The sequence below is a fragment of the Velocimicrobium porci genome (assembly GCF_009696045.1).
Classification (GTDB): domain Bacteria; phylum Bacillota; class Clostridia; order Lachnospirales; family Lachnospiraceae; genus Velocimicrobium; species Velocimicrobium porci.
This window is the reverse complement of the sequence record NZ_VUMT01000005.1, coordinates 113,098-161,509: the sequence shown is the minus strand read 5'-3', so window position 1 is coordinate 161,509 and position 48,412 is coordinate 113,098. Positions and strand designations below refer to the sequence as shown.

Genomic DNA, 48,412 nt, shown 5'->3' with positions numbered 1-48,412 from the left:
TCTACATCATGCACATGTAATACCAATATCAGGAAAATCATACAGGTTAAAAGATCACTTAAAACAGACAGACTAATTGTACATTTTTATATCATATTTTTTGTACATTAGGTCTTGACATTTTATAGGCAGCCAATAAAAAAGTCACCATAGTAACAGCAAATAAAAGAGTAATCATTCGAATCAACTGATATCCTAACTTCATTTTTTATTCCATTTCCATTCATCAACATTATTTAAAACCGACCAGCCATGTCCATGCGGATGAATCTTTTGCTCCCCAATTTCCAACCCTTCCTTCAAGAAGTACAAATGATCTACATTACATAGCCAAATCCATGGAATATCTCCATCCTGTGTAATTCCCACTTCTCCATCCCATTGTGCCTTTTGCCACAACTCATAGGAATCTTCTAAAGAAGCATTCCACGCTTCATCCATATATTCATCCACTTTTTTATTGTAATACGGCGAATACTCTGCAAGCTTTGTATCTTTTGATGAATGGTAAATATTATAAAGTTCCATCGGAGTATGGGCACCCCAGCCCCAGACAAGACAGTCTGATAACGCTCGCTCATATGCCTTATCCCATCCAACCCCTTCTGTCTTTACCAAAATACCTAACTCTTTTAATTGATTTGCAAAATCCTCAGCTAAAGCCTGCCTTACAGAATCTTCCGGATTATACATAACTATAAATTCTGCCTTTATACCATTCTTTTCCCGAATCCCTGTTTTCCTCGTTTTCCAGCCGGCTTTTTCAAGAATTGATTTCGCTTCTTCCTTATTATAAGACACTTCTGCTTCCGAATTATACCATGGCATTTTATCACAAACACTATAAGTCGGCGTCCCATACCCGTTTAATACATGTGCTATCATTTCATCACGATTAATTCCAATATTAACAGCCTGACGAATTGCAAGGTCAGAAGTAACATCATTCCCAATTGTGGTTCCATTTTTTTCCTGTCTTGGAACCGCAGGCATGTTAATTCCTCTATTGTCAACAGAGGCTACTGCTGTTAACTGATACCCCTTTATTTTCTGTTCAGAATATAAAGCTGCTGTATGTACAAGGTCAGCCTGCCCACTCATTGCCATGGCAAGGGCTTCTGCTTCTTCCACAAATAAGACTGTAATCTTTTTTATCTCTGGTTCTCTACCATAATAATCTGGGTTTACCGTAAAAATAACTTGTTGACCTTTATCCCATTGCTTTAAGATATACCGTCCCGAACCAATAGGACTTTGTCCATAATTTTTATCATAAGCATGTTCTGGAACAATTCCCACAATTGCCATTGTATATGGCCAAATAGAAAATGGTTTTTCCATTTCAAACTCTACCGTGTAATCATCAACTGCCCTTGCTCTTTTTAACATTGTAAAATCATTTACCGTACTTAATTTTTTTATATTATTATAAGTAAATGCCACATCATCCGCAGTCAATTTTTGACCATCTGTAAATCTTACATCTTTTCTTATTTTAACATTCCAAGTAAGTCCATCATCACTGACCGAATAATCTGTAGCCAAATCTTTTTCAATTTTCAAATCTTTTGTTGTTACAAGCAATGTACTTTGAATCAATGGTTCATGAACATGTTCACCAGCACCCCACCCATATGCGGGATCAAATCCTGCCTCAGGCTCAGAAGTAACTGGCATAGTAACAATTACTTCGTCCTTTTGTTCTTTTAAGCTTTTATTCTTATTTTGAGTTTCTTGTTTTCCACAACTGCTAATAATAGCTCCCGCCAAAATAAAAATCCCTGTTAAAATAATCCATTGTCTTCGTTTCATTCTTTCAACCTTTCCCCTCTTTAATTTTTAACCTCTAAATCACGAATAAAATTCATTTTCAATTATATGAAACTATAGCTTGTCCCACAAGCCTAGTAGGGGGATATAATTCGTCTCCGACGCAGTGCGTTCCCGCCCGGAGGGCTTTTTAATTCATAGGACGCAATTTCCTATAAAGTAAAAAAACATTCTATATACCGGATAAATTTCCAGTACATAGAATGTCTTTCATACTTTAAAATCGCTATTGTTTTAATCATATATCGTTTTATTGTGCTCTGTCCATTACTTTAATCTTTATATTACAGTCTGTCACATAGTCATAGTTAATGTCTAACGAATAATCAATCGTTGCAATCATTCCTTCTTTTTGCTCAATAATAGAAATATTCGTTGTATAAAGACCAATTAACAAATTTCCAAATGGAGTCTGGTAATAAGTCATTGTTTTTTTATCTTTTTCAAATACCATATTGACATTTGCATATCCCTTTTTTGTAAGTTCAATATAGTCAGGAGAGATTTTCAAAAGATTTTTAGATACTCCACTTTCTGCCTCTCCATCTTCATGCATCTCTTCATATAAAATATAGTGTTTTCCATCTCTTTGATGATACTCACCGGGAGAAACAATTTCTATTGCCTCATCATCTCCGATTTCAGTCTGTAATCCAGAAATGGAAACTAGTACCTTTTTATTCATATACAACTCCTTAGTATTGCTCTATATTAATATCTTTCGTTTCCTGTACTTTACATGGAAGAATTGTATTTGCAAATCCCTTAAATTTCTCTGCTCCGTCACTTACAAAAAACAAATGCTCTTTTGTTTTTGCCGGCTCATGTAACAAATCATGTTCCATTAAAACTCTTCGCAAATACCGTGCCGTTTCATAAGCCGGATTTATCAGCTGAACATCATCACCAATAACCTTCTGCAATGTATGGCGAATCAATGGATAATGGGTACATCCAAGTACCAATGTATCAATTCCATGCCCTTTTAATTCACTAAAATACCGTTCTGCTATCTCAATTGTAACCGGATCATATAACAATCCTTCCTCTACTAATGGAACAAATAAAGGGCATGCTTTCGGAAATACCTGAATATTATCCTTCCATTGTTTCAAATAAGAAGTATAAATCCCACTATTAATTGTTCCTTCTGTTCCAATTACTCCAATTTTCCCATTTTTTGTTGCTTTTGCTGCCACTTTTGCTCCGGATTTAACAACTCCAATAATAGGAATATCATTTTCTGCTTTTATCGTTTCCAATGCAAAAGCAGTCGCTGTATTACACGCAATTACAATTGCTTTTACTTCTTTTGTACGCAAAAATTTTACAATCTGTCTGGAAAAACCGATAATTGTATCTTTCGACTTATTTCCATATGGAACTCTTGCCGTATCACCAAAATACACAATTTCTTCATTCGGCATCTGGTTCATAATTTCCCGTGCAACCGTAAGTCCGCCTACTCCCGAATCAAATACACCAATCGGAGCGTTGTTTGCCATTTCGATTCCCCCTATCGCGAAAAGGCTAACTGAATTAATTTGTCAACCAATTCTTTCTTTCCTAAGCCTTTTTCTTCCCAAAGCATTGGATACATACTAATGGACGTAAATCCTGGAAGTGTATTAATTTCATTAAATACAATTTCATTTGTTCCATTTTCTACAAAGAAATCGACTCTTGAAAGACCATATCCATCAACAGCCTTAAATATTTCTACTGCCGCCTTACCAATTTGTTCTGCAACACCCTCTGGAAGTTCTGGTGATATTACCGTTTTTGATTCTTGATTGTTATACTTTGCATCATAATCATAAAACTCTGCTGCTGCAAGAATCTCTCCAACACCAGTAGCTTTAGGCTCTGCTCCGCCTAATACCGCACATTCAATTTCTCTTCCAACAATCGTTTCTTCTACAAGAATCTTTCTGTCGTGTTCTGCAGCAAGCTTTAACGCATCGACTAACTGCTCTCTATTTTCAGCTTTTGATACACCCTTAGAGGACCCTGCATTGGAAGGCTTTACAAAAACCGGATAACTAAGCTTTTCTTCCACTCTGCCAATAACTGTATCCATATCAGTTAATTGATTTTTCAATACTGCAACGTAACTTGCCTGACGAATATGTAATGTATCAACAATCATTTTCGTATATAATTTATCCATAGATACTGCAGAAGCCAAAACACCACACCCTACATACGGAATCTTTGCAAGCTCTAATAATCCCTGAACAGTTCCATCTTCTCCATACATACCATGAAGTGCCGGAAATACTACATCAACAGATATCAGCTCTGTCTTTTTACCATTCTGCACTAAAATACCTTTTTGTGTTGCATCTGGAGAAATAACTGCTGTTTCTTTGCTTCCTTTCCATTTATCAGATTGAATTTCTTCGATTGAATTTACCTTTAACCATTTTCCCTCTTTTGTAATTCCAATCATGATTACATCATACTTATCTCTATCTATATTTGAAATAATTGTCGTTGCTGAAATGCAGGATACTTCATGTTCTGATGACTGTCCACCAAACAACACTGCTATTGTTTTCTTACTCATTATTTCATCCTTCCTTTCTCTTCCATTAAGGAATACTTTGTTTCACTAGTCTTAGTTATTGTAACCTTAATTCTTAAAATAATCAATAACCTTATTTTTTTTCCAATGACAGGAAGTGACAATAACTGAAAAAGCAATTACAATTCTTTTATCCACTCAAGCAATTTGAACTTATAAAAGTACTGCCCCTCTTGTTTTTCAATACTCTCATACTCTTGCTTTGTTAATACCTTTTTAAACGTTTCCTTATTTTCTTCCGTTATAACATCGTATGATTCATCTACATAACATAAGGTAGGAAACATAACACACCACCAATTTTTCCCCTCCGCTTTTCCAATCAGTATTCGAAAAGCCTCATATCGCCCGGCTGGAAATGTTAAATCTCCATATCTTTTTACCGGAAATGTAGTCATTCCTAACTCTGCATGACTTTGATAGGAATATCCTTCTTCTTTCATAACCTTATCTGCAAGTTTCTCCATATTCGTTTGATTATCTCTCAAAATTTTTCGTGCTTCTTCTATAGAAGAAACATTTTTAAGTTTAGGTCTCATCGCTTCCACTACCCTATCTTTTACTTTCAGCTTTAATTCTTGATCCTCTTTTGTATCGCTGTTCGCAATCACATGAAAACGAATAATATGCTCTGCAATTCCTTGTTGCATCTTTTGCTGACTCTCTACTTTGGTTTCTTCGCACGATTCATTCAAAAACATTTGGTTTTTTCCAAATATAATATTGCTAATTACAAAAATACCTGCAAATACAAAAATTAACTTTTCAATTCCATAATTCATGATATGTACCTCTTTTTGTTTTTTTATATTATCTGAATTATATCCAGTTATTTGGTAAGTATACAGTTTTTATGAAACTTAAAGATTTCTCTATTGCCCCTGTCATTTTTTCTATGTATAATAAAATCAGTTTTATTTTTTTAATGATATTAACAAACTATCGCAGGAGGTTTCTCTATGAATACAATCAGCCTAAACGCATATGCCAAGATTAATCTTGGACTTGATGTTGTAAGAAAAAGAGAAGATAATTATCACGAAGTCCGCATGGTTATGCAGACAATTCGTCTTTATGATAAAGTAATAATAGAGCCAATTGAAAAAAATGAGATTTGTATTGAAACGAACCTTTCGTTTCTTCCCACAAATGAAAACAATCTTGTGTATAAGGCTGCTGAACTTATCAAAGAAAAACACAATATAAAAACCGGACTTTCTATCACATTAGAAAAACATATTCCGGTTGCAGCCGGACTGGCAGGTGGCAGTTCTGATTGTGCCGCAACCTTAGTCGGACTTAACCGTTTGTTCAAATTAAATCTTTCTAAGCAAACTTTAATGGAATATGGTGTTACCTTAGGTGCTGATGTTCCTTACTGTATTATGCGTGGAACTGCATTATCTGAAGGAATTGGGGAAATACTCACTCCACTGCCACCTGTTCCCGACTGTTATATTTTAATTGCCAAACCATCTATTCATGTATCTACCAAATTTGTATATGAGAATTTAAAATTAAACCAGCTAAAAAAACATCCTGACATTGATGGTATGGTTTTAGCAATTCACGAAAAAAACCTTCACAAAATTGCAGAACGTATGGAAAATGTTTTGGAAACTGTAACAATTCCAGAATATCCGGTTATCGGTACTTTAAAAGATATAATGCTAAACTGTAATGCAATCAACGCCCTTATGAGCGGAAGCGGACCTACCGTATTTGGTTTGTTTGAAAAAAAGGAAGATGCAGACCGGGCATACCAGCAATGTAGAGAAGCAGACCCTTCCAATATGGTATTCTTAACAACTTTTTTCAATAAATAAAAGAATTTAGATAAACACTAAGAGAGGTCACTGTATAATCTCTATTTTTTACAGTAACCTCTCTCTTTTCTTTTAAATCTATTATTCCAATACTGTATCTACTGCTTTAATCAGTAATAATTTCTCTCCTTTTTTCACACGATCTGTTTCCAGATGATTCATTTCTTTTATGTCATCCACAGTTGTATAAAATTCTTTTGCAATTGTCCACAAGGTATCGCCATCATCCACGGTATAGGCAACCATACTTGGCAAATCCTTAATTTTCTCCATCAAAGAACCTTTGTTTTCAATTTCTGTTATGATTGACTCTTTCACTGTATTAAAAACAATCGTATCCAGATTAATCGAAGCTTTTACTTCAACTTCATCGCCGCTTACCATTAATGTGTTAAGCTGGTCAATTGATGCTCTCATATCATAGGTACTGTCTGGCATAATATCCTTTATCTCAACTAATTGAGAAAATGGGATCATTCCTTTCACTGCGCCAAGTGGTCGTCTATCCTCCTCTGCTATATAAAGCAGTTGTACTTCCAATATTCCTTCCACCATAATTCCATTTTCCACAATTTCTTTATTGTCTATTTTTATAAAACCACTTGCATTACATATTTGTAAAATTGGAGGCTGACCTTGTTCTAAAGTAATGCTTTCTAACAGACGCACTTTACTGTTATTCCTTAACAGCAAATTCTTATAAGAAGCTTCTTTTCGAATCGGCTCTAACTCCCAGTTTACCGAATACAAATCACTTAGTACTTCTAATTTCTCCTCCTCATATATTTTCATATCCAATTCTAAAACAACTTCCAAATCAAGAATTCGCTCTTCCCCATCATCATCCGGTTTTACTTGTAAATCCTTCGTTATAATATCCATATTGATATCAGATATCATATAGTCACTACAGCCGTCACACTCGACTGTTCCATTAATTGGAACCTGCATATCATAATATTCAATCTGCTCTTCCTGTGTATCACCTGTATATAATAAAAAGACTCTTAAATCCCCCTTTAAGGAAACTTGATTTTCTAACAATCTTGTATCCATATTTTGAAGTTCGAACTCAGAATATAGTATTTCTGCCACATTTGGTTTTCCAAGCGAAATTGCAATCTCATCTTTAATACGATATGTATCTTTTTTGGATAAAACCAATTCTGTTATATCAATTTCTTTATTTTGATATTCAACCTCATCATCATCTGAAACACCAATTGCCGCTTCTTCATCTGAAACATCTTCTGCTGCAAAATCCAGACTAATGATTGCTTTTACATTTATTTTTCTTGAATTGATAAGTGAGGTTGTCATATCATCAAGCTCCCACTCTACTCGTATATCATCCTCCTCACACGCTGAATCCATATTAACAATTTCCTCAAACGCCAGCACCCCCTTAATACTATGTACAGGATGTTCCTCATCCTCACTTAAATATAACACCGTAAAATCTAATCCGCCTTTTATCGAAAAACGCCCATTAGATGGAGTAATGTCCTGAATATGAACCGTCCCCTGCTCTTTAATAATTTTATCTATGTCTGGCTTTACATCAGGAACATTATAGTCATCATCTAATGTAAGCTGTACATTGCTTTTACATTTGATGCGATTCATATGAATATTTTTTTTAAGCAATTCCATTTTCGAAGCTCCTCCTTATTATTTACCGTACCAAAATACATCGGTTTATATACTATATTCTTAAAAATAAGAAGATATTCTCGTTTTAATTCATAGGACGTAATTTCCTATAAAGTAAAAAAATACTCTTTCATAACCTATTATGAAAGAGTATTTTTTGCTTCATATATTATTCATTGCATAACATCATTTGTACATCTTTTGTCAACACATCTGTGTAACTAAAAGAAACAGTCTGCGAAGATTCTTCTAATTCATTAATTACTTTAATGAGAAATATGCTTGGATATGTTTCCATTATAATGCCTTCTGTCACATCAATTTTATGTCTACCCTTATTAGCCATAATTTTCACTTTACTGCCAATATGATTGTTTACGGCTCTGCGAACTTGATTAACATTAACTTGCTTCATACACTCTGCCTCCGTTCAATTATTTGGCTGCCCCTCATTGTAAAGTATCAGCACTGCTTAATACTATACCACATGAGTAAAAAATTGTCAAAGAATTATCTGAAAATTCAAATATTTGTATGAAGTTGAATAAGAAATTCTGTACAGTTCTTTTTTATTTTGAGTCAGTTTTTACAGCATATTTTCATCACTTATAGTGCCACATTCCTATACAAAAAGGAATATTAACCAAAAGGAAGGATTATATTTAGTGCATATCGCCGAAATCCAGTTTTTTTGTTTTTTACACAATATCTAGTTTTCAACAACATTTTTCGTACAAAATCTAGCTTTTTCTACAAACGGTTTCCCTTCCTATTCGTATGTAACTTCTGCATCGATAGTTTGTATTTTTACTACAACATATGGAAAACTTGGCTTACTGCTAACCTTTTCCTCTTTGTCCGGTCCTAAAAGATTGGTCTTTAGGTGGATTCCATCTTCTTTCATGCAAAGATTTTCTACTTTAATACTATATCCACCTGTAGATTGTTCTCCATAACCAACAACCAGATACATATTATCACCTGATGTAAAGGTCATTTGAAATGCGTCATTTTTCTTTTCGTCAATAATCTCCTTCAGCTCATCCAGTATATTAATATCATCTACAACCGTAAACTCCATTTCTTTTCCCTGACCGGAATTGTCCGCTTTTTTAGAGCAACTAATCATAAAAAACATTCCTAAAAGACAAAGGACTATAATATATAATTTTCTCATATCATCCTCTTTTATCATTTTTTATATCTTATGATTTATTTGTGGATTTCATGACAATCAAAAAAACAATTCCAATCCTGCTTACATTAGCTGATCAACCATCTCTTGAATTGCATTCGAAAAATCGGCTGCCTTTTTGTCCGCATCCTCTAACGATTCTCCAACAATTCCAAAATAAAATTTAATCTTTGGCTCTGTTCCGGATGGTCTTACGCAAAGCCATGCCTGATCCGATAATTCATAATAAAGAACATTGGAATTAGGGAGTCCGGTAGCAGTTACTTCACCAGTTGTTAAGTTTTTAATTGTATCTAATTTATAATCTCTTGCCGCCAATACTTTATAACCGGCAACCTCTTTTGGTGTATTTTCTCTTAACGTACTCATAATAGCCTGAATCTTCTCAAGTCCTTCAATTCCACTTAAGCCAATCGCTTTAACACCATCTTTATAGTAACCATAACGTTCATAAAGTTCTATCATTGCATCCCAAAGAGTCATGCCCTTTGTTTTGTAATACGCTGCTGCTTCGCATAACGCCATAGTTGCAACAATCGCATCTTTATCTCTTGCATGAGTACCAATCAAACAACCATAGCTTTCCTCAAATCCAAATAAATACTCTCCTTTTCCAGACTGTTCAAATCCAAGAATTTTCTGTCCGATAAATTTAAAACCTGTCAATACTTCTATCAATTGAACTCCATAGTATTTTGCAATCGCCGCCGCCATATTAGAAGTAACAATTGTTTTAATTAAAGCCCCATCTGACGGAACGCTTCCATTTTTTTCTTTTCTCTGTCCAATTTCATAGTCAGCTAAAAGACAACCAGACATATTTCCTGTCAATGGAATATACTGTCCAGATCTTGTATCCTTTACATAAACACCAAGCCGATCAGCATCCGGATCCGTTGCAAGAACAAGATCTGCATCCTTCTCCTTTGCAAGCGAAAGTCCTAACTGGAACGCCTCCTCTGCTTCTGGATTTGGGTAACTTACTGTTGGGAACTCACCGTCCGGAAGTTCCTGTTGTGGTACAACATAAACCTGTTCAAATCCAATTTCTTTTAATATTCTTCTCACCGGTAAATTACCCGTTCCGTGAAGTGGAGTATATACAATCTTAAGCTCTTTTCCAACTTCTTTTATGCTGTCCCAATGGATAACTTGTTTTTTCAGTTCCTCCATATATTTATCATCAATTTCTGTTCCAATTACCTGATACAGCCCTTTTTCTTTTGCCTGCTCCACCGTCATCGTCTTAACAGTACTATAATCAGTAACAGCCTTTACTTCACTCATAATTCCACTGTCATGAGGAGGAGTTATCTGTGCACCATCTTCCCAATATACCTTATATCCATTATATTCCGGAGGATTATGGCTTGCCGTAATATTAATACCGGCTGCACAATGAAGCTCTCTTACAGCAAAAGACAATTCTGGTGTTGGACGAAGTGTTTCAAATATGTATGCTTTAATCCCATTTGCTGCAAGGCAAAGTGCTGCTTCCTCTGCAAATTCAGTAGACATACGTCTGGAATCATAAGCAATCGCAACGCCCTTCTCTTCCATTCCCTGTTTACAAATATAGTTTGCAAGCCCCTGAGTCGCTTTACGAACCGTATACACATTCATGCGATTTGTACCTGCACCAATAATCCCCCTAAGACCGGCAGTCCCAAATTCTAAATCCATATAAAAACGCTCTTTTATCTCGTTTTCATTTTCCCGTATACTCTCAAGTTCTTTCTTCGTAGCCTCATCAAAATAAGGATTTTGTAACCATTCCTCATAATTTTTCTTGTAATCCATAGATACTTCCTCCTATTCCTATTGTGTTTTTGTCATTTCCGGGAAATTCAATATTACATCCTCGCCGTCATCGACAACATCCACTGTATAGCTTCGCGTCGTATATCCCGTTTGACTTAATGTAATTGTATGTGTGCCAATTTCCTTTTTAAACGAAACCGGTACCGTTCCCTTTAATGTTCCATTTAAATAAACCTCTGCCCCTTTTGGAGCATCGATGGTTATCTTATGAGCATTGTCTGTCTTCTTTGTCCCCGATTGAGAGCTATTATCAGAAGAACTGTCATCTTTATCTTCAATTGAAGTAGAATGCTCGGAATCATTTTTAGAATCTTCACCCGACGAGTTATTATTACTGTCTGAATGATTGCCGGAGCTATTATTATTTGAGCTTCCAGAAGAAGCCGATGTCCCACTGTTCGATGAGGATTTATTATCTTTTACCTTGGCAGAACCTTCCGCCAGACTAATAATAATAGTCGAAGTAGACCCACCAATTGTCAAAATCCCTTCATAGTCCTCATAACCTGTCATCGTTACTTTAATTTCATATTTTCCATAATTAAGCTTAACCGGATCTTCATACTCCTTCAATTTTCCATTAATATATAAATCTGCACCTTTTGGATCAATCTGAAAATTCACATACCCGACCTTCGGTTCTTTTTTATGATATTGAGCCATATCCAGCGTAATCTCTTCATCACGCAATAAGGTAATATTTTTTTCGGCTTTTAAATCACCATTTTCTAATCTTACACAATAAGCCCCTTCCCTCGCTACAATCAGCATATTATCAACAATAGGAACTATAATTCCATAACCAACTTCAACTGTTCCACCAATAAAATCATTATAATTTTTTAACCGGATATAACCATGACCTTTTGTGACGCAAATAGAATATACTTTACTCCCAATCCCTCGCACAAGCAGTTGATCTTTTTGATTCAAATCAATGGAATCAATTAATTCTGTTCCCGATGAAATAATTAAATTCTCATCATATTGATAATTTTTTTCACCCAGCCGGATAATACGATTTGTTTTCTCCATTGTATATCGATCTACATTTGAATAATCCCATGAATCCTTATTAATATTCATCAACGTCATTTTTTTGCTTGTATTATAATAATAAGCATCAACAATCTGACCAATCTCCATCTGGTCCATTGTCAGACGTTTCTCATATCGATCCTTAATATCCGTAGCACTAGAATATAAAAATGTAATATCTCTTTTTTTATCAATATCAAATATTGTAATATTGTTTCTCTCCAAATCAATTTCCTTTATTACACCGGTCGATGTTGTATCATAAGGATTCTCTTTTCCTATGTTTTGTGCCGTAGAAAGTGAAGAAGGATTTACAACCTTCTTGCTTCCTCTGCTCTTTTGACATCCGGTAATACAAATTACAATAATGAAAAGTATTCCCAATTGGCAAAATAATCTTTTTCCTTTTCTTTCTTGTGTATTATACATAAATCTTCCTCTTTTTATCATGAATTGTCACTCTTTATGAATATTATAACCCAAAAATCTTTAAAAAGAAAGCGAAAACACCTTTTGTAAAAATAACGTTTTCTGCCATTCCTGCTCTCGTATTCCCTCCAATTTTTGAACGTTTTTATTCGCAGTCCAACATTTTTTGTTATTATAATAATGATTCACTATCTTCCAGTATTTCTCCGGATATGCTAATAAAAGTCCCAAAAGCTTCCATTGATACTCTGACAATTGACAAGCTTTTTGATATTCCTTAAGAATTCCCTCTCCAAGAGAAATCTTCCAATTGTTTTTTTCCATTACCTTTCTAAAAAAATAGTACAAATCTATAACTGGAGAATTATATTCTGCCCGATTAAAATTGACAACCGCTGTGCCATTCTTGATTCGCAAAATATTATGGTAGGTGTAACTTCCATGAATTACCTGTTGCTCCTGATACATACAATCTTCCAGAGAGTCCAAAGCCCACTCTGCTCTGGAATAAAACATATCAAAACAGTCCAGTATCGACACTTCAAATTCATTTTTTTTCTTTTTACCTCGAATATAGCTCTTTACTCTTCTCAGTTCTCTTGTATGCTTTTCCAGAGAGGTTCTTATATCCGTTGTCTTTGCTAAACTTCCTTCTTCCGATAAAGAATAGCTTTTTAAACATGTATGAAGGCGTCCTAAAGTCCTTGCGCCCTCCAAAACATCCTCTTTTTCTCTTGCATTACATTCTTCCCCCGAAAACCAATCCTTGACAATATAACGTTCTCCCTGTCCGTCTGCTGTTATCAACATTCCCTCCTTATTCTTCACGATCTTATCCACATAGCGGAAAGAACTTTCGGACAAATACGTTGTTAATTCATACTCTGCGATAATCTTCTTTTCCGAACTTTCAAGCCCTTTTAAAAGCTTAAGCCCCCGATTTGTATCAAGAAGAAATGCTCCTCTTGCACGGTTCATCGCTCGGACAGTAAAATCATAGCCTTGCAGTACTTCCGCAAATCTATCATTCAATGCAAAAAACCTCCCATCAATTTTATTTCACCTTTAATTTTATGAGAGGTCTTCTTGTTTCATTCATATGTTTCACAGACTTTATGGAATCAGCATGTACTTTCTTTTACACACTGCCAGAAGCTTTTCCTTTTCATTCATTTCAGGATGTTCTAAAACAACTTCCAACAGATAATTAAGTGCTTCTCCTATTTGTTTGCCACGTTCCAGCCCTGCGTCCATTAAGTCCTTACCATTAATTTTCAGTTCTTTTATCGTCAGACAATCGTTCTGTTCAAAGATTTTTTCACAACATTCTTCTACTAGTTCCAATCGTTCAATTTTTTCCTTTGCCTTATCCGGATTCTGGGCAAAAATATCCATACGCTGTACCCAAAACCAATATGGAATTAAATCTGTCCCAAGCTTACTTAACGCTCTTCGAACAGTTTTTTCTTTTGCATCAATCCGATAATCATGCCATTTTATCAAGCGGGTTACAAAATCAATCGTATAATTGTCAAATTTAAGTCTTTTTAAAATTTCTTTTGCTTTTTTTGCTCCCACTTCCTCATGTCCATAAAAGTGATCAATTCCATCATAATCTGTTTTTTTACATTCTGGCTTTCCAACATCATGAAGCAACATTGTCCAGACCAGAATTGAATGAAGCTTCTTATCATGCTGCCCGTTCTTATAGCACCATTCATTCATTGCACAAACCGATTGAACAACATGCTCACCGACCGAATAAATATGATGTGGATTATTTTGCTCCGTTTGCATCATAATGTCAAACTCGGGTAAAACAGCTTTTGTAATATTCGTTTCATAAGCTTCCTTCATTAACTCGGCATGATTGGAACGAAGCAATTTATCAAGCTCGACACGGATTCTCTCGGCACTGATTGATTTTAAATTTTCTGCTTTTTGTTTCATTGCAATCCTCGTATTTTCTTCAATTGAAAATCCTAATTGTCCCGCAAAACGAACGGCTCTTAAAATACGAAGAGCATCTTCATCGAAACGATCATTTGGATCACCTACGCAAGTAATTCTTTTTCGCTTAATATCCTCCATACCGCCAAAGCAGTCTACCAATCCATCTTTCTCATTATATGCCATTGCATTAATTGTAAAATCCCGCCTTCTCAAATCCTCTTTCAAGTTTGACGTAAATTCTACTGTTTTCGGATGTCGATTATCTTCATACTCGCCATCAATTCGATACGTAGTAACCTCAAACCCCTCTTTTTCCAGCATAACCGTAACAGTTCCATGTAAAATTCCGGTATCAATTGTCCTCACAAATAATTTTTTTACGTCCTCTGGTCTTGCTGACGTTGTAATATCCCAATCTTCCGGAACCCTTCCAAGCACTGTATCACGAACGCATCCTCCTACTGCATATGCTTCATATCCATGCTCAATTAATCTATTTATAATATATGCCACCTTTTCGGGAATTGTAATCTTCACTCTATATCGACACCTTTCCATTATTATTTCCGTTTTATCTTTATGCAAAAGGACTATTGCAAAACAACACTCCAAATCCAGATAAGTAGCCAAAACACCATACATACAACTATTTATACCAAATTTTAAAGTGCTATTTTACAACAGTCCTACATTACATTCTCATCACTAATCTATTTTGTATTATACACTGCTGTAATTTTTTTATTCTTTTCTCCTGCAAATACAATAAAACCATTCTCGGGAAGTGTAATTGTCTTCTTATTGGATATATAAGAATGTGTTAAACATTCAAAATCTTCATCATATACTGCAAAGGATGCCTTTGCAGGTATTGCAAACTTCACTTTTTTATTCGCTGAATTCTTACCAATCTTATACCACTTCGCCTGCCCATCTTTTCCAATTGTAACAGAAAATTTAGATTTTTCAGGTAAATCACCTATTCCATCTTCGGAAATCGCTGTATAACTTGCTGTATCTAAATATTCTACCTTGCCCTTTTTATAAAAGTCTAAATCCCTTAAATCTCTTCCATACATATTCGGAATCTGTTCCGTCGCAACTGCCAAATTGCCATTTACAATCTTTGCATCATTAATGTACCCTTCCAAGTCACTTGGAAGTGCAATTGAAAATACAATCTGACTATTATTATAGCAAATTGAAGAATACTTTTCACTTGTTACAAGATATAATTTATCATTTCGTTTTTCCCAGGCATCTTTAACCTTTTGCGACAATGGATTTTCCTCCACCTTCTGTGCCTGATAGCTGGCACTGTAAATCTGTCCGATTGTTGGCAATGTAGAATATCCTTCTGCCCATAAATAAGTCTTTCCATTTGCTTCTTTTACAAATGATAACACTGTTGTTCCTGCTTCATCCACAAATTTTCCGTCACCACAATAAGTATATTTTTGTCCAGTAACACCATAAACGTTCCTCAGGTCTAAAATTCCATCCTCTGTAATGGAAACCTTCAGCGTTCCACCAAAACAAGTATAATATCCACTATTTTCTTTTAAATCCGCTGGCATATGTACTTGAGCATTTACATAAGACGCGAATGAGCCTTCCGTTGGAAGACTGGAAATTTTCCCTTTTTCCTTCAAATAACGGAGTAAAATTCCCTGACCTAATACCTCATTCAAAGAACTGTTTCCATCTGCCGATAATACGGCTACTGCCATATTAAGCTCCGGTAATACAATCAAGCTTCCATGATAATATAAAGTATCTCCACCCTTCGCAAGTGCCTGTATTCCATATTCAGAAAACGGATATAACTCTACACTATCCCAGCCAAGACCATAATTTACAGTTTCTTTACTAGTCTTTTTCCACATTCCACGGTCACATTCCCGATTCATGGTAGCTTCTTTCGAAACTTCAGAAAGTATATTTTTATTTCCGTTATCCATATATGCCGTTGCAAGATGACATAAATCTTCTGCACTGGAATAAATACCTCCGGCTCCAATTGCATTGAAATTTTCTAATGGAACCGCCTCATCAATTCCTTCATAAGCGGTCGCCATCTTATTTTTGTCAAATTTATCCTGGGGAGTCTTTGTATTGGATAATTTTAATGGTTTACAAATATTCTTTTGGATATATTCTGTAAATGACTGATTTGTAACACGTTCAACTACAATCTCTGCCAATGTAAAACCATCATTACAATACACAGAATAAGCTCCCGGATCTGCTTTTAAACGTTGTTTTTTTAATATATTTAAAAACTCATCATGGTTAACAGTGTCTGAGTCATTAAATAGCAAGGCATTAGAAAAACTGCTTCCCATAAGTCCAGAAGAATGGTTCAAAAGCATACGGACTGTAATTTCCTTATATCTGCTATCTAGCATTTTAAAATCTTTGACATAATCCACTACCGGTTTGTCTAAGTCAATTTTACCTTCATCAACAAGCTGCATAATAGCTGTGGAAGCAAAAATTTTACTGATTGAACCAATGCCATACATAGAATCCTTTGTAGGCTTTTTCTCTTCTTTTATATTTGCAAAACCTGACTGACCGGATAATGTTATTTCTCCATTGTCTATCAAAGCATACTGTACACTATATTCTCCATAAAGTGCACTAAATACATCGGCTTTCGTTTCTGCAAAACCTTCCGCACTATTAACATCTGCTATACTTGCCTTTCCAATTTTCTTCTTTCTTGTCTTTTCATAATCACTAATCTGCTGTTCTGTGACAGGATACCATTCTTTTTTATCAAGCTGCTTTAAATATGGAACAGTCGCTGTATTACTTTCGGTTCCAATTCCAATCTTAGCAACCTCTGCTGCCCTGGCTGGTACCGAAACTGTACAAAGCATTGTAACAGCCATTAATAAACTCAACCTTTTCTTCCAATTCATTTTTCTCATATAAATGCCCTTACCCTTTCATGAACTACTCATTACCTAAAGCTAACGCAATACTTGTTTTCTCCATTATATTCTATTTTTTCCAATGCCTCAATAATTATTTTCTAATTCGTTCTTTAATTTTTTATGATAAAAAATCGCAAAGCTAATTGTCGTTACAATTGCCGCTGTTGCATCGGCAATCGGTTCCGCCATTAATACACCTTTTACTTTATCTTCCATAAAGCAAGGAAGGATATAAACGAGAGGGACCAGTAAAATAACCTTACGCAATAACGCCATAACGAGCGAAATCTTCGCTTGTCCCAATGCCATAAATGTATTCTGACATCCTATCTGAAGTCCAAATATTGTCATTCCTATCATAAAAATCCGCAATGCCCAAGTTGTAAACTCTAAAATTTCTCCCTGTTTAATAAAAATAAATGCAAACTGCCTTGAGAATATCATAATTGAACCTGCCAATAAAATAGAACCGATAAGACAAGAAGTAATTATTAACCGAAATGCTTTCTTCACACGTGCAAGATTTTTAGCACCATAATTATAACTGATAATTGGTGCAGCACCCTGAGCAAGTCCGCCAAGAGGTCCGGAAATAAATGTAGTAAGACTATACATAATAGTCAGACCTCCTAACGCTGTATTTCCACCAAATCTTAACATCTGTGTATTAAAAGAAATCTGCACCAGACTCTCCGTTGCCTGCATAATAAACGGTGAAATTCCCAATGCCATAATAGAGCCGACTATTTTAATATTTGGCTTCAAATACTTTTTTCTGATCTTCAAAATGCTCTTTTTCCCAAATAAAAAATTCAATGCCCAAAGGCAGGAAACTCCTTGAGATAGAATTGTTGCAAGTGCTGCACCACTAACCCCCATATGAAATAAAAAGATGAAGATTGGATCTAATATAATATTCAAAATAGCACCAATTAATACCGTACACATTCCAATTTTTGAAAACCCCTGACATGTTATATACGAGTTCATTCCCATTGTAAGCTGGACAAAAATCGTTCCAACTGCATAGATTGTAAGATAACTTTCTGCATATTTAAATGTCTGATTACTCGCACCAAATAAATATAAAATCGGTTCTCTAAAAACAAGTGTCAGTATAGTCAGTGCAAAACCAACAATAATAAGCATCATAAAGCTATTTGTCATAATTTCCTCAGCTTTATCATTTCGCTTCTCACCCATTTTAATTGCACTAAGCGGTGCACCTCCACTGCCAAGTAACTGGGCAAACGCTGCAACTATAGTAATCATTGGGAAACATACTCCCAAAGCCGCCATAGCAAGTGCCCCATCTTCCAGTCGTCCTATATAAATTCGGTCTACCATATTATATAGAAGATTAACAATCTGAGAAATAATCATCGGCACGGCTAAGCTAAATACAAGCTTACCAATACGCTCAGTTCCCAAATCATGTTGTCCCATTTTGTTCATTCCTTTCCATTACTTTAAATTCATAATACAAGAAAAGAGAACTTACAACACAGAAGCTCCCTTTTCTCTTTTATAATAACTTACCAATATATTTTTTTATTTCATTCTCTCTTTCCATTACACTGGGACACACACAATAGCCTATTAATAAGCTTTGCCCCAATAAACCATTGCCTTTGCAGGTTTACCACAGCATACACAAGTGTCTGCCAGATGTTCCTGTTCAAATGGCATACAGCGGGAAGTTGCTCCTGTCTCTTCTTTAATTTTATTTTCACAGGCTTCATCGCCGCACCACATTGATTTTACAAAACCTTGTTCTTTTTCTATAATTTTGCAAAATTCTTCATATGTTTTTGCAACCTTTGTATGTTTTTCACGATGTTCTCTTGCACGTTCTAACATTTCTTTCTGCATTGTTTCTAAAATCTCAGCAACTTTAATTTCAACCTCGTCTAGTGAAACAATTGTTTTTTCTCTTGTATCACGGCGAACAACAACACATTGGTTTTTCTCAATATCTTTTGGTCCTAACTCAATACGTACCGGAATTCCTCTCATTTCCTGTTCACTAAACTTCCATCCCGGGCTCTTATCAGAATCATCGACCTTTACGCGGAAGTTGGAAACTAAAGTTTTTCTCAATTCTTCGGCCTTTTCAAGAACGCCTTCCTTCTTCTGCATAATTGGAATAATCATAACCTGAGTTGGTGCAATTCTAGGTGGAAGTACAAGACCGGAATTATCACCATGTACCATAATAACAGCACCAATTAAACGAGTTGTCATACCCCAGGAAGTCTGATGTACATGCTGTAATTTATTTTCTTTATCTGTATATTGAATACCAAACGCCTTAGCAAATCCATCTCCGAAGTTATGGCTTGTACCAGATTGAAGTGCCTTTCCATCATGCATTAATGCTTCAATTGTATAAGTAGCTTCTGCACCGGCAAATTTTTCTTTGTCTGTTTTACGTCCTTTAATAACAGGCATAGCAAGAACTTCTTCGCAAAAGTCGGCATAAATATTTAACATTAACTCGGTACGTTCTTTCGCCTCTTCCGCTGTTGCATGTGCTGTGTGACCCTCCTGCCACAAAAACTCTCTGGAACGTAAGAAAGGTCTTGTTTCCTTTTCCCAGCGGACAACCGAACACCATTGATTGTATAATTTAGGAAGATCACGATAGGATTCAATCTCATTTGCATAAAAGTCACAGAACAAAGTTTCTGAAGTAGGTCTTACACATAAACGTTCCTGTAACTGATTTAAACCACCATGCGTAACCCAGGCAACTTCAGGTGCAAATCCTTCTACATGATCTTTTTCTTTTTCAAGTAAACTTTCAGGAATAAACATAGGCATATAAACATTTTCTACGCCTGTTTCCTTAAAGCGTTTGTCTAATTCTTTCTGAATATTTTCCCAGATTGCATAACCTGCCGGTTTAATTACCATACAGCCTTTTACACTGGAATAGTCAATTAACTCTGCTTTTTTAACAACATCTGTGTACCATTGTGCGAAATCTTCTTCCATAGAAGTAATCGCTTCGACTAATTTTTTTTCTTTTGCCATCTGACATTCTCCTTTTCTTGGCTATCTAAAAATTTGTTGATTTGAGAAAAACAGGATTTTTCATTTTGGCAAGAACAAAGTGGGCAAGTCCACCTCAACTCCCTGTATCCCTCACTCATGAGGGACTTGCTCCACTTTGCGTGCCAGATGCGTGTTGCATGCTTTTTGCAACAATACTCCTTTCGCATCTGTGCACATCCTCACGGAGCGTTTTTGCTTTATAGGAGACGAAGTTTCCTATAAAGTAAAAAAATCCTTTCTTTTTCTCATCCGCAAGGGACCGAAAAGAAAAGACTTCGGCGGTACCACCCTTATTAACTGTACTTACAGTTCTCTCAAAAATACTCTATTATTAACAAACTATCCATAAAGTATTTTTTCTCTGTTAACGCCAGAATACGTCGCAGTTTTCTGCGAAGCTCCAAGGTAGGTTCTTCCGCCTGCTTATAAGAATTCACACCAGCCATTCTCTCTCTGAATAAACAAATCAGGAATACTATTCCTTTTCTACGCCATATAGATTTGATTCTATGACGGAAAAACCTATTTGTCAAGCTTAAAACAATAAAATTTCCATCAGACAGGACAGATTCTACTCATCTTTTATAATTTTTCCATCTTTAATCTGAATAATTCTCTCTGCCTTTTTCGCAAGTTCCATGTCATGAGTTACCATAATAATGGTTAAGCCTTTTTTATGTAAATCCTGTAATAACTCCATTACCATTTTACTATTTTCTTCATCCAGATTACCGGTTGGCTCATCTGCTAACAGTACACTTGGTTCATTTGCAATCGCTCTTGCAATTGCAACTCTTTGCTGTTCTCCTCCTGAAAGCTCGAATGGTCTGTTTTTTGCCTTTTCTTCCAGACCGACTGCCTTTAGCAATTCCAATGCCCGTTGTTTTCGTTCCTTTTTTCCAACTTTGGCATATCCTAAAGGAAGCGCTACATTTTCTTCCGCACTCATTTCCGCAACCAGATAAAATCCCTGAAAAACAAATCCTATTTTCTTATTTCGAAATTGAGCCAGCGAACTTCCTCTTAATTGATTGACACAAATGTCATCAAACAAATAACTTCCTTCTGTTGCTGTATCCATTCCGCCTAAAATATTTAACAGCGTACTTTTTCCACAGCCGGAGCGACCGATAACGGCAACAAATTCTCCTTTTTTAATTTCAAAACTGACTTGCTCTAAAGCCTTTGTTTCCACCACACCAGAATTATAAACTTTTGATATATTTTCCATTTTTATCATAATCAGCAACTCCCTCCCTTCAATAACTCACAGACTGCTTTTTTTCGAATTAATATTTGAAATATGATTCCACTTACTGCAAATGCCAAAACAAATCCTATTCCAATCATAATTAATACAACCTTCCAGTCAAGCATAAATCCCAATTGGGATATTTTGTTCTGAATAATCGGGAAACACAAAAGATCAAGTATAATTGAAGTCATAATTAATAAAACACTTTGAATAAATAATTCAAAAAATACTGTATTTTTTGACGCTCCAATCGCCATTTTTACTCCAATTGAATACTCTTCTTCTGCTACCTTACCTGCAATAATAAATATAAAACTGATAATTCCAAATAACAGTACAAAAAATCCTAATAAAAGATTTTGAATCATGACTTTTCCGGCACTGTCAAAAAAAATCTTTTGTCCTTTGGCTGCCGGCATAACAGAAAGAAGATTGATTTTTGCATTTGCCTTGATTTTAGCCCTTAATTCATCTATTTTAACTGGTCTTTTTGTATGTAAAAGTGCTTTATACTGTATTGGGCTCGGATTATTTTCTAAAAAGATGTTTAAACTGTTATATGGTGCAATTAGTTCCCCATAAATTTTAGGATCCCTTATCATGCCAATTACCTTAAAACCTGTTCCATTTATCTTTACGATATCCCCAACTCTGACTCCTTTTTGCCACAGGACACCATCTTTTCTTAAAAGGCAGACTTTCATTCCTTTTTCTTCTTGCTCTCTGTTAAACATTTTACCTTCCATAAGAGTATAATTTTCAAGCTCAAAGTAAGAAAGCGTAGCGCCTGCAACAGATCCTGCCATATCCTGACCTTTCCAACTGACAACACCTTTATAGTAAGAAAAGTATCCATATTGATCTATATCCGTTAAAAATTTCATTCTCTGATCCATTATTTCTTTTTTTGCAAACGAAGAGAAATATTCCAATATAATTGTCGAATCCGTATCTGTAAATTTTGTCACTTTTATATTTTCTATGATATCATTTGCCATGGCAAACGCCGACAACGGAAATATCATACCAATTGCAATCGACACTATTACAACAATACTGATTGTTTTCTGATAAAAAACTCTTAAAAATGCATTTTTAATATTAAGTAAAATTCCATTCATAGTTTTCTCCCTTTTATCTTTATCGAAGCAAATACTTCGATCCCCTAAGAACCTATAATTCCTTTAATACCTGCGCCGGAGCAAGTTTTCTCATCTCAAATGTAGAAAATACGGCAATTAAAAATGCACCTATTGCCATTATAAGAATTACAACCGGTATACTTACAATGTGAAAGGTATTTTTTCCATTGCCATATCTTCAATAAAAGGAATCACAAAGACCGATGCAAGCAGACCAATTCCACCCCCTGTTTCAAAAACAGTTAAAATTTCTGCAAATAATTCCCAAAACATTCTTTTAATAGTAGATCCATACGAAATTCCTATTGCAATAGAATGTCTTCTCTGATGCAAAAGTAACGTCATAACACCAATCATACCTGCCATAACAATCAGCAGGATGCAAACAGAGGCGTAAAAATATTTTTCAATACGAAACGAAGCATTGTTTATTCTCTCTTCCAGATTCATATACTTCTTTGGCACAGTGTAAATATAAATACCCTTATGTGCTTTTGTTAGATCAATTAATAATGCAGGAACTTTATTTACTTCGGAATTATTATTTTTATATTTTATTTTTAACATCGCACACCCTCTTATATCTGATTTTACTTTTTTCAAATATTCAAGCGGTAAAAATGCACAATCTGCAACCTTATAGTCATCATATTCTGTCGCATATTCAGACGGGTGCTTGATTTTCTCTACTCCTTTTTTGTTTTCTATTCTCTTAGGCACAAATCTTCCAAACCCATCTATAGATACGGTTCCATCTTCATTTATCTCAAAATATTCTCCCTCCATTACAATCAATTCTTTTCCCTGTTTTTTTCTTTCTGCAATTTTTTCAACTATCGAATACGTATTTTCCCCCATATAAATAAAATTATTATTGGAATCCATCTGACTTCCAAATATCTCAAAATACATCGGTTTATCCATCATAAAACAAGAAAAACAGAATAGATTTTCTGAATCAAAAGCATACGAAATCCTATCTTCATATGCATACGTAATTTCTAAATCTTTCTTATACTTTTTTTTCAATTTTTTATAATCCGAATAAGTTATCGCCTCTTCCAGTTCTTCATCTGCCCCCTGATTCATTATCGTATTACTATACGAAACTGTCATCTCTTTTCCCACACGTTCTGATTTCAACTCTTCCGTTTTTTCAATCCAGCCTATAAATACATTAATACAGCTTATAAAAATTAATACGCCAATTGCAATTTCCAAAACAAAAACAAAATAAAGCTTTTTGTGGTATTGTAATTGTTTTTTTACCCGTTCAATAAAGTACCCCATATACCTTCTCCTTTTTTCTTTTATAGGAATTTTCCTCAATTTTTATACAGATTTCATATAATTCAAGTTCCAATCATGCTTAACTAAATCACCTTCCGTACCTGTGTCGGAACAAACTTCTTCATCCCAAGTATAGAAAATATAATTAAGAAATGCACCTATTTTGATTTATAAAAAATAGAAAATTCAAATTTTATCCTTTTTTTCATATATTATAACAGATTCTTTTTTCGTCAAGAATAATTACTCTATTTCCACTTTATAAAACAATTTTTTACAAGAATAGATAAAAATATACCGCAAAAGGACATACCAAAAAATAATCTTTGGTATGTCCTTTTGTAAATTAACCCCCACTTTACTATTCCAACTCAAACTGCCCCACCAGCTGTTCCAGCATCTGTACTTGTGCTGACAACTCTTCTGATGCCCCTGCACTTTCCTCCGCAATATCGGAGTTATTTTTAACAACGGTAGAGATTTGATCTACCTCATTTTGAATTGCAACTAGTTTATTTGCCTGTTCATTGGACTCTTTCGTAATTTTTTCAATTAAAACAGCAACTTCGTCCGAACTTGCTACCACACTCTTCAGTGCTTCTTCCGTAACTCTTGCCATCTCTTCACCATTAGCAACCGCTTCCAATGTTTGTGCAATTAAGGCATTTGTTTCTTTTACCGCTTCCGCTGATTTATTAGCAAGCTCACGTACCTGATCTGCAACAACCGCAAACCCTTTTCCGGCTTCTCCCGCTCTCGCTGCCTCAATTGCGGCGTTCATAGATAGCATATTTGTCTGAGAGGCAATCTCTTCAATTGTTTGGATAATGCGACTTGTTTCTTTTGATTGTTCACTAATCACATTAATGGCCTTTGTCATCTGATTCATTTTATCACAACTTGCTAAAATTTCCTGACCAACACCATTTACCTTTTCATTCGCCTCACCTGCATGCTCCGCATTATTGTTAATAATTTCTGAAATGTCTTTTATTGTATTTGCCAATCTGTCAACAGATTCCGTCTGTTCAACTGCTCCCTCAGCTAAAACCTGTCCATTATCTGCAACCTGCTCTGATCCATTCGCAATCCGCTCCGATGATTCATAAATTGAAGTAAGTGCCTTTGTTAATGAACTTGAAATTCCAAGCATCGCTTCTTTAATCTTTGCAAACTCTCCTGAATAATCGTGCTGAAGCTCAAAAACAAGTTTTCCTTCTGCAATCGTTCCTAACGTTACTGCAATTTCATTAATATATGCAATATAATTTTGCAACTGAGCAACTGTTTTTTCTAAAGATTCCACTACAACCCCAATTTCATTATCTGATTTTATATCTATCTTAACATCGAGATTTCCATCCGCTATTTCTTTCGTAGTTAAAGCAAGTTTTTCTAAAGGTTTTACAATACTACGACTCATAAAGCGATAAACCAAATAGGTTGATATGAAAATAAAGAAAATACAACCGATTAAAAGATTTCTTCCTAAGGCATTCGTTTCTTTCATTAATTCTTTTCTATTAACTGCAGTTACAATATACCAATCACTTTCCGGAACCTCCGAGTACCATACCATATATTTTGTTTTACCATCTTTATAGGAACCTGTTCCGTTTTTCTTCTCTAAGATTTGTTTACCTAATTCAGCAAGGGAACTGTTTTGTTCTTCTGTTATATTTTGCTTTAATAATTTTTCACTGTCTTCATCTGCAATATATACACCTTTTGCTGAAATTAAAAATGCCCTTCCTCCTTCAATCTCAAGGGAAGTTATCATTTTTTGAAGTTCCGTCAAATCAATGTCTGTAGTAGCAACACCCATAAAATTTCCTGCGCCATTGTAAAATGGTGCTGAGGCTGTAACCATTGAAATTTTTGCAAATTCATCATAATATGGTTCGGACCAGACTACACTTTCTTTAATATCCATCGCATTTTTATACCAGTCCTGATCCGTATAAAGGACACCATCTCCTAAAGAATAGTTGTCAAAATAGGTAACTTTTCCATTTTCCCTCATGCAATAAGGAGAAAAATATTGTTTATTCTTATAAGCATTTTCTCCATACCAGATTCCACCGCCAAACGTTTCGTCATTTGTGCCAACAGATGACGTTAAAAGTTTCCCATAATCTTCTTCTGTCATATGAGAACCTAAAGATTCTACCGTTCTCGCAATTGTTTCTACTACCTTTCGGTTATTCGAGAGCGACTTTTGAATCTTTTCTGTCACACTTGAAAGACAAAACTCCATCTCACTGTTACTCGTCGTTAAAATTGTTTTTCGTGCTGTCATATATCCTAGTAATGATATAACTAAAACCGCAATAGAAATTGTAGGCACAACAATCAAAAGTGCCATCTTTTTAATAGATTGTTTTTTCATTCGTATTCAACCTCACTTTATTTGCTTTTTCTTTCCTCGTTTTATAGTAATCCCATTCTCTATAAACCCTCTATCTTTTTTATCGCACCTCCTTTTCTTCATTCAAAAATTCATCAATAAAATACCTTGGCCTATGTTTTGACTCCAAATAAACTTTCCCTATATATTCTCCAATTACCCCTATACTTAATAATTGAAGTCCGCCAATCGCCCAAACCGAAACTGCAACACTCGACCAGCCAGGAACCGTATTTCCTAAAAAGTATTGAGCAAAAATATAAATTAACATAATAATACTAATTAGAAAAACGATAACCCCAACTGATGTCACAATTCTTATTGGTTTTATAGAAAGAGAAGTTATTCCCTCTATTGCAAACGAAATCATTTTTTTTAATGAATATTTGCTTTTCCCTGCAAATCGTTCTTTCCGCTCATAAGCTACAGTTGTAGCCGGAAAACCAATCATCGGAACTAACCCACGTAAAAATAAATTTACCTCTTTATATTCCTTTAAAGCCTGCACCGCCCGCTTACTCATCAGACGATACTCTGCATGATTATAAACAATCTCTCCACCAAGATGCTCTAATACACGATAAAAAAGCTTTGCCGTTACCCGTTTAAACACATGGTCACTTGCCCGATTATTTCGAACTCCATAGACTACATCATACCCCTCCAAATACTGCAATATCATGTCTTCAAGGACTCCAATATCATCCTGTAAATCAGCATCCATCGTTACAACGATATCTGCCAGGTCCGCTACTGTAAACACCCCGGCGAATAGGGCATTCTGATGTCCCCAATTGCGCGACAGATTCAATCCACTGATTCTTTTATTTTGTTCATGAAATTTTTTTATCATATGCCATGTACGGTCAGAAGAGCCATCATTCACATATAAAATCTTACTATGCTCACTAATCAATCCTTCCCCAATTAGCAAATCATATCGGTTATTTAGCTGATTTGTTGTTTCTTCTAATACAAGTTCTTCATTATAACAGGGAATTACAACATAAAGTATATTCGCCATTTCTAAGTCCTCTTTTCCTTCTTTTATCTTAACATACAAAATCTGTCGATTCAACTTTGTTTTTCTACCTTTACCCTTTTAAAGCAAAAAAATATTTTATTACATTTCGCCAAAACACTTTATGACAATTGTAACTAGCAACTAATGCAAAATCCGATTATTATAGAACTAGAACGAAAGGAGGTTTCATAAATGACTCGAAATAATAACAATTTTCTATGGGGACTGCTTTTTATCGTATTAGGCATTGGTTTTGCAGGCAACGCGTTTGACTTATGGCATTTTTCCATCTTTTTCCCCGGCTGGTGGACTTTATTTTTAATCATTCCATGTGGTATCTCAATTATACAAAATGGATTTCAAACCGGTTCCATAATCGGTTTCGTAAGCGGTGTTATGCTTTTATTGTCCTGTCAGGGATTTGTCAGCACACGCCTAATTGGTCAACTAATCATTCCCGTTATATTAATTATTGCAGGTTTGGGAATTATTTTTTCTAATTCATCCAAAAAAACAATATCAATCAAATCCTCTGACTTCCAAAAAAAAAATTCAGAACACTTGACTGATTATACTGCAACCTTCTCGTCCCAAAGCATATCATTGGATAACCAGATTTTCACAGGAGCTTCAATCAATGCTATTTTTGGTTCTGTCACACTACGATTAGACAATGCCATTATTAATGAAGATGTAGTAATTAACAGCAATGCCACTTTCGGAGGAATTGAAATTTATCTTCCGGCTTATGTAAATGTGAAAGTTTCCAGCACACCAATTTTTGGTGGTGTAACAAACCGCCGTCATGGCATTGTTAATTCGGATGCACCTACCGTGTATATTAACGCAACTTGTATGTTTGGAGGTGTAGAAATACGATGAACCAAAAACAAAAAATAATCAAATATATCGCGACTGCTCTTGCACTTTTTCTAGCTTTTTCAATTATAGCAGGAGTTGTTGGGATGATTACATTTTTTGCAGGATTCTCGAGACCTCAAAAAAATAATGGCAACAATACATCAACTCCAATTACTGGGAATAGGCATAATCATGGGCATGAAGATTATTATGACACAGATGACGACTATGATGAAGAAGATTATGAAGATTATGAGGAGGAGGACTTTGACGAAATGAAAAATTTATCTACAACTAGTTTTTCCAATACCTTTTCTGATATAAAAAAACTTGAGGTTGAAAGCTTTGTCTATCAAGTCATTATTCAATATGGCAATGTATCAAAAGTAACCGTAGACTGCCAAAATGTACTTGAGGATTATACTGCAAAAGTAAGAAATAATACTCTGATTCTTTCGGGCAAATATTCGTCTTATAACAATTGGGGAAAAGAAGGGCTCTCTACACTCCTGGGAATTTTAAATGGAAAATCTCCTAATACCGACAGAAAAGTTATCATTACAATCCCTGATAATACTACTTTAGACTCCTGTTCCATTGATTCCGGTACCGGAAATGTAAGTCTAAGTAATCTTGCAACAAAAAAACTTGAGATAAACAATGGAATCGGATCTGTCACAGGAAAATACATCACAGCGGATTATGCCGATCTTGAATGTGGAACCGGTGCAGTAAAATTAAAACATGTAACATTTAACAAAACGGATTTAGAATCCGGAACAGGCTCCACAACAATCAGTGGCACGCTTAATGGAGAAACGGATATCGAAAGTGGTATTGGCTCTGTTAAATTAGAACTCACCGGCTCCCTGGATGACTACAATTTTGACATAGAAAAGGGTCTTGGAAGTCTAAAAGTAAATGGTGCCTCTTATAAAGAATTCAATACAAACAATCCTAGTGTTTCCAATTCCATTGAAATAAGTGGTGGCATGGGTTCTATACAGATTGACTTTCAACACAACTCTTAATGATTATATAGGCAATGGGACCAAGAATAAAACCTAAAATTCCAAACAGCTTTACACCAACATACATCGAAATTAAGCTGAAAATCGGTTTTATTCCTGTCCCTTTTCCTATTGTTTTAGCTTCAATCACTTCCCTTATAATTTGGCAAAGTACATAAAGAGTAAATAAAACTGCTGCCTGATACCAGTTACCACGAAGCAGTGAAAGAACACACCATGGAATTAAAATCAGCCCGCATCCCAGAGCCGGAAATGCATCAAATACACTAATTCCTAACCCAATCAAAAATGAATTTCTCTTTCCCATTAAAAAAAATCCAAGCATACATACAAATGCATCTGCTCCCATAATAAACAGCTGCGCCTTACCATAAGCTGCTCCGACCTGACCAAGTTTTCCAAGCAATGGCTTCCCAAATTGATAAAATATAGATTCCTCAAATATAATTTTTAAATCATCCATATCTTTGATAATGAAATAAGCTCCCAGTAAAATTAAAAATAAAATCCAGCATGCACCAAACACTTTTGCAATCCCCTGAATCGTTTCTGTTGAAAAGAAAGAACCAAAACCAGTTTTTATCTGTTCAACACCTTTAGAAATATGAGAATAAATAAAACCATTTGAACTTCCACTCTTCAAACCAAACATTGTGTCACATCGGTCGCATAATCCATCTACCTCTGTAAGTATAATCTGTTGATACCTTGGCATATTTTTTATCATATCCTTTGTTTGATAAAATAATTGCTGAATCAAAACAAAAAAAACAAGCCCCACAATTCCGGTTATACCCCCGATTAAAAGACTTCCACTGACCCCTCCTGAAATATGAAAATTTTTTTTCAGCTTAGCAGCCACAGGATAAACTAATTTTGCCAAAAAATAAGAAAAAATAAAAGGAACCACTAATGGTAAAATATATCGAAAGCTCAGATATACCGCACCTATGGTTCCTATTAAAAAAAGTAACTGTTTATACTCGGAACGATTCAAATGCCTCACCTCATATTTACTTATACTATGATGTTGGGGTCAAAAGATATTTTGCCCTTGATATCTACGGATGACTACGTACTTTGTGCTCCCGTCATGCTATACAATTATTATAAGCATATAAAGATATATTATACTGGCATTTTTCTTCCATAAAAGTTAAAAATAATTAAATGGTTCTCTTTGTGGCAAATATTCGAAAGAAATGTTCTTGTTTGTCTTCGGATGATTGAATTCTAAGTAGCAGGAAGCAAGTCCAATCTGTCTCCATTCCTTTTCCTTTATCGACTCTTTATTATACTTACTGTCCCCCCAAATACCCGCAAGATGTTCTTTCATCTGAACACGAATCTGGTGGTGACGTCCTGTTAGCAATTCGATTTCTACTAACGAACATCCTTCTTTTACGGCTTTTACCGTATAATAAAGTTCTGCCCTCTTTGCATTTTTATTTTCTTTATCTGTAATAGATGACAAATTGGTTCTTCCATTCTTCACCAGATAATCCGTTAGTAATTCTTTTTGATTCCCCAATTTCTCAGGCAATTCCTTCGTCACCACCGCTAAATATCTCTTATGAAACTGTCCCTGTTGTATCTGACTGCTAAGCTGTTTTGCAGCAAATTTGGTTTTTGCAAAAACCATAACTCCCTCAACTGGTCTGTCTAAACGATGTACCACACCAATAAATGGCTGTTCCTTCTGTTCTCCTGACTCATAGACATAATTTTTCAGACGGTTTACCATATCAAAATCAGAAGTTTTGTCACTCTGAGACGGTACTCCTGCCGGCTTTATACATACAATAATATGAGCATCCTCATATAAAATCTTTATTTGCATATTCATGCCACCCACATCTTCCTTTCATTTCGTTTATTTCCAAATTGTCATACCTTAAATCGGTATCCGACTCCCCATATCGTTTCGATGTATTGTGGCTTTGATGTATTTACTTCTATTTTTTCCCTAATTTTTTTAATATGAACCGTTACCGTTGCAATATCTCCAATTGATTCCATATCCCATATTTCCTGAAATAACTCTTCTTTTGTAAAAACATGGTTTGGATTTTCCGCTAAAAAAGTAAGTAAGTCAAACTCTTTCGTTGTAAATACTTTTTCCTCACCATTCACATACACCCTTCTAGCCGTTTTATCAATTTTAATTCCACGAATCTCAATAATATCATTTTCTTTCATTCCAGAACCAACCAAACGCGCATATCTTGCCATATGAGCCTTCACTCTCGCCACAAGCTCACTAGGGCTGAATGGTTTTGTCATATAGTCATCTGCTCCCAGCCCAAGTCCACGAATCTTATCAATATCATCCTTTTTCGCAGAAACCATGATAATAGGTGTATTTTTCTCTTCTCGAATCTTTTTACAAATTTCAAATCCATCGACATTTGGAAGCATCAAGTCTAAAATGATTAAATTAAACTCCTCACCTAAAGCTCTATTCAATCCCATATCACCTTTTGTTTCAATTACTACATCAAACCCACTTAACTCTAAATAGTCTTTTTCTAATTCTGCAATTGCCTCTTCATCTTCTATTATTAATATTTTACTCATAATTCAAATCCTCCTTTTTCTCACAATCACATTTCCTAAGTGTAAAATAAATACTCGTCCCAACATTCTCCTTTCCTGAAGCCCAGATTTTTCCCCCATGTCCCTCTATAATCTTTTTCGAAATAGAAAGTCCAAGACCGGTACCTCCTTGTGAAGAATTTCTGGAAGCATCGGTTCGATAAAATCGGTCAAAAATAAATGGAATTTCATTTTCTGCAATTCCTTTTCCATTGTCCTCAAATTCAACCTGAACATGTTCTCTTCCATCTCGAATTCTAATATTTATCAATCCTTTTTTCTTATCAAGATATTTAACAGAATTGCCAATGATGTTATTCACAACACGCTTCAATTGTTCCACATCAATCCACACCTGCTGATTTTTATCCACATAATTAAAATAACCAATATCTATATTTTTCATTTCTAAATCCAGTGTCAGCTCATTTATACAATCACTAAAATAATCGTCTAAATTAACACAGACAAAATTATAAGGCACTGCATTGCAATCAATTTTGGAATAAAATGATAATTCATCTACTAATACAGTCATATCATTCGCTTTATTATAAATCGTTCTTAGATATTTATCCAATTTCTCAGGCGTATCGGCTACTCCGTCCATAATTCCCTCTGCATATCCCTTAATTGCTGTCAGCGGAGTCTTAAGGTCATGTGAAATATTACTCATAAGCTCCCTTGAATCCTCTTCATACTGAATTCTTGATTCAATCAATTCCTTAAGACGAATACGCATATTTTCAAAATCTTTACATAAATCTCCAATCTCGTCCTCTTTTTCAACTTTAACACTATTATTTAAGTTTCCCTCACTCATTTGTCTTGCAGCACACTGTAACGTTTTCAGCGGTCTTATAATCCCCTGATAAATCCATAAAATCAATATGGATGCCGTAAAACAAATAATTAAAATAAATGCAACTACAATTTGAACTGCCAATGCCCTGATTTGCGGAAGAATCGTATCAACCTCGGTTACTACAAACGCACTTCCTTGTGCTCCATCTTTATAAATAAAATCCTGTTGCTTGACTAATGCCGGATTATCACCACTGACATAGAATCCTCCATCAATTTCTGAACTATCTGCTCCGTATTCCGGAAGCTTTTCTTTAATCTGTTTAAATTCTTCATAATTGCCAACATAAACATATTCTTTCTCTTTTCTTATTATAAGGAAGGAAAACTTTGTCTTCAATTCTTTATTAATCGAATCCATATACTCCTGATTTTCAATTTTTTCAGGATGTCTAAGCACAGTTGTCTGAAGGCGATTACAAATACTTCTTGTCAACCGATTTAACACCTGCAATGGATTCACCAAAATCTGAATCGTATCGGTTTCCAGATTATAAGACTGTTGTATCTCATTCATATGATAATTCATAAGTGCACTACCGGCAGCACAAATTAAAATAATCGGAACCGTAATTACAATCAAAAAACTAATAACCAGACGTTGTCTTATCTTCATATCAATTCCAGCCACAAGCATCTATGCAAAAATTACTTGTTTTCTATCCTTTCCCGTATTTTCGATTTTCACACCCTTTATCAGCCTTTCATACAGTATACCATAATCTATCCTTTAAATGTACGAAAACAACTGGAAAGAATCTAAAGTTTTTATGAAAATTTTTTTCTAAAAAAAGGGTTGACTAATAGTATAAAACATAGTATCCTAATGACACAAGTTAACATAGTTATTGAATTATTATTTCTCTTATTCCGAGTGGTGGAGAGTTAAGGCTCTGTGAAACCACGGCAACCCCAGAACGGAAGGTGCCAATCTAAGCGAGTAATCGAACAATAAGAGGATTTGGTATCGCATAATCAAGTCCATCTTAGATGGACTTTCTTTATTATATAGGAAATTTCTTTCAATTCCTTATATAGTAAAAAGCCCTCCGGGCAAGGACGCACTGTGACGGAAAGGTACATTATATTGCCAAAACAAACCGTCACAGGCGGAGAATCCCGTCTTGTAGGATTTTCTCTTGTGGTTCTGCAACCAGTTTTCTTTATAGGAGAAATAATAAGAAACGAAGGAGGACCATATAAAATGGAAAAATTATTATTTACATCAGAGTCAGTTACCGAAGGACATCCTGATAAAATTTGTGATCAGATTTCCGATGCAGTATTAGATGCATTATTAGAACAAGACCCTATGAGCCGTGTTGCATGTGAAACAGCAATCACAACCGGTCTTGTATTAGTTATGGGTGAAGTAACAACACAAGGATATGTTGACATTCAAAAAATCGTTCGTGATACAATTCGCGAAATCGGCTATGATTCTTCTGATAAAGGCTTCGATGCAAACACATGCGGTGTTATTGTGGCTTTAGATGAACAGTCTGCTGATATTGCAATGGGTGTTAATAAAGCATTAGAAGCAAAAGAAAATCAGATGTCCGACAGCGATATTGAAGCAATTGGAGCCGGTGACCAAGGTATGATGTTTGGTTTCGCTTCCAATGAAACAGAAGAATACCTTCCTTATCCAATCGCCTTAGCACACAAGTTAACACGTAAATTAACAGAAGTTCGTAAAAATGGTACTTTAGGATACCTACGTCCTGATGGAAAATCACAGGTTACTGTTGAATATGACGAAAATGGTAAACCTGTACATATCAACGCAGTCGTAATTTCTACCCAACACGCTGCTGAGATTACACAGGAACAAATTCATGAAGATATCAAAAAGTATGTAATTGATGCTGTCTTACCTGCTGAATTGGTAAACGAAAATACAAAATATTTTATCAACCCAACTGGTCGTTTCGTTATTGGCGGACCAAATGGTGACAGTGGTCTGACAGGTCGAAAAATTATTGTTGACACTTATGGTGGATATGCACGTCATGGTGGTGGTGCTTTCTCTGGTAAAGACTGCACAAAAGTTGACCGTTCTGCAGCATATGCGGCTCGTTATGTAGCGAAAAATATTGTTGCTGCAGGTTTGGCCGATAAATGTGAAATCCAACTTTCCTACGCAATCGGTGTTGCACACCCAACTTCGATCATGGTTGATACATTCGGAACAGGTAAATTAAAAGATGACGAACTTGTAGCCATTATTCGTGATAACTTTGATCTTCGTCCTGCCGGAATTATCAAAATGTTAGATTTAAGAAGACCTATCTACAAACAAACAGCAGCTTACGGACACTTTGGAAGAACTGATTTAAATCTTCCTTGGGAAGCACTTGACAAAGTTGATATTTTAAAAAAATACTTATAAAATAGTAAAACAAAAATCGGAGATATTTTAATTGTTCCTGACAACTACAAAATATCTCCGATACTTTTTTATTCTATAACTTCTCATTTTAAAAAAAACATATATTACAGTTTTTTCTCCTGCACACCAAACAAATTCGCTGCCAGCAACTGCTTATGTAAAATGGCAGCAATCGCAAATGCTCCAAGCACACTAATAATGTCTTTTAATAAAAATGGTAATGATACCAGTAAAAACGATTGTTTCAATCCAACACCCGTTAAAATTGCAAATCCAACCACTCCCAAAATATGGTCAATCGCCAATCCAGCTATTCCAACCAAACTTGCCAGACATTTATTTTTCATACTTTGTGCCGCCCCACATAACAATGCCATTATAATGAATCCCCATATAAAACCTCCGGTCTTACCTAATAGAATTGCTATACCACCTTGAAAGCCTGCAAAAACCGGTGCACCAACCATTCCTAAAAGTACATATGCAAAAACTGCAATAGTTCCAAGCTTCCATCCTAAAACAGCTCCACATAACGCAACACCAAATGTCTGTAACGTAATTGGTACCCCACTTGGCAATGGAATACTAATCTGCGACATTACTGCCAATACTGCTGTAAGCATTCCTGTTAAAACTACATCCCTTGTGTTCATTTTTTTCTCTCTCATCTCTTCACATCCCCATTTCTCACCTAAAATGCTTGTACATTCCAGTGTTTCTTTTACAATTTTCTTCTACATTTCCTAATTTCTTTCAATCGTAGTATACTCATTCCTATTCCAATTGTCAACTATATTTTTAAAAAAGTTTACAATTAATAAATTGTTTTATTATCAAAACAATAAAATAATAAAGAAGTTGTTACAAAAAATCATTTTGCGACAACCTCTTTACCACATAAGTTTACAATTTTTCTAAGCTCTGTTCAATATCTGCAATAATATCCTCTACATTCTCCAAGCCAACAGATACACGAATCAGACCAGGATTAACGCCTGCTGCAATTAACTGTTCGTCTGTCAACTGTCGATGTGTTGCGCTCGCCGGATGTAAAACACAAGTGCGAATATCTGCAACATGAACCTCATTCGAAGCTAATTTCAGACCATCCATAAATCTAACAGCGTTTTCCTTTCCGCCTTTAATTACAATTGATATCACTCCACAACTTCCTTTTGGAAGATACTTTTTTGCTCTTTGATAATATTCATCTTCTGGAAGAGCAGAATACTTAACTTCTTCAATTTTATCCGACTGTTGAAAATACTTTGCAACTTTCAGTGCATTTTCACAATAACGTTCCATCCGAATTGGGAGTGTTTCAAGCCCCAGATTCAACAGAAATGCCGAATGTGCTGCAGGATAACAGCCAAAGTCTCTCATTAGTTGCATTCTTGCTTTTACAATATAAGCCTGTTTTCCAAAATCTCGGGCGTAAATTACTCCGTGATAAGATTCATCCGGTTCTGTAAATTCCGGAAACTTTCCATTCTCCCAATCAAAATTACCACTGTCAACAATAACACCTCCAACTTGCAGAGCATGTCCGTCCATATATTTTGTTGTTGAGTGAATTACAATGTCTGCTCCAAATTGAAATGGCTTGCACAATACAGGTGTAGCAAATGTATTATCTATAATAAGAGGAACACCATTCTTATGTGCAATAGCAGCTAACTTTTCGATATCTAAAACAGCAAGTGCCGGATTCGCTAAAGTTTCGCCAAACACTGCTTTTGTATTTTCCTTAAATTTACTTTGAATCTCTTCCTCAGATGCTTCTGCATCTACAAAAATACACTCGATTCCAAAACGTTTTAAAGTAACGGCAAATAAATTAACAGTTCCTCCATAAATCGTTGATGTACTAATAAAACTATCCCCTGCTGAACAAAGATTCAAAATTGAAAGTAACGATGCCGCCTGCCCGGAAGATGTACACATTGCACCAACTCCACCTTCCAAATCAGCAATTTTCTTTTCCACACATTCAACTGTAGGATTCGAAAAACGAGAATACATATGTGCCGTAGGCATATCAAACAATTCTCCTATGTGCTCCGTAGAGTCAAATGTATAAGTTGTACTTTGAACAATCGGCATAACCCTAGGCGCTCCATTTTCAGGTGTATAACCGGAATGTAAACACTTTGTTTCGTCTTTCATTTCAACTCAATCCCCCTTATTGTTTTTTATTTATTATAGAAGTTCTTATTTCTTTTCGCAATATAAATATTCAACAAATCACACCAAATTCACTTTCTATTACCTAATCTTATTAACCAATCTAAATTAGTGCATTTGTCTAACCATTTAAAACAAAAGGACATGCGTCCCTGTTATTTAACACAATTTTTTCAAAAAAATACCCATATGAGTTTGCTATATTGTCCAAAATATGCTATAATACAAATTCACAATGAGTAAAATCATTTGTGAATCATTTATCTTTAAAAAGAAAGAGAGGAAAAGCGAATGCAACTAACAAAAAAAATGAAAAAAACATTATCTTTATTGCTAGTCCTTGCATTAGTTTTCGGTATGATTAATGTACCTGTAAACAACGCAAAGGCTGCAACGGGGGACGTAACTATTACACTTCTTGAAACAACCGATATCCATGGACATCTGGTTGAGACTCCAAGTAAAGAAAAGTCTTCTTTCCAGTACAGAATGGCTTATATGGCTAAGTTATTTAATGATTACAAAGCAAAAGGCGATACTATTATTTTAAATGGTGGAGATACTTTTCAGGGAACTCCTCTATCTAACCTTTCTTATGGAAAATATTTAATTCAGACTTTAGATGCTATGAAATTTGATGCTTCTGCAGTTGGTAACCATGAATTTGACTGGGGCATTGAAAAAGTTACTACAAAAAATGCTACATTGGCAAACAGCAATATTCCAATGCTCGCTTCCAATATCTTTGTTAAAAGCACAGGCAAATTAGTAGATTTTGCAAAACCTTATACAATTGTTGAAAGAAGTGGCAAAAAAATCGCTATTATCGGTTGGGCAGATGAATATTCTGTAGATATTATGGCTGAAAGAATCGCTCCTTACACAATTAGCGAAGATGCTTCTATCGTTAATAAACTCGCAAAAGAGTTAAAAACATCAAAAGAAGCGGATGCAGTTATCGTATTAGCTCACGATGACGCTCAGGAATGTGTTGAAAAATTCGAAGCAGGATACATTGATGCTGTATTTGGCGGTCACTCCCACCAAATCAAAGTAGGTGTAGGCAGCAATGGTATTCCTTATGGTCAGGGATACAAAGAAGCAAGAGGATTTGCAAAAGCAACAATGACAATTTCTGCTGATAATAAAGTAACTGTAACTACACCAGAATTTGTTGATATTAATGCAGACCCTACAAAATTAGTATGTACAGATGCAAACAAAACTGATTTTGATACAACAATCATTAATATTTCTAATACTGCAGTAGATGAAGTTGCACCATTACTTAATAAAGAAATTGCAGACTTACCTGTAGCTTTAACAAGAGATTTAATCGAAGGTTCTCTAACATCCGTAATGGGTAACTGGATTACAGATATGATGCGTTATGATGAAGGTGTAGACTTTGCATTCTGCAATGATGGTGGTATCCGTACTAACTTTGACGCAAAAAAACTTACAGTAAACGACATTTATACAGTGGCTCCATTCGGTAACTTAATCTATAAAATTGAAATGAAAGGTAGTCAGATTGTTAAATTATTAGAACAAGTTGTCGGAAATGACTCTTCCAACATGCAGATGTCTGGTCTTACTGCAAAATATGATTTAAGTCTTCCAGAGGACCAACAAGTATTTGATGTTCGTTTAGCAGACGGAACTCCAATCCAAATGGATAAAGTATATACATTAGTAACAAATCAATACCTTGCAACAGGTGGTAATAAATATACTGCATTCGTTACAGACGTTGTATCTTCTGTAAATACAAATGTAGCAGATAATGAATCTTTAATCGAAAAAGTTACTAAATTAGGAAAAGAAGGACCTTTAAAAGTTGATGCAGCTGCCCGTTTTACAGAAGGCACAAAACCTGTAACAGTTCCAACAACAGCTAAGAAAAAAACAATTTACAAAGGTCAGTCCTTTAACGTAAATATCAAATCTCTTGCAGATGATGCAAAAGTTACATACACATCCAGCAATAAAAAAGTTGCTACTGTGACAAGCAAAGGTAAAGTTACTGCTAAAAAAGCCGGTACTGCTACTATCACTGCAAAAGTTACACAAAACAACACAACTTACAAATTACAGTTAAAAGTTACTGTTAAGAACCCTGTCGTAAAGATGACAGCTTCTACAAAACAATTAAAAGTTGGTAAAACATATACTTTTAAAGCAAAAGCTTATGGCCTAAATGGTACTGTTAAATGGTCATCCAGCAACAAAAAAGTAGCTTCTATCACAAGCAAAGGTAAAGTTACTGCTAAAAAAGCCGGTACTACTACAATTAAAGCAACTGTAAACGGAAAATCAGTTTCTTGCAAATTAACAGTAAAGGCTAAATAAACAGAACTAACATTTATATAGCAAAAAAGAATCCCATCAACAACTTCAATTGTTATTGATGGGACTCTTTTTATTCTTATCTTACGAGGAAGCTATCGGTTTCTTCCTTCAGCGATTTTGCAATTGTTTCATTTCGATTCATCTCATTATGAATATCACTCACATCTTCAACTAATGTTGTTACATTAGTTGCTGCACTCATAACGCCACGACTTCCTTCATCTACAGATCTGGCAATTCCATCCATCCGTTTTGCAATTGCATCCATTATATTTGCAAGATCATCATTTTTCCTTGCAAATCCATCCATCGTTTGATTTAGATGTGCCGCATCCTCATTATACTTTTTACCAACCTCAACAAAGTTATCATAATCTGTAAGAATTGTTTCATTAATATAAGAAACCATAGATTTTGAATTTTCAATCAGTTCATCAAACGCCCTTACAATTTCACTATTTAGCTGCTGTATATTACTTGCCGCCTCCTTACTTGAATCCGCAAGTTCACGAATCTGATCCGCTACAACAGCAAATCCTCTTCCTGCTTCTCCAGCCCTGGCTGCCTCGATAGAAGCATTTAACGAAAGTAAATTAGTCTGACCGGAAATAGCAAGAATATCTTCTGTAAGATTACTGATTTCTGCAATACTTTTACTATTTTCAATTGCCACCTCAAGATTTTGTACAATCTCGGTAACAACTTGGTTTGTGCTCTCTTTTGTTTCTAATGCAGAGGCTTCCATCTCACCCGCCCGAATCTTCATTTCTTTCGAGTAAGCAACCATATTCTCAGCTTCTTTTGCCATGCTACCAACTTCATCATTCGCACTTTCTGTATCAGAATTAATATCAACGGCAACTCTTGAAACTTCCTCCATAGAAGCTGCAAGCTCTTCCATTACAGCAGAAATATCACTACTACTGTCATTCGCTCTTACAATTTTATTCATAACATTTTCAATGATACTGTCCAACTCACCTGCATTATATGTAACTTTTCCAATAATTTTTTCAAGCGTATCAATAAACTTATTAATATTAAAAGCAACTCTTCCAATTTCATCGTATTTCCTTATCGGAACCCGTATTGATAAATCGCCTCGATTTTGTTGAATACTTTCAATAATTTCATTTAGCTTCGTTTCTAACTTTTTAAGTGGATTAATAATGCATCTGTTTACATTAAAAATTGCAAGAATCAACCATGCAATTGTAACGATTCCAAGACCAATCGCTACCCTAATTGAATTCTTTAGAATATCGTCCTGTTCTTTTGTTACAGATTTAATCATACTATCATTGGCAGTAACTAATTCTCCTATTGCAGTGCTGATTGTTTCATTTGCCTTTTTATTTGATTCAATCGCTTTTCCAAATGCCTGCATATCCTTGGAATTCGCGGCGGCTGTAGCAATTTGTACATTTGCAAATAACTCATCAAGACCAGAGCGCAAAGAAGCAAGATTCTCCTTTTGCCCCTGTTCTGCATTTTTTTCTGCCTCATCCAAATAATAATAAGCATTTTCTTCATAAAGCTTGAAATTATCAAGACAGCTCTTTTTTTCTTCTTCATCTGTAGTATCGCGTAATACATAAACAAGCTTTTGTGTTTTTTCACTTATACTAGTAATTTCATCAAAATCAATCAGATTTCGAATTCCAATCTCTGAGATTTTTTCGGACCGTTCTTTTGTCCTGCCCAAATTATAAGCAGAAGACACGCCAAGTACAATCGTAAAAAGTCCAAAGACAAGAAAAACCACTAGTAAACGTACTTTTACAGAAATATTTTTTCTGTTTTTCATTTTCATTCCTCCTAATTTTAAAACAAGTAACTAAATAAATTCTACATTTTAAGTATAACACATTTTTTCGCTTTTTAAATAGTTTTTTCAGAAAAACTTTACAAAACGCGAAAAAAGGAAGATAAACGAACTAAGTCATCTATCTTCCTTTTTCTATAATTTTATCAACAATATCAAATATAACGTTAAATTGATTTATACCAAAATTTTTCCCATATAATACTCGTCAATGTATTTTCCATTTACAAATAAAGATTTTTTTCGAATTCCCTCAATAAAAAATCCTTTTTTTTCATATAAACGTACCGCCTGTGTATTATGACATATAACCGTCAATTCAAGCCTTACAATCCCAGCCCTTCTCGCCCACTGTTCCATCTGCTCAGACATCGCACTTCCAATTCCCTGATGGCGATAATCCTCCAATATTCCTATAGTTATAGATACCGAATGTCGGCTTCGATTAAATTCTCCTCGGGCAGCACCCAAAAAACCTATAATTTTTGCTTCTTCTAAGGCAACCAGCAATAAGTTATCTTTTTTCTCACAAATACGGATTGCTGTTAAAATATTGTCCAATTCCGGCGGATGTTCTCCTACCTCATATGTCATTAATTCCGTCTGCTTATCCAACTTCAATAACATCTCAAGAAATTCTTTTGCGTCTTCTTCTTTTATTGGTCTAATTTCCATTTTTCTACCCATGCTATCGCAAGTCAGCGATATTGCCCCATAAAACAAGTTGAAAGAAAGGGCAACGCATATATCCTTTCCTTTCATAATTCTTTCAACCCAATCCCATCGCTCAATGTAATAAAAAATATTTCCCCTTTCTCCTCCCAATACCTTAGGTGTTTATTATATTATTTTCTTGATATTTTTTCAATAACATTTGCCTATTCTCCAAATGAATTTTCAAAAAATAAGAGCACTGAAAAACAAAATTCTTATAATTGTCATAAAAATTTTATTTTTTAGTGCTCTTATCCTAATACTTATTTCAAAACTCTACAAATCAATTATTGCTTATTTACTTCAAGAAAACCATTAATCTGAATTACCAAATCATCCACATTAATTCCATGTACCATACATGCCTCTTCCAAACTTTCAGCTTGGGCAGATGGACATCCTAAACAGTGCATGCCCGCCTGCATAAGAATAGGCGCTACCTCTCTATGATTTGCAATAATTTCACCAATTAATGTTTCTTTTGTTATCTCAGCCATTACAATGCCTCCTTTATTATAAATCGAGCTGTATTTTCTTTCATTTCAATACCCTGTTATTATAAAATATCCCTAAAATTACGTCAAGTACATTAGCCTCTTATTATTTTTTATTTCTTTTAACTTGTTAATGACATCTTGGAATGCTGTATGTTCCAAAGTTTTGCATATTCTTTTTCTTTGGCTAATAATTCATAATGAGTCCCCTGCTCGACAATTTTCCCATGTTTTAATACATAAATGATATCCGCTTCACAAACCGTTTCTAGCTTATGAGCTACCATAAGTATAGTGCGATTTTCCTTCGCTTCATAAACTGCTCTCTGTACCATTTTTTCTGATTCATTATCCAATGCAGCTGTTGCCTCATCTAACAACATAATTGGAGCTTTTCGGAGAAAACTTCTTGCAATTGCAATTCTTTGTTTTTGTCCCCCTGACAGTCCCCTGCCTGCTTCTGACACTTCGTAATCCAAACCGTTTTTTAGATTACAAATAAATTCATCAGCATATGCCTCTTTTAATGCCTGTTCCATTTCGTCTTCTGTAACCATTTCATTCGCATTTCCAATTTTAAGATTCTCTTTTATCGATGTATCAAATAGCGGAGTCGACTGCTCTACATAAGAAAAACATTTTCTCCATTCTTTTAACCCTACTTCCTCAATTGATTGATTGTATAACTTTATATTTCCTTTCTGCGGTATATATAATCCTAACAATAATTGAAAAATTGATGTCTTTCCACTCCCACTTTCTCCAACAAATGCCACTGTACAACCATGTGGAATTGAAAATGTAAGATTTTCTAAAACCGGAATTCCATTTTTATAGGAAAATGTCACATCATTAAACTCAATTGCAGGCATATTTTCACCAATCTCCATATCCTTTAATGTAAAATTCTTCTCCTGTTCACAATCAATCAACTCAAAAATGCGATAAAGCGAGGGAAGCCTTTCCGCATATACAGAAGCAATACTTATTATTCCATTGACCAACTGAGTAATCTGATCAGATAAAGGAATTGCCAACATAATTTGGCTAAAACGAATCACTCCTATTTCCGATAGATACGCACCTAAAATAAGAATACCTGCAACATTAAAAAAATCTCCTAATGTAAGACTGACTTTTCTTATCCCATATAATTTTCCGTATGAAATATTTTGATTCATTAACGTTTCGCTTAATTGACTCATTTTCTTCATTTGACTTTCTTTTAAGCAAAATACTCTTATTTCCTTTGATCCCACTATCATTTCAGAAAAAGCTGATACTATTTTTGACTTTTGACCTTGAATTTTCTCTTTTATTCGAACCGTTCTTTTTAAAACCGGTTTTATAATAAATAACTGCATACAAGAACATGCAATACAATAAATCCCAATTTTGATATCAATAGATGAAACCACAAATAAAGAAAGAATCCCCGAAATAATTGGATTAATATACCACAGATTTATATAATTTCCAATTAAATCAACCGCTTTATTTATATCGTCATTTAATCGTACTAATACATCACTATTTTTTAATTCCTCTGTATTCGCCTCATTTCCATTGGTCCAATTAAAAAGTAAATCCTCTTTCAATTTCGTTTTTGCATATTCTTCACCATAGGCAACTCCAACCGGTGCAAATCCACTTATGATCGAAAACAAAAAAACAAATAAGAGATAGGAAACCGTATCCTTCAAAATATTATTCGCATCTGGTAATTCGCTTATCCTGATAATATTTTGAAGCATTACTCCAATTGTGCTAAATATCAAAAAAGTTGATATACCTCCAATAACTACACTAATTAAAACAATTGTAATTCTTCCTTTTTCATAAGATAACAATCTTTGATATAATGATAAATCTTTTTTCCATTTTCTATTTATACTGAACATTTTTTACCCCCTCTTACTCCTGCCCTATTTTCTCATATAACTTTCTATAATAACTATTAAAAGCCATTAGCTCATTATGCGTTCCTTGTTCTACGATTCTTCCCTGTTTCATTACATAAATACAATCCGCATTTTTAACTGTATCTAAACGATGAGCAGCAGAAATTCTAGTTTGATCTGGAAAGTTTTTTTCAATTGCTATCTGCAAGTTTTTTTCAGTTTCCGCATCCAAAGCAGATGTTGCCTCATCTAGTAAAAAAATAGAAGCATCTTTTAGTAATGCTCGCGCAATCATAACACGTTGAAGTTGTCCTCCACTTAAAGCACTTCCACGTTCTCCCACCTGAGTTTCAATCCCATTTGCAAGATTGCCCATAAAAGCATTAATTTGTGCACTTTCACAAACTAATCTAAAACTCTCTTCATCAATTTTCCCATTTTTCCCCATCAATATATTATTTTTTATAGTATCAGCAAACAAAAATCCTTTTTGCGAAACTATTGATAACTCTGTAAGTATTTGACTTAAGTTCATATCCTTATAAGAACTGCCTGCTCTTTTTATTTCTCCCTTTGTTGGAATAAAAAAACCTGCAAGTAAATTCAATATTGTAGACTTCCCACAACCGCTTTTTCCTACAAATGCAATTTTTTCCCCTTTATTTATCTTAAAAGAAACATCTTTCAAAATCCATTTATCTTCCTCTGTATTGGCAGAATCATAAGAAAACCATACATGTTCAAATGATACTAAGCTACCATCTTTATCCCCTGAATCATATACAATTTTCTTGTTTTCTTCTTCAACCGGAACGTCCAATACCTCTGATAAACGTTTTACTGAAGCGTATGTACTTCTATATTTTGTAAAAACAGTTGCATAATGTAACAAATCAATCATTGACGTATTTGCTAAAAAATAAATTGTCATAAATTCTTCAAGTGTAATTTCCTTATTTGATAAAAAAACTAATCCAATAAAACATAGCGTCAAAATAGGTAAAATACCACAAATTAGTCCTAATGTCTGAATGGGTGCAGAAATTATCTGTTCATGTATTGCTGATTTATACTCTTCATCCATCCTCTTTTGATACCATTTTCTCACCAACGACGAGGCGTTAAATATCTTTATTGTCTTTTTTTGCGATAAAATATCTTGCGCCAAAACATTTGAATAACTTACTTTTTCTTTCTTTTTATATGCAACTTTCTCAACAGGTTTACTAAGAAAAAATTGCAAGACAACTATAATTGCCACCATTCCTAAATAAATCAAGGTCAAACGCACATTTAAATAAAACATAACAAAACTAAATAATAATATTTTTGTAGTTTGAAATAACATCTGTGGCAAAATACCAGTTAATAGCTGGGTTGTATGCTCAACCTCCAGTTGAAAACGGCTGATTAAATCTCCTGTTTTTTGTTTTTCTAACCACCTTATATCTGCACGATTAATTATCTCAGAGCATTTCATTTGCAGAGTCCTCATTGTATGTGACTCGTAGCAGCTTTGAATATATACATAAAAATATTCAAACAATATTTGCAAAACATAGAGGATGGCAAGTAAACAGGTTATTTTAATTATTCCATTTCTGTTAATCTCTACTATATTGTTTGTAAATTTTCCAAGTAAATTTGATAAAACAATAGCTAAAATAGTAAGTAAAACTGCAATTAGCTCTAATAAGAAAGAATACTTTTTTCGCTTTACTTCCAATCCCTTTATCGCTTTTCTCATAATCTCCTCCCTTTTTTGTTATTTCTAACTAAGTCACCAACCACCACTTCAAGTGGTGGTTTGATATTAGCCCTCCTAAGGGCTATGTTACTGCTCGCCCCGAAGGGCGGTGTCGCAAGCATTAATACTGGTCCGCTTACAATGCGGTACCTTTTGAATCTTCTTTTCTAGACTCTTCTGCTTGCTCCTTTATATACTTTTGTACAGCTTCATCCGTAATATTTCCATTTTGTATGTGATAAACTTTTATTGTCCATTTGGACCGCCTCCTATTTTTGAGATTGTCTTGCGACACCATTCTCATTTTAACATAGGAGGCTTTTTTATGGCATCCTCTACGTTTCCACTTACTCTATTCTCCCCAGCATAGCTGGGGGATTAGACTTTTCATTTATTTTTAACCCTTATACCGTAAATAATTTTACCCACATTATTTTTCCTCATCCATACACCCTCCGATTTCATTATAAATATACACCACCTACATTATAAACTAAAAAACAAAGAACTAAAATACTTTTTTCCTTTTTTGTTATTATCTTAAAATGAAAAAGTAAATTCCACTTCTCCTAAGACAAGTAGAATTAAGTCGTGCATTTTTATACCTAAGTGGAATTAAGTCTTTCACACATTTACAATATATGGTAGACTCCTATCAACGTTATGACAGCGTAGATAGGAGAATCATTATGTCAAACAGTATTCCAAGGAACCAAAAACATCTTACTTTACATAACAGACAGTACATTGAGAACTCTTTCGATCAAGGTCTTTCATTTAGAGAGATTGCTAAGTTCTTATGCAAAAATCCAACCACTATTTCAAAAGAAATACGCTTACATCGAATGGATGACATTCATCCCAAAAGGATATTTAACAATCCACACAACTTTTGTACAAAACGCTTCAAATGCCGTAAAACTAATGCATTCAATAAGCTTTTTATTTGTGACACCAAATGCGCGTCATGTATGAAATGTAATCAAGTCTGCAAGGATTTTGTAAAAGAAGAATGCAGTCGTCTGAACAGGGCACCTTATGTTTGTAATGGTTGCGATAAACAAAAAAGTCATTGTACGGTTCCTCATAAATACACCTATAACGCTAAGTTTGCACAACGAAAATAGGAAGAACTTCGGTCTTCTTCACGCCAGGGAGTTAATCTAACTAGACAAGAAGCACTAGCAATGAATCCCATAATTGTCCCATTAATAAAACAAGGTCAATCACCTTACGTTATTGCAAACAATCATCCAGAATTGAATGTGATCGTCAAAGGGCTCTACAACTATATCAATCAGCAAGTCCTTCTTGTTCGGGATATTGACTTAAAACGAAAAGTCAAGTTTAACCCCCGCAAAACTACCAAAAAAGGGATTGTGGACCGCAAGGCATTTATAGGCAGAACTTATGCCGGTTTCCAAACACTTAAACATGCTAAGTTTATAGAAATGGATACGGTTATTTCTACCAAAGGTTCTAACAAGTGCATACTCTTCTTCGAATGATACTTCCGAAAGGAACTGTTTTTGAGCATCTTACCCAATGGGACGTTCGAAAATGTGTGACCATATCAATTCATATCCTAGAGAGAAACTCGGAGGAATGACACCATATATGCTTGCTTTAGAAAAATATGCTCCGGACCTTGCAGCTCAAATATATTGAGCCTGACACTGTAAACCTTACACCTTCGCTTTTAAAATAATGCGACAAGTGTAGTCACCATATTTTTGCAAATCGCTGTCAAAACAGAAATTTCACAAAAACTGTACCTAGCCTGTGGAATTTACTCTTTCATACGGAATTTGGTTTTACAAGTCAGCTTTTGTTATTCTTTTATCAAAATATTAATTGGTATTATAGTTTTAATCATAATTTTCTACTTATTTTGTTATATATTTTCACTTGTATTATGACGCTTTTTATATTAAAATAAAGCTTATCAAGTAAGAAGGAGGAAAATAATTATGGCACATACAATTACTGATGCTTGTGTAAGC

The 48,412-nt window shown here is 34.8% G+C and carries 37 protein-coding genes, 2 pseudogenes, 1 riboswitch and 1 other annotated feature (1 of these 41 cut by a window edge); of the genes and pseudogenes, 7 read left to right on the top strand and 32 right to left on the bottom strand.

Annotation, left to right across the window (positions count from 1 at the left end; genetic code table 11):
• Window positions 1-201 precede the first annotated feature (201 nt).
• The 5 genes from FYJ58_RS05235 to spoIIR form a co-directional block, all read right to left on the bottom strand.
• Window positions 202-1,812 (bottom strand): ABC transporter substrate-binding protein, encoded by a 1,611-nt coding sequence (locus FYJ58_RS05235; protein ID WP_154518277.1) that lies wholly within the window; start codon window positions 1,810-1,812, stop codon window positions 202-204.
• A gap of 268 nt (window positions 1,813-2,080) precedes the next feature.
• Entirely contained in the window at window positions 2,081-2,515 is a 435-nt protein-coding gene (locus FYJ58_RS05230; protein ID WP_154518274.1) for a DUF1934 domain-containing protein, read from the bottom strand.
• A gap of 10 nt (window positions 2,516-2,525) precedes the next feature.
• A complete protein-coding gene (gene murI, locus FYJ58_RS05225; protein WP_154518271.1) occupies window positions 2,526-3,335 on the bottom strand; it encodes a glutamate racemase in 810 nt (269 codons plus the stop codon).
• Between the two features lie 11 nt (window positions 3,336-3,346).
• Complete coding sequence (locus FYJ58_RS05220; protein ID WP_154518268.1) at window positions 3,347-4,399, bottom strand: D-alanine--D-alanine ligase family protein; 1,053 nt, start codon at window positions 4,397-4,399, stop codon at window positions 3,347-3,349.
• Window positions 4,400-4,536: 137 nt separating this feature from the next.
• The gene (gene spoIIR, locus FYJ58_RS05215; RefSeq protein ID WP_154518265.1) at window positions 4,537-5,199 is read right to left on the bottom strand and encodes a stage II sporulation protein R; all 663 of its coding nucleotides are present in this window, start codon (window positions 5,197-5,199) and stop codon (window positions 4,537-4,539) included.
• A gap of 177 nt (window positions 5,200-5,376) precedes the next feature.
• Here spoIIR and ispE point away from each other — a divergent pair, with 177 nt between their 5' ends.
• The gene (gene ispE / locus FYJ58_RS05210) at window positions 5,377-6,243 is read left to right on the top strand and encodes a 4-(cytidine 5'-diphospho)-2-C-methyl-D-erythritol kinase (protein ID WP_154518262.1); all 867 of its coding nucleotides are present in this window, start codon (window positions 5,377-5,379) and stop codon (window positions 6,241-6,243) included.
• A gap of 81 nt (window positions 6,244-6,324) precedes the next feature.
• Here ispE and FYJ58_RS05205 read toward each other — a convergent pair whose 3' ends face one another.
• From FYJ58_RS05205 to FYJ58_RS05135, 15 genes are all read right to left on the bottom strand, one after another.
• Window positions 6,325-7,896, bottom strand: coding sequence for a DUF3794 and LysM peptidoglycan-binding domain-containing protein (locus tag FYJ58_RS05205; protein ID WP_154518259.1), 1,572 nt, complete (start codon window positions 7,894-7,896; stop codon window positions 6,325-6,327).
• Window positions 7,897-8,065: 169 nt separating this feature from the next.
• Window positions 8,066-8,311 (bottom strand): Veg family protein, encoded by a 246-nt coding sequence (locus FYJ58_RS05200; protein WP_154518256.1) that lies wholly within the window; start codon window positions 8,309-8,311, stop codon window positions 8,066-8,068.
• A gap of 354 nt (window positions 8,312-8,665) precedes the next feature.
• Complete coding sequence (locus FYJ58_RS05195) at window positions 8,666-9,073, bottom strand: protease complex subunit PrcB family protein (RefSeq protein WP_205839162.1); 408 nt, start codon at window positions 9,071-9,073, stop codon at window positions 8,666-8,668.
• Window positions 9,074-9,154: 81 nt separating this feature from the next.
• Window positions 9,155-10,891 (bottom strand): phospho-sugar mutase, encoded by a 1,737-nt coding sequence (locus tag FYJ58_RS05190; RefSeq protein ID WP_154518250.1) that lies wholly within the window; start codon window positions 10,889-10,891, stop codon window positions 9,155-9,157.
• A gap of 18 nt (window positions 10,892-10,909) precedes the next feature.
• Window positions 10,910-12,379 carry a PEGA domain-containing protein gene (locus FYJ58_RS05185; protein ID WP_205839161.1) on the bottom strand — a complete coding sequence of 490 codons (1,470 nt, stop codon included), beginning with the start codon at window positions 12,377-12,379 and terminating at the stop codon, window positions 10,910-10,912.
• Window positions 12,380-12,439: 60 nt separating this feature from the next.
• Entirely contained in the window at window positions 12,440-13,411 is a 972-nt protein-coding gene (locus FYJ58_RS05180; protein ID WP_154518244.1) for a CotS family spore coat protein, read from the bottom strand.
• A gap of 81 nt (window positions 13,412-13,492) precedes the next feature.
• The gene (locus tag FYJ58_RS05175; RefSeq protein ID WP_328597801.1) at window positions 13,493-14,869 is read right to left on the bottom strand and encodes a CCA tRNA nucleotidyltransferase; all 1,377 of its coding nucleotides are present in this window, start codon (window positions 14,867-14,869) and stop codon (window positions 13,493-13,495) included.
• A 173-nt stretch (window positions 14,870-15,042) separates the two neighbouring features.
• Window positions 15,043-17,268 (bottom strand): serine hydrolase domain-containing protein, encoded by a 2,226-nt coding sequence (locus FYJ58_RS05170; RefSeq protein WP_154518238.1) that lies wholly within the window; start codon window positions 17,266-17,268, stop codon window positions 15,043-15,045.
• A 90-nt stretch (window positions 17,269-17,358) separates the two neighbouring features.
• On the bottom strand, window positions 17,359-18,720 hold the full coding sequence (locus FYJ58_RS05165; RefSeq protein ID WP_235912561.1) for an MATE family efflux transporter: 1,362 nt from the start codon (window positions 18,718-18,720) through the stop codon (window positions 17,359-17,361).
• A 153-nt stretch (window positions 18,721-18,873) separates the two neighbouring features.
• Entirely contained in the window at window positions 18,874-20,310 is a 1,437-nt protein-coding gene (gene proS / locus FYJ58_RS05160) for a proline--tRNA ligase (RefSeq protein ID WP_154518232.1), read from the bottom strand.
• Between the two features lie 272 nt (window positions 20,311-20,582).
• Window positions 20,583-20,829 (bottom strand) — a binding site (T-box leader).
• 73 nt (window positions 20,830-20,902) lie between these two features.
• Complete coding sequence (locus FYJ58_RS05155) at window positions 20,903-21,571, bottom strand: ABC transporter ATP-binding protein (RefSeq protein WP_154518229.1); 669 nt, start codon at window positions 21,569-21,571, stop codon at window positions 20,903-20,905.
• Between the two features lie 2 nt (window positions 21,572-21,573).
• Window positions 21,574-22,707, bottom strand: coding sequence for an ABC transporter permease (locus FYJ58_RS05150; RefSeq protein WP_154518226.1), 1,134 nt, complete (start codon window positions 22,705-22,707; stop codon window positions 21,574-21,576).
• Between the two features lie 162 nt (window positions 22,708-22,869).
• Complete coding sequence (locus tag FYJ58_RS05145) at window positions 22,870-24,018, bottom strand: FtsX-like permease family protein (RefSeq protein WP_154518223.1); 1,149 nt, start codon at window positions 24,016-24,018, stop codon at window positions 22,870-22,872.
• Window positions 24,019-24,379: 361 nt separating this feature from the next.
• The gene (locus FYJ58_RS05140; RefSeq protein WP_154518220.1) at window positions 24,380-26,407 is read right to left on the bottom strand and encodes a methyl-accepting chemotaxis protein; all 2,028 of its coding nucleotides are present in this window, start codon (window positions 26,405-26,407) and stop codon (window positions 24,380-24,382) included.
• Window positions 26,408-26,486: 79 nt separating this feature from the next.
• Complete coding sequence (locus FYJ58_RS05135) at window positions 26,487-27,449, bottom strand: glycosyltransferase family 2 protein (RefSeq protein WP_154518309.1); 963 nt, start codon at window positions 27,447-27,449, stop codon at window positions 26,487-26,489.
• A gap of 192 nt (window positions 27,450-27,641) precedes the next feature.
• Between FYJ58_RS05135 and FYJ58_RS05130 the strand changes: the two genes are divergently transcribed.
• Window positions 27,642-28,331 (top strand): LiaF transmembrane domain-containing protein, encoded by a 690-nt coding sequence (locus tag FYJ58_RS05130; protein ID WP_154518217.1) that lies wholly within the window; start codon window positions 27,642-27,644, stop codon window positions 28,329-28,331.
• On the top strand, window positions 28,328-29,341 hold the full coding sequence (locus FYJ58_RS05125; RefSeq protein ID WP_154518214.1) for a DUF4097 family beta strand repeat-containing protein: 1,014 nt from the start codon (window positions 28,328-28,330) through the stop codon (window positions 29,339-29,341). The genes FYJ58_RS05130 and FYJ58_RS05125 overlap by 4 nt, the downstream gene beginning before the upstream one ends.
• On the opposite strand, the gene FYJ58_RS05120 is transcribed toward FYJ58_RS05125, so the two are convergent.
• The 4 genes from FYJ58_RS05120 to FYJ58_RS05105 form a co-directional block, all read right to left on the bottom strand.
• Complete coding sequence (locus FYJ58_RS05120; protein ID WP_154518211.1) at window positions 29,310-30,338, bottom strand: AI-2E family transporter; 1,029 nt, start codon at window positions 30,336-30,338, stop codon at window positions 29,310-29,312. The two genes, FYJ58_RS05125 and FYJ58_RS05120, sit on opposite strands and share 32 nt — an antisense overlap.
• A gap of 159 nt (window positions 30,339-30,497) precedes the next feature.
• Window positions 30,498-31,181, bottom strand: coding sequence for an RluA family pseudouridine synthase (locus FYJ58_RS05115; RefSeq protein ID WP_235912560.1), 684 nt, complete (start codon window positions 31,179-31,181; stop codon window positions 30,498-30,500).
• A 47-nt stretch (window positions 31,182-31,228) separates the two neighbouring features.
• Complete coding sequence (locus FYJ58_RS05110) at window positions 31,229-31,918, bottom strand: response regulator transcription factor (RefSeq protein WP_154518205.1); 690 nt, start codon at window positions 31,916-31,918, stop codon at window positions 31,229-31,231.
• Window positions 31,911-33,416, bottom strand: a complete 1,506-nt coding sequence (locus tag FYJ58_RS05105) for a sensor histidine kinase (RefSeq protein ID WP_154518202.1) — start codon at window positions 33,414-33,416, stop codon at window positions 31,911-31,913. The genes FYJ58_RS05110 and FYJ58_RS05105 overlap by 8 nt, the downstream gene beginning before the upstream one ends.
• 246 nt (window positions 33,417-33,662) lie before the next feature.
• Window positions 33,663-33,758: riboswitch (SAM riboswitch) on the top strand.
• A gap of 246 nt (window positions 33,759-34,004) precedes the next feature.
• Here FYJ58_RS05105 and metK point away from each other — a divergent pair.
• Window positions 34,005-35,192, top strand: coding sequence for a methionine adenosyltransferase (metK, locus tag FYJ58_RS05100; RefSeq protein WP_154518199.1), 1,188 nt, complete (start codon window positions 34,005-34,007; stop codon window positions 35,190-35,192).
• A 104-nt stretch (window positions 35,193-35,296) separates the two neighbouring features.
• On the opposite strand, the gene FYJ58_RS05095 is transcribed toward metK, so the two are convergent.
• On the bottom strand, window positions 35,297-35,860 hold the full coding sequence (locus tag FYJ58_RS05095; protein ID WP_154518196.1) for a biotin transporter BioY: 564 nt from the start codon (window positions 35,858-35,860) through the stop codon (window positions 35,297-35,299).
• A 235-nt stretch (window positions 35,861-36,095) separates the two neighbouring features.
• Window positions 36,096-37,358, bottom strand: coding sequence for an O-acetylhomoserine aminocarboxypropyltransferase/cysteine synthase family protein (locus FYJ58_RS05090; protein ID WP_154518193.1), 1,263 nt, complete (start codon window positions 37,356-37,358; stop codon window positions 36,096-36,098).
• A gap of 309 nt (window positions 37,359-37,667) precedes the next feature.
• Here FYJ58_RS05090 and FYJ58_RS05085 point away from each other — a divergent pair, with 309 nt between their 5' ends.
• Window positions 37,668-39,728, top strand: coding sequence for a 5'-nucleotidase C-terminal domain-containing protein (locus tag FYJ58_RS05085; protein WP_154518190.1), 2,061 nt, complete (start codon window positions 37,668-37,670; stop codon window positions 39,726-39,728).
• A gap of 76 nt (window positions 39,729-39,804) precedes the next feature.
• Here FYJ58_RS05085 and FYJ58_RS05080 read toward each other — a convergent pair whose 3' ends face one another.
• The 6 genes and pseudogenes from FYJ58_RS05080 to FYJ58_RS15425 form a co-directional block, all read right to left on the bottom strand.
• A complete protein-coding gene (locus FYJ58_RS05080; RefSeq protein WP_205839160.1) occupies window positions 39,805-41,535 on the bottom strand; it encodes a methyl-accepting chemotaxis protein in 1,731 nt (576 codons plus the stop codon).
• 195 nt (window positions 41,536-41,730) lie between these two features.
• Window positions 41,731-42,315 (bottom strand): GNAT family N-acetyltransferase, encoded by a 585-nt coding sequence (locus FYJ58_RS05075; RefSeq protein ID WP_235912559.1) that lies wholly within the window; start codon window positions 42,313-42,315, stop codon window positions 41,731-41,733.
• A 239-nt stretch (window positions 42,316-42,554) separates the two neighbouring features.
• The gene (locus FYJ58_RS05070) at window positions 42,555-42,764 is read right to left on the bottom strand and encodes a DUF1858 domain-containing protein (RefSeq protein ID WP_154518184.1); all 210 of its coding nucleotides are present in this window, start codon (window positions 42,762-42,764) and stop codon (window positions 42,555-42,557) included.
• Window positions 42,765-42,883: 119 nt separating this feature from the next.
• The gene (locus FYJ58_RS05065; RefSeq protein ID WP_154518181.1) at window positions 42,884-44,662 is read right to left on the bottom strand and encodes an ABC transporter ATP-binding protein; all 1,779 of its coding nucleotides are present in this window, start codon (window positions 44,660-44,662) and stop codon (window positions 42,884-42,886) included.
• A 13-nt stretch (window positions 44,663-44,675) separates the two neighbouring features.
• A complete protein-coding gene (locus tag FYJ58_RS05060) occupies window positions 44,676-46,409 on the bottom strand; it encodes an ABC transporter ATP-binding protein (protein WP_154518178.1) in 1,734 nt (577 codons plus the stop codon).
• A 136-nt stretch (window positions 46,410-46,545) separates the two neighbouring features.
• Window positions 46,546-46,674: pseudogene (locus tag FYJ58_RS15425) on the bottom strand (IS200/IS605 family transposase); the annotation flags it as partial.
• A 424-nt stretch (window positions 46,675-47,098) separates the two neighbouring features.
• Here FYJ58_RS15425 and FYJ58_RS15420 point away from each other — a divergent pair.
• A pseudogene (locus FYJ58_RS15420) lies at window positions 47,099-48,117 on the top strand (helix-turn-helix domain-containing protein).
• 262 nt (window positions 48,118-48,379) lie between these two features.
• Window positions 48,380-48,412, top strand: partial view of a DUF362 domain-containing protein gene (locus FYJ58_RS05045; RefSeq protein ID WP_154518172.1) — the start only. The gene runs 135 nt beyond the window's last position; the window shows 33 of its 168 coding nt (coding positions 1-33); the start codon lies at window positions 48,380-48,382; its stop codon lies beyond the right edge, outside the window.

Coding starts and splice junctions, on each gene's coding strand:
- FYJ58_RS05235 (WP_154518277.1), bottom strand. CDS start 1,812: ATGAAACGAAGACAATGGATTATTTTAACAGGGATTTTTATTTTGGCG.
- FYJ58_RS05230 (WP_154518274.1), bottom strand. CDS start 2,515: ATGAATAAAAAGGTACTAGTTTCCATTTCTGGATTACAGACTGAAATC.
- murI (WP_154518271.1), bottom strand. CDS start 3,335: ATGGCAAACAACGCTCCGATTGGTGTATTTGATTCGGGAGTAGGCGGA.
- FYJ58_RS05220 (WP_154518268.1), bottom strand. CDS start 4,399: ATGAGTAAGAAAACAATAGCAGTGTTGTTTGGTGGACAGTCATCAGAA.
- spoIIR (WP_154518265.1), bottom strand. CDS start 5,199: ATGAATTATGGAATTGAAAAGTTAATTTTTGTATTTGCAGGTATTTTT.
- ispE (WP_154518262.1), top strand. CDS start 5,377: ATGAATACAATCAGCCTAAACGCATATGCCAAGATTAATCTTGGACTT.
- FYJ58_RS05205 (WP_154518259.1), bottom strand. CDS start 7,896: ATGGAATTGCTTAAAAAAAATATTCATATGAATCGCATCAAATGTAAA.
- FYJ58_RS05200 (WP_154518256.1), bottom strand. CDS start 8,311: ATGAAGCAAGTTAATGTTAATCAAGTTCGCAGAGCCGTAAACAATCAT.
- FYJ58_RS05195 (WP_205839162.1), bottom strand. CDS start 9,073: ATGAGAAAATTATATATTATAGTCCTTTGTCTTTTAGGAATGTTTTTT.
- FYJ58_RS05190 (WP_154518250.1), bottom strand. CDS start 10,891: ATGGATTACAAGAAAAATTATGAGGAATGGTTACAAAATCCTTATTTT.
- FYJ58_RS05185 (WP_205839161.1), bottom strand. CDS start 12,379: ATGTATAATACACAAGAAAGAAAAGGAAAAAGATTATTTTGCCAATTG.
- FYJ58_RS05170 (WP_154518238.1), bottom strand. CDS start 17,268: ATGAGAAAAATGAATTGGAAGAAAAGGTTGAGTTTATTAATGGCTGTT.
- FYJ58_RS05165 (WP_235912561.1), bottom strand. CDS start 18,720: ATGGGACAACATGATTTGGGAACTGAGCGTATTGGTAAGCTTGTATTT.
- proS (WP_154518232.1), bottom strand. CDS start 20,310: ATGGCAAAAGAAAAAAAATTAGTCGAAGCGATTACTTCTATGGAAGAA.
- FYJ58_RS05155 (WP_154518229.1), bottom strand. CDS start 21,571: ATGATAAAAATGGAAAATATATCAAAAGTTTATAATTCTGGTGTGGTG.
- FYJ58_RS05150 (WP_154518226.1), bottom strand. CDS start 22,707: ATGAATGGAATTTTACTTAATATTAAAAATGCATTTTTAAGAGTTTTT.
- FYJ58_RS05145 (WP_154518223.1), bottom strand. CDS start 24,018: ATGGGGTACTTTATTGAACGGGTAAAAAAACAATTACAATACCACAAA.
- FYJ58_RS05140 (WP_154518220.1), bottom strand. CDS start 26,407: ATGAAAAAACAATCTATTAAAAAGATGGCACTTTTGATTGTTGTGCCT.
- FYJ58_RS05135 (WP_154518309.1), bottom strand. CDS start 27,449: ATGGCGAATATACTTTATGTTGTAATTCCCTGTTATAATGAAGAACTT.
- FYJ58_RS05130 (WP_154518217.1), top strand. CDS start 27,642: ATGACTCGAAATAATAACAATTTTCTATGGGGACTGCTTTTTATCGTA.
- FYJ58_RS05125 (WP_154518214.1), top strand. CDS start 28,328: ATGAACCAAAAACAAAAAATAATCAAATATATCGCGACTGCTCTTGCA.
- FYJ58_RS05115 (WP_235912560.1), bottom strand. CDS start 31,181: ATGCAAATAAAGATTTTATATGAGGATGCTCATATTATTGTATGTATA.
- FYJ58_RS05110 (WP_154518205.1), bottom strand. CDS start 31,918: ATGAGTAAAATATTAATAATAGAAGATGAAGAGGCAATTGCAGAATTA.
- FYJ58_RS05105 (WP_154518202.1), bottom strand. CDS start 33,416: ATGAAGATAAGACAACGTCTGGTTATTAGTTTTTTGATTGTAATTACG.
- metK (WP_154518199.1), top strand. CDS start 34,005: ATGGAAAAATTATTATTTACATCAGAGTCAGTTACCGAAGGACATCCT.
- FYJ58_RS05095 (WP_154518196.1), bottom strand. CDS start 35,860: ATGAGAGAGAAAAAAATGAACACAAGGGATGTAGTTTTAACAGGAATG.
- FYJ58_RS05090 (WP_154518193.1), bottom strand. CDS start 37,358: ATGAAAGACGAAACAAAGTGTTTACATTCCGGTTATACACCTGAAAAT.
- FYJ58_RS05085 (WP_154518190.1), top strand. CDS start 37,668: ATGCAACTAACAAAAAAAATGAAAAAAACATTATCTTTATTGCTAGTC.
- FYJ58_RS05080 (WP_205839160.1), bottom strand. CDS start 41,535: ATGAAAAACAGAAAAAATATTTCTGTAAAAGTACGTTTACTAGTGGTT.
- FYJ58_RS05075 (WP_235912559.1), bottom strand. CDS start 42,315: ATGAAAGGAAAGGATATATGCGTTGCCCTTTCTTTCAACTTGTTTTAT.
- FYJ58_RS05070 (WP_154518184.1), bottom strand. CDS start 42,764: ATGGCTGAGATAACAAAAGAAACATTAATTGGTGAAATTATTGCAAAT.
- FYJ58_RS05065 (WP_154518181.1), bottom strand. CDS start 44,662: ATGTTCAGTATAAATAGAAAATGGAAAAAAGATTTATCATTATATCAA.
- FYJ58_RS05060 (WP_154518178.1), bottom strand. CDS start 46,409: ATGAGAAAAGCGATAAAGGGATTGGAAGTAAAGCGAAAAAAGTATTCT.